We start from the raw sequence: 52,784 nt of genomic DNA on the forward strand, positions 1-52,784 counted from the left end.
ATGCTCAAAGGCGGCGATGGCTTGGCTCAGTTTGTCGTGGTTTTGCATAGTGCTGCTCCTCGTTTGGGTATGCACTAAGTAAACCAGAGCTGATTGGCTAAGTTGAGCTATGCCGTCGTAAGCTCACCTTATTGGTGCATTAATCACAGCGGCCCAAACTAACGTGATACCACTATAGATTTAGGTTATCCCTACTGGTTTTTCTTTTTAGTGCAGATTAAAATCCACATGGTCAGCAAGAATAAAGAAAACTCTGAGGTATAACGCCACAAAAACAGGCAACCCTCAATCTATACCCAGGCAGCATCAAAATGCTTGGATATCAGCTCAACAAAGTTAGTTATTTCTATTATTGGCTGCTTTACCAAGGGCGCAGAAGCAATGAATACATACCATTCAATTTATGATGTTCTCAAAGTAAAGGGAGCACAATGGAAAAACGAGGTGAATACCTCAATTACCCACGATGTCGAGAAACTGATCCTTGAGCTTGAACCCTATGTCAATAACAGCAAAAACGCGTCACATATGAGCTTTCTGCTGAAAGACTTATTAGAAGTGCTTTCGATTGACTTTAAGTGTCAGGAAGATCGGAAATCTGCCTCTCTGCTACTGATTGAAGAAATCTTGCAGGCATCAAATATTGAAGAGGCGACTACCCCAAGTTATTGCCACTAATAGTGAAGCAAATAACGACTGTGCCTTCATGCCCCTCACCACAGGCACAGTCGACAATATGCGCGACCAGACTCCAGCTAGCACTGGTGCACAAAGTGATGGCAGGCGATCACAAACTCTTGCTGTAAATAAAACTTATGCGCGCCATAGCGGTGAACACTGGAATCCAAGTGGATCTGCTCTATCTGGTTAATATGGGCATAATCCTTGAACCATTCCAGCAAATACCGGCCGGCTCCGGTTGAACGCTTCGCTTCATCGGTCACCAAATCATCGATGTACAGGTAATTTCCCCAGCCCAATTTGTGGCCAGTAACAAAACCGGCCACACATAAAATATCACCGCCTTCCCTGACATAAACTAGCTGGTAACCCTGTTTGCGCTGTTGGTTCACCAACTCAATCAATTGCTCAAGCTCATATTTCGGCCGCAGCTGCTGCATAATCGGCGCAACTATAACAATATCTTCATGCGTTGATGCCAAAAGAACTTCCATGCTTCCCCCAAACCTATTTCACTAAAGCTAATAAATAAAGGGAGATTTTACTTACCTATTATTACAACATACCGACATAACGCAGATGTTCGTCTATTTTTATCCATACTTAGATATGTGCTATTCAACATGCAAAGTATTTCTAGCATGCTTCGAAACAGCCAGCATATATCACTTAACTGCTATCAAAGAGAAGTTTTCATCATTGACTGAATGTTAACTTCTACCTCAGTGGCGACTTCATCCAACCACTGGTAACGCTTAGTATACAGGCGGCGCTTGGTTTTCTTGAGGCTTGACGGATCTTTGCGGGGCGGCTGCAGCGGCAACCGATAGAAATAAGCACTCTCTTTCGTTGCCCCGTACTCCTGCCACAGATCATCATAATCAAAGGTCACCGCTTTGCGTTTCGAGCCAATATAGCGCAGTGCTTGGTACACATGTCCTTTGTTAGACACGCCACGCACTTCGTCAATGCCGAGAACATTGGCGAGGATCAGCACCAATTCAGCCATCAGGGCTTTGGCGCGCAAACCGTGCAGCGAACGAGTCAAGGTCTTGATCACCTGGTTGCGATCGGCAATGTCCTCTTTGGGTCCTTGCAAAGCGCCAATATACAGTGTCTTTTTATTACCTGTAGCAATATGACAAGTCAGCGAATAGATATTGCGGTTATTCTCGTCAACCAGATACAGCCCAAGCGCCCCCTCACGGCTCATTCCTTGGCAAAGCTGAACCTTATATCGCACCTCTTGGTTATCGGTGAACTCAAGGATAGTGACACCTTTTGGGGAGAGCACAGATTGCGCGTGGCTGCCGAAGGTGTCTTTGATAAAAAGATAGTGCTCCCGAATGCGGGCAATTTTCTCTTTACGCGTCCAATTGACACACAGGTAGGGCTTAAGCGGTTTCTCGAAAATCTTCGGGTTTTTCTGCAGCACTGGCGCCAACTCAGGATGGGCAAAAACGTCGGCCATCGCCTTTACCGCATCGGCGTTCAATACCCCCCATAGACAGAAGCGGGCATTTTTCTTTATCTTCCTAAAACCCCGGCTACTTGGGTAAACCGTATTTGCCAGTTGAGGAAGACGACGCAGGTAATCAAAATGATGGGTAGAAGAACGCACAGCAAAACCACACAATAAGACACAATTACAAACAGTGTACAATTAGACAGTTTGGTTTTCTGTCGAATTAAATGGGTACAATGTATGGGATTGTACGCCCAGAGCGTAGACGACTGGGTTGATAGCCCCTTTTTCTATTCCAAAGCTGGATTTGTTGTCGAGTACCTTAGCTTAACTATCATCACTGCTATTGCTATCTGTGCCTATCCCGTTTTAAAAAAAGAAAAATTATTTCTATTCGGAATGATGTTGCTTGGCCTAGAAAAAGCCTACGGTATGCTACACGAAATTATCGCACTAGAGAAAACTCTCGGCTCCATTCCAGTCCCTGTTGCCATTTTTCTGGATGACGGATGTGCTTTGATTGGTATTGCCTGCTTGGCACTGGGTGTCAAACAGACAATAGACCATTATGAGACTAGCCAAAGCACCGATGAACTCACCGGGGTTTACAATCGGAAAGCGTTGATAAAGATCCCTCTCAAACAATTTGATTTGGTTTTTTTTGATCTTGATAACTTCAAGCAACTCAATGATGAACATGGCCATAAGTTTGGTGACAGTATACTCAAACTATTCAGCCAGGGGCTAAAGCAATATACCCAACAAGATGAAATAATAATACGCTTCGGTGGTGATGAATTTATTGTCATTCTCCAATCTCACCGAGCCAAGTCGTTTCTGGTCGATATAGAAGCAACTATTTCCGCACTCAACATTTCATACAGCTATGGCATCGCTGAAAATTTCAACCGGCGCAACTTGCGCGAAGCAATTAACCGCTCAGACAAGGCGTTGTATCGTATGAAACATCTCAAGCACCAACAAAAGTATTCTTCTGTATTGAACCCAAACTAACATTAAACCCGCTTTTTGTAACGCAAGCCAATTTACGCTTTACTTTTCAGTGTCATAACTTTTACCTTGGCGTCAAAAAAACATCAACCCGCTAGTTTTGATTTGTTCAACGTCAAGTTAAGCACCAATATTTATTTCAATTTCAAAGTGAGCTTGGCTAAAGCTCACAATTTCAGTCACCAGTAAATATTTATTGGTCTTAACATGCCCAAATTTATATACAGTTTATTTTTCTTTGCTACCATTTTTATATCAAATTTCAAACGCCAGTAATAAAAGAGAGGAAAAGGAATTCAATCAATAACAAATGCTTGCCTTAGTATTATTTTTTTAATTAAACATATCTTTCTAATCTGTCAATTAATGTTGGAGTAACATCGATGTTTTTCAAAAACTTATGCTTTTTGAGAAATGCTATCGTAGTACTGCTATTTCAAATTATTGCTGCAAAAGCATACGCTGTTGATTTGATTGACAATGGTAGCATCACAAAAGAAATCAACTACACCTACTTCCCATATACCGTGGAAGTCACCGTTGCCAAAGGTGGAATTGCAACTGAAACCTTTAGCTGTCAAATCAATAGGCCTAGCCACAACCGTACAGCACAATGGCCATACTACATTTCTCAGTGTATCAATGACCAAAGCGTTGAAGTGGTTGCCGGACAGTTACAAACAGACGGCACTATTTTGCCGATAAAATCGAGCACAGAGAATAGCCTCTGGGCATCGACGGGAGATTACAGCCTCAACTTTGAACTAACCATCCCGCCACTGATCCTTGACTATAGCAATGCCTCGCGGCTGCTAGAACGAGGGACCTTCGGGCCTACACCGGCCGACGTCAACGCAACCATAGGAAAAACCCCTGACCAGTGGGTTGACGAGCAAATCGCTGTCCCACCGTCATACCATCTGGACGAATACCTGCGGATCCAGTCGATCAGGGCCGATCTGAACGGCAGTAGCCAAGAGCATCGAAATTACCGCAGCAATGCCTGGTGGGGAATTGTCCTCAATAGCGAAGACCAACTGCGGCAGCGTGTCGCTTTCGCATTGAGCCAGATGGTCGTAGTTTCGCAAAACGATGCCGGCCTGTCTGGTGATGACCGGGCGAAAGGGCTGGCGATATATTACGATATTCTGGTCAAACACGCTTTTGGCAACTACAAAGACTTAATCCGAGATGTCACCTACTCGCCTGCAATGGGCCGATTCCTTACTATGGCCGGGAACTTACCGCCAGATCCCGAGAATAATCAATACCCCGACGAAAACTATGCCCGTGAATTATTGCAACTCTTCTCCTTGGGCGAGTGGAAGGTGAGCTATCAAGGCGCCATCAGAAAGGACAGCGAGACAAACCAACCCATCCCGGCCTATACCGAAGAAGATGTTCAAGAGTTAGCAAGACTGTTTACCGGTTGGGATGAAGACAATGGCTTGCTCAGCCCGATGGTCGTTTCCGCCAGCAACCATGATACGAACCCCAAGCGTATTCTTGGCCGCCATTTCCCCGGCAATGAAACCGCCGAGCAAGAGCTGGAAAGATTACTCGATATTCTCGTCTCAAAAAGAGAAACTGCGGTATTTGTCAGTACCCATTTGATCAAACAGCTGGTGACCTCCAACCCCGACAAGCGCTATATCGCACGGGTAGCCCGTACCTTCAACGACACTCAGGGGGATTTGGCCGCCGTGGTCAAAGCCATTTTGACCGATCCGCAACCCTACGAGTCGAACCCCATCTCCGTATCAAAAGCCAGAGAGCCGATTGTTACCATGACAGCGCTATACCGGGCATTCAATAGCCAGATGGGAGACAACTACCCGCACCACCGAGATACCTCACTGGGTTACGGTTTCGATACGCAATACTCGCCGGAGGGTCATCGCTTTTCGCAGGGACCATTATCGGCACCGTCAGTCTTTAACTTCTACCCGGCCACTTATACCCCGAGTGGGCCTCTGGAAGACAATGGGCTAATCGGACCTGAATTTGCCTTGTACACATCAGCTGAAATTCCGAATCTGTCTAACCTGATTTTCCGCAAACTCAAAGACGACATCACCTTGAGCGGTGATGTAACTGGACTTCCCGATAATCGATTGATCTTGGATTACTCCGCCTTCACCGGCCTGTGGACTACCGATGACAGGGAAAACTTCCTCGCCCTGCTCGCTGACACGATGTTCGATGGCGCACTGACCCCACAGCTTGAACAGCGGTTGGGCGATGTCTATGACGACATGCCCAAGAGCAATCATGACAACATGTACAAGGTATTTTGGATGGCTGCTATGTCGCCCGAATTCCAGATTCAGGAGTAATGATGATGAAATTATCGAGACGTCGATTTTTACAACACAGCGCCCTGATGACCGGGGCAACAACACTGCCAATGGCATTTTCCCTGTCTAGCAAGGCCTATGCTGCCGCCGACTATAAAGCCTTGGTATGTGTTTTCCTAAGAGGCGGGAATGACTCGTTCAACATGATGATGGCTGGCGATGAAGATCTCTATGGTAAGTATGCCGCTCGCCGCCCCAATATTGCCATCGGCAAGGCCAACCTGTTGATGACAGGCAAAACCGATATTAACGGTGTGCCTATTGGCCTACACCCCAATATGCCGGGCATCCAGTCGTTGTTCCAGGACGGGCTGGCAGCAGGGCTTATCAATATCGGGACCCTTGTCGGCCCGGCGGGCTCAGGCGCGCCTTACCCGACAGGCCTGTTCAACCATGCCAAGCAACAATATGCCTGGGAGAGTACCTGGCATACCAGCGCCTATGCCGCCTATGGCTGGGGAGGCTTGCTGATGGATCTGCTCGCCCAAGGCGGCGCGATCCCTGAGCTGGTCTCATTGGGGGGCAATAGTTGGCTGAGCGGCATGAATGTCAGTGATATCCGAACCAACACCCAAGGGTCGGTCTCTGCCGTTAACGCCTTTAGCGCTTCCGGCACGCTAGAAAGAGAATATAACGAAATGGTCGAAGAGGTGTATATGTCTCCCTTCCACCAGCAATATCTCAAGCAGCATGGTGACTTTCTGGCCCCCTACAACAACTTCCGCTCACTGATCGATTCCACCGAGCTCGACCCGGCAATAAGCCGCAATACCTCCCTGGGCTCGCAGCTATCGGCCGTTAAGCGGATCATTGACGCCTCCGTGGCGTCAGGCAGTGTCGGCAGACAGGTCTTTATTGTTAACCAAGGCGGTTACGATACCCACTCCAACCAAGTACCACGCCACCAGTCGCTGTATAGCCAGCTCGATACCGCGCTGACTGAGTTCACCCGTGCCTTGGGCGCGCTGCAGCCCAATGTCACCAGCTTCACCATGTCAGACTTTGGCCGCACCATGCACAACAATGCCAATGACGGTACCGACCATGGTTGGGGCAGTAACCAGTTGGTCATTGGAGGCAGTGTATCAAGTGGTTGTTATGGGGCATATCCCGACTTTAGTGTCGGCAGCCCTGATGATAACGGCAAAGGCCGGTTGATCCCCACCCTTGCCCATGAACAGATGGCAGCTACCCTAGCGAGTTGGTTCGGCATAAGTGACGGCGGAATACAAACCATCTTCCCAACCACATCCACTAACTTCGGCACTATGGATTTGGGCTTTATGGTGTAAAGCCCATTCCCGTCTCAACTGAAAAAGCCACGATGCATTAATAACGCATCGTGGCTTTTTATTAGTATTGGGGCTAATGAGTGTCGATAATCACTCTTTCACAGGCTCAGAGCTCGAAGCAGATGCTGATGCCGGTAAATCAGCATTTCGCTGGTAGACAGCACTGGCAATCAATACCGTCAGCGGCACGGTCATGATCAAGCCGATACTCCCCGCCAAACCATGGATCATCGCCAGTGACAAGGCCGGAATATTCATAAACTGCATCACTGGCATCTGGAATCCCCACACCATCATGATGGTGGTCAGCGCGCTGCCGACGAAAGCCAGTACCAATGTATTGGTCATGGTGCCCAGAATATCACGCCCGATACGAATGGTTGCGAGGAGGCGGTCTTTTTCAGATTGCTCCGGCGACATCTCCCGTAGCTCGTGATACGACGAGGCCATAGAAATCGCCACATCCATGACCGCACCCAGTGCCGAAATCATAATGGCGACAAACAGCAGCCAGCGCACCTGTACCTGGGCGGTGCCGCCGAGGTAGAGAATATCTTCGCCTTTCTCGAGGTATAAACCGTTAAGCTGGGCCATCTCGCCAAAAAACTGCGCCATCAAGCCAGCCATGACCACACCGGCCAGCGTACCCAGCATGGAAACCAGTGACTTCTTATTCCAGCCAGCCACCAACAGGAAATTGACCACAATCTTCACCGCCATCAAACCAATGGTAACTAGGATCGGGTTCCAGCCAGCAAACAAAGCCGGAATCAGCACACCGATTAACAGCGCGCCGGTAAAATACAGTGAAATCACCGAGTTGACGCCCTGGAGACCGGCAAACAGTACCGTCAGAAGCACTATGATCCCCACCATCCAGTAGACCGCCGATGAACGATCGTGATTGTAAGGCCAGTAAATAGTACGGCTGCCCTGCTCTCTCACCAACAGGATGAACCGGTCACCGGCGCTCACGTAAACATTGTGTAGCCGGCTAAGCTGGTTCTCGACTTCAACCTGCTTGCCTTTTTCATCCCCTTCCAACAGCTCCACCAGCAACCGTTGACGTCCTGTCTTAACTGAAGGCACTAAAGGATCTGACTGAGTACTCTCAGCTAAAACATCAATCACACTCGCGCGGACAAATTCCTGGTTGCTGTAAGCTTTTGGCCGGAATGACTCGCTCACAGTTGGTGAATACCACAAGATAACCGTCGATATCACAAAGACGACAAAAGGAAATAGTAATCGTTTTAACATTTCAATTTTCCAAAACAAGAAGGCGCCACAGGCGCCTTCTTTCTCATATTTCAGCAAATGACATTACTTAGGCTGATTGCTGTAAGTACAACCTTCATACGGATTGCTTGGATTCGGATTCACGAACCAAGTGTTGTTGTTAGCGACATTGACAGACACATTGATAGCATCACGGGCACCCGGACCAGAGCGCATCACACAGATTTCCTTATTCTGTAGGCGATTCCATAGCGCTTCACCTTGTGCACCATCTTCACGCAGCTGAAGAATAACACCTTTATCTTCATCGGCAACGTTACCCTTGGCATCGGATGGACCATACTGCGTGATGTACCAGTTCACGTTTTCGAACTTGCTACGATCAAGTACGCCATTCTTGGCAACATAATCAGTCAGCATATCGCGCACTGCGTAGATAGCTTCTGCAGAAGAATCCCACAGCACATCTTCGTCAGATACCCAACCGACTTCCTTCATTGGCGAGCCAAAGCGGTAGTCGTTGATAGCCAGTACATACGTTTGCTCATCAGCCAAGTCAACACCACGGATCTTGATATCCTGAATACGGTTACCAACTTCTTGAGAAAGGTCAACAACATATTCAATATGACCATCAAAGATATCGTAGTTGAAGGAAGGCACTGTCTCATCGAATGAAACCGTCAAATCACCCTCTTCATACTTGTTGAAGTAGCTGTAAGACCACTCCATGTAGGCTTTCAGGTTGGCACCGGTGATGTTGACCGCCACCAACTGGTTGTCGTACATGTATAGGTTGGCGCTGTCTTTCTTACGGTAGGTTTCACCATCGAACAGGTTCGAGCCATCGGAGAACAGGGCCGCCGCAGACACATCCACTTCAATACCGGCCTTCTCTTCCACATTCATGATTTGAATTTGGTTAATCAGATCCGTCAGTGGCATGTCAGACACTTTAGCACTGTGGATTGTCGAGTACAGGCGAAGACCTTCGTTGTTCAGCACCTGATCTTCTAGCACCGCTTCATCAGCTTTACCGTTTGGTGTATTGGTAAAGTTACCGCGTACTACGCCAATTTCGATGTTGGCATCTTCAACAGATGCATCGTGGATATGCTGCATTTCATTCTGCAGTGCGGCATCTTCCTCTACACTTGCAACCGTGCGGTTCGACATCGTGGTGTCGACAATCTGCCACTGATCGTTTTCATCTTTTTCCAACTCGATTTCAGCTTTTGCCAGTGCCCAGCCCCAGTTGCCTGGTTCAATCACTTTCACTTTGCTTTGGCGCGTCTGGGCGTTATACACGCCAGACTTATCTTTGTCTTCTTGTTGGTTCTCACCATCAATAGAGATATCGTCCATTCCATTTTCGAACGGTGCATCTAGCTCGATTTGCTCGATGAAGCGCGCGTGCTCGTGACCCATGAAGATCACATCGAACTTGTCAGCCATCTTAGAGGCAATCTCGTTTACACCACGGGCGTGGGATTCGCTGCGGCCGTGGTGAAGTGCACCAATCACCACGTCAGGCTGGTACTTAGCAATCACTTGGTCAACCGTGCTTTCTAGCGACGAAAATTCTTCTTTGAAGTCCAGATTGCGGAAGTTCTCTGGGTTAGAGGCATTCCAGATTTTCACGTAAGAAGGCGTCAGACCGATAACCGCAACTTTGGCACCGTTATAGTCAAAAATCTGGTAACCACGAAGGAAAGGCACTTCCTGACCGTTAGTTTTACAATCTGCTGAGTTCTTATCCCAAATGATGTTAGAAGAAATCACTGAGCCGTTGAAACCTTCCAGGCTACGCTCAAGGAATGCACGTTCAAAGTCGAATTCGTGGTTGCCCGGCACCCAAACGTCGTAATCCATGAAGTTCATGGTTTCAACCACAGGGTGAACCGGTAGGTCGTTGAACAGTTCTGCGGAGTTGCCCTGGACGGTATCACCAAGATCAATCATCAGGAAGTTGTCGTTGCTGGCACGCTCTTCATGAAGAAGAGTCGCAATTTTGGTAAAGCCAGCATTTTGGTCAACGCTATCCAACGCGTAATCATAAGCAAAGATACGGCCGTGCATATCGCCGGTTGCACCAATTGTAATGGTCTGACGAGTTAACTGATCATTATCACCTTTGACAATAACCGCTTTCGTAGGCTCATAGGTTTTACACTCAGCAATGGCCGGACGCTCGGGCTCATTACTACTGCTATTGCACCCTGCTAGGGCCGTAACAACCGCAGCACTCAGCGCTGCTACTTTAATTGTATTCTTAGTCATGGCTAGGCAATCAAAAAAGATAATATAAAAAATGGTATATAAAACACCGAGAAATATACGCCTAAGCAATAGAATAAAAACTCGAAAAACCCCAAGAGTGTTTCCAAACGTAAATTTGGTAAGTTCGATAAATGAATCGTTAATTGTAAACCGTTTCATGCTAAGCAGACGTTAAACATCAACAACAACACAACACTAAACCGAACAAAAAACGCACAGGCAAACGTTTGCAAATGTGATTTTAATCCCACTTCAAAACAACAAAGCAAAACAACGGATAAGCAATTAAGTGAACCAGATCACAAAAAGCCATTGATAATTAAAATCACTTTTAACTGTTAAGTTAGCAAAGCTATGCCTTACAAAATGAAAGATAGCGATCACTTCCCAACCACAACGCAGGCATTTCCTCCAAGCTGTTTTGCTATTTCGGCGCAATAGCTGTCTCTCCGTGCCTATTATGTAAACCAGTGTAAGATCTTTAAGGCCGCTGGTTTTACTGATTTCATCAATACACAGACTTGGATTTCCGAGCAAAAAAGTGATGAAGCAACGAAAGTATTTTCCTGCCTGCAAACAAAAACGGCCGATACCTACCAGTATCGACCGCTTACATTTTCAGCTTTTAAAATAGCGCAAAAGAGCAACTAGATTAGATACCCAGAGCCTGACCACCGCCGATCTGGAGGGTTTCAGCAGTGATAAAGGAAGCGTCTTGGCTGACCAGGAATGAAATCGCAGAAGCCACTTCCTCTGGCTGGCCCAGACGGCCAAGCATGATGCTGTCAGCCCAGGAAGCAAATACTTCTGGCTTAGTCGCTTTAATTTGCGCGTGGAACGGTGTATCGATAGTACCTGGCGACACTGCGTTAACACGGATGTTGGCTGGCGCTAGTTCTTTCGCAAGCGCGCGAGTTAGGGTGTGAACCGCAGCCTTAGACGTGCCGTAGATACCAGCACCTGGGCCACCTGCATTCCAAGCGGCGTTAGACGTAAAGTTGATAATTGACGCGTTGCCAGACTTCTTCAAAAATGGAATAGCCGCACGAGAAACAAAGAATGCACTGTCAAGGTTAAGCGCCATCACTTTGCGGAAGAACTCAGTTTCCATACCTTCGATTGGGCTACGACCGCCCAAACCACCCGCATTGTTAACGACAACATCGATCTTACCGAATTTTTCACCGATTGCATTGATGTTTTCGGTCACGGCATGCTCATCTGTCACGTCAAAGCCACGGTACTCGGCTTCGATGCCCATTCCAGTTAGCTCAGCAACACAGCTTGCACCTTTCGACGCTTCGATGCCGTTGAGGATCACCGTGTAGCCATCTTGACCCAGGCGCTTAGCCACCTGGAAACCGATCCCACCTGTAGCACCAGAGATAAATGCAACTTTATTAGACATATCAATGTTCTCTTTACGTTAGTTAATGGCGATGCCAAGAGCCTCAACAGAGGCTCCCTCGACATCACCGATAATTAATATTGTATTACAATAACACTTAAATCATAGAATTCAAACCTTGGGTAAGGATCAATCGTGATCTTCGTCTGGTTTAGGCACAAAAAAAGGCGCCGAAGCGCCTTGGTTTATCATACTGGGAGTGTATTACTTGGGCTGGTTGCTGTACGCACAGCCTTCATACAGAGCTTGCTGAGTCGCTTCTGCAGAATAGTTAGGGTTAGCAAACCACGTTGTTTCGTCGCTAAGGTTTACCGACACGTTAATCGAGTTACGTGCACCAGGGCCGGAGCGCATCACACAAATTTCTTTGTTTTGTAGTTTCTGCCAAAGCTCGGCACCCACACCTTCTCGCAGCGATAGGATGTCACCTTTTTCTGTAACTTCACCGGTTGCCTTCGACTGGCCATATTGCTTGATGTACCAGTTTACGTTTTCGAACTTGCTGCGATCCAACACACCTTCGTTCTCGACGTACTCGGTGATCATGTCACGTACGGCATATACAGGTTCGTTGGAAGAATCCCAGATCACCTGCTCGCGGATGATCCACGCTTGGCCAAGCAGGGTACCTAAACGGTAATCGTTGATCGCCAATACATAATCCGCGTCTGGGTTAAATTTGCCGCCGCGGATTTCAGTGATATCAATACGCTCACCGACAGTCTTGCTCAAGTCAACCGTGTAGTGGATTGAACCATCGAAGATATCGTAGTTATACGCCGGGATCGCAGGATCGAAAGATACGGTAATATCGTTTTCCTGATAGGTATTGAAGTAACCGTACGACCACTCCATGTACTGTTTCAGCTGCTCGCCCTTAATGCTGACTGCGACTAACTGGTTGTCATACATGTACAGGTTGGCACTGTCTTTCTTACGGTACTCCTGACCATCGAACAAGTTAGAGCCATCCGAGAACAAGGCTGCCGCAGACACATCGACTTTAATGCTGTTACCTTCAGCGTCAGATCCTTTCTGCTCGATGTTCATGATTTGGATCTGATTGATCAAATCAGTAATCGGCATATCGGCCAGTTTGCCGTTATGGATGGAGCTGTATAGGCGTAGGCCTTCGCTGTTGAGTACCTGCTCTTCCAGTACCGCTTCATCGGCAAAGCCACCTGCTGAGTTGGTGAAGTTACCTTTCACCTTACCAATCATAATATTGGCATCTTCAACAGAAGCATCATGGATCTGCTGCATCTGCTGTTGCAACTGCTTGTCTTCTTGAACATTCTCGACTTTACGGTTTGATAGCGTGGTATCAACAATCTGCCACTTGCCTTGTTGATCTTTCTCTAGCTCGATCTCCGCCTTGGCCAGTGCCCAGCCCCAGTTCCCCGGCTCGATAATCTTCACTTTCTCGTGACGGTTCTGGGCGTTGTACACACCGGATTTCGCCTTGTCTTCCAGTTCGCTGTTACCGCCAACCGAAATTTCAGGCATTTCAGCCGTGATATCCGCGCCTTTCTCCACTTGCTCAATGAAGCGTGCGTGCTCGTGGCCCATGAAAATCACATCGAACTTGTCAGCCAGCTTTGAAGCTATTTCATGTACGCCGCGACCATGCTCCTTGCGGCCATGGTGCAAGGCACCAATCACCACATCCGGCTGGTATTGGTCAATAACCGAGTTGACTGTTTCGGTCACCGCTTCCAGCTCATCTCTGAAATCCAGGTTGCGGAAGTTTTCTGGATTAGACGCATTCCATACCTTCACGTAAGACGGCGTCAGACCGATAACCGCCACTTTGGCACCGTTATAATCGAAGATCTGATAACCGCGCAGGAAAGGCACCTCGGCCTCGTTAGCTTTACAGTCAACCGAGTTCTTGTCCCAAACCACATTGGAAGAAATCACCGAACCGTTGAAGGTCTCAAGGCTACGCTCGAGGAAAGCGCGCTCGAAATCAAACTCGTGGTTACCCGGTACCCACACGTCGTAGTTCAAGCTGTTCATGGTTTCAACCACAGGGTGAACCGGATCATTGTTGAACAGCTCTGCCGAGTTCCCCTGGACCGTATCGCCCAAGTCAATCAGCAGGAAGTTGTCATTGCTGGTCCGCTCATCACGAAGCAAAGTCGCAATTTTCGAGAAACCGGCATTTCTGTCGACACCGTCAAGGGCATAGTCATACGCAAAGATACGACCGTGCATATCGCCGGTCGCACCAATGGTGATGGTCTGGCTTGTTAGTTCGTTATTCTCGCTTTTTACGATAACCGATGGCGTCGGTTCAAAGGTTTTACATTCAGCTATTGTTGTAGGGGTTTCTGCATAGCTTCCCGCAGAAGCCAGCAAAATTGCAGCACTTAACGTGGCAAGCTTAAAGGTTTTATTTTTCATCTCACAGAGCCTAATGTCAGGATAAAGTCTTATATCCAAGGAACTTGGGTATGGGCAATATAAGGAAAAAAAATAGAATAAATACGTAAAAACCACTCAATCTGTTGCGAAATGTAAAATCGGTAAGCTGGTGAAATACAGCGTTAAATGTAAACCGTTGCATGATACCTGGTTGTTAATTTGCAACATGCTAAATACAGCATGGTGATTACATCTTGGACAAGTAAGAAATAGCACCTACAGCACTTTATCACTCGCATCGAATAAGCTTTTTACCTCTCGGTACAGCCACTCGGTAAATGGTGAGTGACGGTCTCTTAGATGGCAGAAAAAAGCGGCCTGACGACGGAAGGTATCTTGATACAGAACTTCAGGCAAAGGATAGGTTTGAAATTGATCATTTAGCAGTGGCCCGTTTTTTTCAGACATCACACCAATTGCGTCGCTCTGCTTAATGAGTTCCAGCATCATACTCATATCGCTAGAGCGCACATTAACGTTTTTTTCTAGCTTATATTTTTTAATCAGCATCTCGACTTTTGATGCTTCGATATACCCGGGTATGACACTGACGCAGAGCGGGTATTTCAATACTTCCTGAAGATCATTAATGGTAAGTGGGTGGCCTCTTCGGGTAACGAGCATAAATCTGTCATCAGGCAGTGACTTTTGGACCACATTTTTATTGGTTTCCATCGGTAAATAGCTCACCCCCCAATAAGCTCGGTGATTGGCAAGATCATGCAAACTCATCGGCGACCAAGGCTGACAATTAACCGTCAAACCGGGGGCAAGAAGGGTCAACTTGGCAATAAGGGGGGCGGCCACCGGAGCCATCAATGTCGGAGGAAAAAACAAGGTGACTTCTCCGCACATCTGCTCGATTTGCCACTGCTGATCATTGGTGTAAAGCTCATCGAGCTGGTCGAGAATAAAGGGAACCTTCTCGACTAAATCTATGCATTTTGCCGTCGGCTCAAAACGGTTGCCATCACGTACAAATAACTCGTCGTTAAATTGCTCGCGAAGCTTTTTGAGCATAAGGCTGACCGTAGGCTGGCTGACATTCAGTTTTTTCGCCGCCGTTACCGTCTGGCGGGTTTCGTACAACACCACCAACAATCGTAGTAGATTATAGTCTTTGCTCATTGCGCTTCTCTATAAATGGAATCGCCGTAATATAGATTAAAACAAGGAGTAATACTGTGCTGGGTAGCCTGCTTTCATTACATCCACCATTTTCAGCAGCCTTGGCAGAGCATAGTTAAAAAACATCTTATAGCCTTGGCACAGTTGGTTGAGCGGCAACGTGTCCGCCGTCGCGAGCGTTCGGTTTTTAGGGCAGCCACCGTTGCACAACGGCAAAAAGTCGCAGGACTTACATTCACGGCACAGTGAGTTGTGTTTACTTTGACCGAATTGAACTTGTGCCGGGCTAACCACCATATCGGCCAGTGATTGGTGACGGGCATTCCCTATCTGGTAGCTATCGTAGCCAAAGTGATCACAGCTATACACCTGCCCCTGGGCTTCTGCCATCAACTGCTGGCCACAGGTCTGGGCGTGGTGGCACATCTGGCTCGGTCGCCCCAGCAAAATCATCAGACAGTTTTCAAAAAACTGCACATAAATTTTGCCAACATCACGTTGGCACCACGCATCAAAAACATCACATAAAAACGTCCCCCACTGCTCGCCCGACAGTGACCAGTCATAGTCAAAACGCCTGTCCAGCTCATGGTCGATACAAGGTTGGAACTGCATATAAAGACTGCCATTATGCTTGAGGAAATCATAAATCTGCTTACCCGAATGGTAGGTACGGTTATTGACCACCGTCAGGGTATTAAATTCGACGTTATAATCCCTAAGCAGCCGGATCCCCCTCATTGTCCTCTCGAAGCTCGATTTTCCATGACAATCTATTCGAGCAATATCATTGAGCAGGTTGGGACCATCAATACTGACCCCGACCATTATGTTGTGTTGCTTGAAGAAAGCTGCCCAGCGTTTGTTGATCAAAGTACCATTGGTCTGAATGGTGTTGACGATACACTTCCCCTCGCCCCATTTATCCTGCAAGGTAATAATGTCTTTATAAAAGTCTCTGCCAATTAATAAAGGTTCACCACCATGCCAAATGAAGTCGACCTGCTTGCTCTTGCCAGGTTGTGATTGGATATGGTTTTTAATTAAAGCTTCAGCCGTTGCCCTATCCATCTTTTTTTCACCACCAGGCTGGTGCTGCAAATAATAGCAATAGCTACAGTCAAGGTTACAGGATGATCCAACAGGCTTGATAGCAAGGCTGTAAGGCAAAGCGATCGTCATAGTTGCTCCTAAGCGTTAAAGCTGATAATTGAATTCGAGCCGATGTCCACCGTCCTTGAAATCTTCATTTTGTGACCAATTGGCAAAATAACGGGCATTGAAGCGCGGAGTAAATTGATAAGAAAGCGCAACCTCATGCTTCAACACATTGCTATCCCCTTCGAGGCCAAAGTCGACATAGCTATCGCTACCAGACAAGGTGGTAAACCACATCGGGTTGTAGTTCAGCCACAGCTTGTCGCTCATCGCGACCTTGCCGTAGGTCCCTACCACAGCAAACGTACCGGGCAGCGCATAGCCAAACAGTTTCTCGCCCTCGCTATTGGCCGCATTAATGAAACTGGCCCCCAACCCGACCAGAGGGTAGACGGTCACGGGCCCCATTTGCGGTAATGCCTGTATCAAGCTGTACGATGCCGAGCCCGACTCACTGGCAATGTCATAATTAACATCCAGCTGGGTTCCGCGCCCACTGGTCAGGTTGACATGAAAGTTCCTAAAACGCAGGCTGTCGACGCTATCATCATTACCATCCTGCCAACCCACCTTTTCCCCGAGGAAACCTTTTACCTCTATGATGTTCATAGCCGCGGTATCATCCCTGCCCGTCTCGTAGGTCTGCCCGACTTTGAGATTTAGTCCTTTATCTGTCGCCCCGATGCCGACCTGCGTATAAACCGCAAGGGGATCTGACATATCCTGCACGGCCTCTTCTTGCGCAAATGCCGACACCGATGTCAGGCATACGCCCAAGTAAACTACATACTTCATTGTGACTCCGATAGCGGATGCCCAACCGACAGGTTCAGCACCCGCGGGTGTGTTAACGCTGTTCTAGACCTGGCACTGTCCAGTCCATGTTCAAGACCGACTTAGATGGGATATACAGCCGTGTCAGTACATAAAACCCTTCTGCTGGGGTGGGTAACCAATTGGTATCTGCAGATGGTTGTTGATGGGAGAAAGTGATCTCAAATGAGCCATCCGGTGACTTTTTGAGATCCGATAAGTTATTCAGGCTATAGCGGTTTATCGGGTTATCAACCAACATCTTAGACTTGGCATCGTAGACGGTGACGGACCAAAAGGCATCGACCGGCGGCTCACCGTCAAATTTCATGGTATAGCTGCGCTGGCCCGTCAGAGGCTTGCCCTGCGTGTCCATCGCTGCCATCGGGTAGACCGCTTCTTTGGCTCCTTGCCCGCCTAGATATGGGTGCGCAATCAAGGATCGCATGGCGTTATCATCACCAAAACCATCAAGGTTGAATGCATAGACCCAGCCATCTTTGATCTCCAACGTGGTTGGGTTGGCCTGCTGTGCCATTACCATTTTCTGGCCGTCGGCGACCGCTTTAACCATGGCCGAAATCGTTGTGTCGCTTAACCTGCTTCGGTCAAACCCTTGCTCGCTGATACCTATTTTATTGAGCTGGCCCAGCATCGCTTGCTGGCGTTCATCAACGGGGTTCTCTTTTAGATATTCGCCCAGCTCAACATAGAAACGTAATGGATCATCAGCCCTGCCCGGACGTGGCGATAGTGGGCGGAGTTGAAGTGATTCGCCTCCCATGTACTCGGTCAAAGGGGTTAAGGTGTATTGATCTTGGATAGCGTGGGCAGCAGAGTAGTCGTCTTCGCCCATGACCTGAGTCCGCCCCCAAAGCCATACTTTGCTAGTTGGTGCCTCAACGATATTCAATTCACGCGGGATCGCACCATCGGCCTTCCAGCCCGGCGGCACAATCAATATCTCTTTCTCTAGCGACCCGGTTTCCCGGGTGCCGACGTACTGGAACAGGTTGTGCCACATATCGAACATGTTGATCACATAGTAGCGGTCAGTCACATCAGGCACCGACAGCACCAGAGGCCCCTGGCTAAGATCCAGTACCGCACTGGAATAGAGGGTGTCGCGGTTGGCAGTTGGCATATCCGTATCGGCGGGGGTACTCAAGCGACGGGCATGGCCAAATTCATTCAACGGACCACGGTAACTGGTATCAGACTGAGGGGCCGATACATCGCTGTACTGGCGGGCAATCTGCTCCATACGGACGAGCGTCGAGCCCCACATATAGGCATTGACCCCCAATACATAACCCTCGTTGTCTAACGCTTGCTGGGTGGTAACAATGGTGCTGTCGACTGCGGCGGTACAGGGTATCGCCGCCATGGTGCCAGATAAGGCCAGCATGGTGGCTAGCACGGTTTTCGTCATCGTTTTTTTCATCATAGGAAACCTTACACTGCTGGGCACAGGGTATTCAAAACATGAAAGAAAAGGGGTAATAGCGGATATTGGTTTTGCCAATAGCGCCATGGAAGCAGCGGCGCTAATGAGCATTGCCGTCATCCGGAGTTAATTGATGGTGTCATTACCCATCCCGATACCGGTGCCTTTTTGGACCGGCGGGTACTCTTGCAACGACTTTTGGTATTGGCCTATCGCTTGGTAGAACTCCGGCAATACCCACGATTTTTGCTTCATCCAGTGATACCAACCATGGGTATCGGGGGTACGCTCGTACGGATCGGCTTTGATATTGACCAGCACCCCGAATGGCCACTCTTTAGCTGGCTCTGTCCAGGTTGTTTTGGTCTTTAAATGGACCTTCCACTGGTTGACCCGAACAGCATTGAGATCGGTTTCGTTATAGAAAAAGAATTCGTGGCGATTGCTTTCGCCGCCATTGGCCAACATATCCATCTGGTTATAGCCGTCGATGTGCGCAACCCGCTCAACGCCCTCGATAACTTTCCCTGCGAGCAGCTGTGCTTTGATATTTGGCTCACCGCTGGCAGCCATCAGGGTTGGCAGCCAATCCTCGGCTGACATCATGCCTTCAACATATTGGCCCTGAGGAAATTTATCCGGCCAGCTGACCAGCATCGGCACCCGGAATCCACCATCCCAGGTAGTCCCCTTCTGGCCTCTGAACGAGGCGGCCCCGGCGTCGGGCCAGTGGTCTAAATTCACCCCGTTATCAGAGGTAAACATGATGATGGTATTGTCGAGTTCGCCTAACGACTCTAGCTTGTCGAGCAAAACTCCGATTTGATCGTCCAACTCTTTTAGCGCGTCATAATAAGTGGAGGTTTGGCTCACCCCCTCATACTCTTTCCGGACATGGGTAATCGTATGCATACGTGATGGGTTAAACCACATGAAATATGGCTGGTCATCGTTTATTGCTTCATGGCGGTCTAGCCAGTCAGTCGCAAAGTTCAGGAACTCTTCATCAATCTGTTTCATGCGCGCTTTGCCAAGCGCTCCTTTATCGGTGATAACCTGTTTGCCGACTGCACCGAAGCGGGGATCGTCGGTTTTATCATATGTATTGCTCGCAATTGAATGGAGCACATTGCGAGGTACACCTACAAAATTCGGGTCTTTCGGAAACTCTGGCTGCTCGGGCATCTCCATCACATTAAGGTGATATAAGAACCCATAGAACTCATCGAAACCGTGGACGGTCGGAAGATGACTGTTATTGTCACCCAGGTGGGACTTACCGACATGAACAGTGGCATAGCCCTTTTGCTTCAGAAGCTCAGCCAGCGTTGGCGTTTCTTTTTTCAAGCCCAGCTTCGAGCCCGGCTGACCGACCGACGTCAGTCCTGAGCGGAAGGGGTATTGCCCCGTGATAAACGCTGCCCGCCCTGCTGTCGAGCTGCTCTGGGCATAATAGTCGCTGATCATCAGCCCGTTATCGGCAATGCGATCAATATTGGGTGTCTTAATAGCCCCTAAGCCCCGGTGATAAACCGAAATATCCATCGGCGCAACATCATCAACCATGATGGCGACAATATTGGGGCTGTCCGCCAATGCCGGAAAAGCCAGCGACGACGAGGCAGCCGCGATGGAAAGCGCTAACGCACTTTTCATATTTTTATTATTTGTTTTCATAACGTTTCTCCGTTAAAGGACGGAGATAGCATAAATAAAAGCCTTCTAAATAAGAGAAATAGCCTCTATTAGCATTTCTAATATTCCTATCTTGGCCAGCCAATTATCAAAAAGACTAATAGTCGATATTAATCAATCGAAGTCGCTAAACATTTACCCTCAAGGAAATAAATAACGATAAATAAGGTTTGATATGAATAAAACACTATTGGCCAGCCTAGTCTGTAGCTCGATTGGGCTAATGACTATCACCGGCTCTTATGCCGCTGAAAGCCAGCCCTCGGCAGAAGAAGAACTCGCCTACAACTTGGGCGTGCAGGCCTTCATTTACGGTGCAGGCCCTCTCACCGTCGCGGCGGTACGCCAGACGTCAACCTCGGTCGATGCACCGATGGACAATGCCATGGCCCCGCTCAACCAGATGGGCAAAACACGGGTACTGTCTGGGCCACAAGATAGAATTGTACCGACCGTCAATAACGATACCTTATATTCACAGGCCCACTATGATCTTGATCTCTCTGGGCCTATGGTGCTTGAAATTCCCAGAACGGACGACCGGTACTATATCGTCCAGTTACTGGATGCCTACTCAGACTCCATTACCGATATCCACCGCAATAATGCCGGAGTCCGAGGCGCTAAATTCCTGCTGGTAAACCAAGGGTGGGAAGGAGACATACCAGAGGGTATAGATGCGCTTATCGAATCAAGAACCCCAATGGTATGGCTGATCCAAAGAACCGGGGTATCGGGTGAGCAGGACACCCAGGCGGCGCTGGAAGTCCACGATAAATTTATCAGCTATCCATTAACTGAGCTTGGCGCTAACCATGGCCCGGTTGAACTCAAAAAATCCTCTGGCCGGATTCCGCCCATGGCCAAGCCGCAGGGACTGGAATGGTATGCCTTAATCGATCAGGAGCTGCGTAAAAACCCACTATCAGAAGATGCCGCGATGGTGGAACAATTCAAGTACATCGGTATTGGCGGCGATGAGCCGTTCGATCCAGACAACCTATCTGATACTCAAAAGAAAGGCTTGCTGCGAGCTCTGCAAAGTTCACAGCAGATCATTCACTATGCCGGTCGCAGCATCGGCACAAGCAATAACGGATGGTCAATGATGTTCGAAGGAGGCCAGTACGGCAACGACTACTTGAGCCGTGCCAGCATCAACCTCCGCGCAGCCGGACTGAACGTTCCCGAGCGGGCACTCTACCCCAACCGCTATACCGATGCTGACGGTAACCAACTGTCTGGCGCTCACCAATACCGGATGACCATGCCAGCTGACGCGCCAGCAGAAGCATTTTGGTCGCTGACCATGTACGATGCCGAAAATCTCTACATGGTCGAAAACAAGATAAACCGCTACTCTATTTCAACCAACCGCCCCGGTGAATTGGCATACAACCCTGATGGCACACTGACCATTTGTATTCAAAACGAACAACCAAAAGACAATGGATGTAACTGGCTCCCCGCCCCTGAAGACGATTTTTACCTTCATATGCGCTTGTACGAACCAACCGAAGCGGTTCTGAACAATACGTATCCACTGCCTCAAGTGGAACGTGTTATGTAACGATAATTCGCCGTTCTCAAGGTCAAAAGATACAAAAATCCCCAGCGGAACACTCCACTGGGGATTCGTTTTATCGCAATTACACGTCGTTAAATCGCACTTTCGATTTTATGACCTTTCGGTAGTTGGTGGGCAATACCCTTGTGGCAATCAATACAGGTATTGCCGTCTTCGATGGCCCGGCTATGGATGCCGGCAGCGACCGACTTCTGGGTGCTGAAATCCATGTATTCAAAATTGTGGCAGTTCCGGCACTCCTGAGAATCATTGGCTTTCATCCGGTCCCACTCTCGGGAGGCCATTTCAAACCGGTGATCCTCGAACTTCTGCGGGGTATCGACAAGTCCCAGCGCTTTGGCATACAGCTCTTTCGAGGCTTGGATCTTTCGCACCATTTTCGGAGCCCACTCTTTGGGTACGTGACAATCCGGACAGGTTGCCCTGACACCGCTGCTGTTGTTGTAGTGAACGGTTCCAACATACTCTTGGTAAACGTTGTTCTCCATTTCATGACAACCGATACAGAAGCTTTCCGTGTTGCTGTACTCCATCGCAGTGTTAAACCCGCCCCACAGGATAACACCTGCAACCACACCCACGGTCAGGACAGTGCCAATCGCAAAGTGGCTGGGCTTTCTGAACCACTGCCAAAAACGCCGGATGATTCCAGGTCGTTGACTCTCCATAGCCCCTCCTATTGGCCGAATTTACCAGCCGGTTTAAAGGTATTTTCCACCAGCGGCGCGGCATCAGCCTGCGGTACATGGCACTGCAAACAGAAGTAACGGCGAGGGGCTACGTCACTCAGGATCTTGTTGTTACTGTCCATGTAGTGCGTCGGGCTCACCCTCGGAGCGCCCGTTCTGCGGTACTTGTCGACATCATGGCATTGCAAACAGCCATTGTTGCTCGGGTTGATCTGCACCATTTCCGTTGAGTGCGGGATCAGTGGGGGTTGATGGACATATTCCAAGGCCAGCTTATCTTGCATTTTTGGCACCGGCTTGATGGGCGCAACGGTATTGGTATCCCCTATCTCCTGCGCGCCACGTAACGAGGTAACCTCTGCAAATGCTGCCAGGCTCACGACAGCCGCCAGCAGCGCAGACACAACATACTTACCCTTCATCTTTATTGGCTCCAATTCTTATTTTAAATTCCAATACTTCCTCGGAACAGACATCAATACAGCGTCCACAACTGATGCAATCTTGGCTCATCACCTTGCGATCTCCGCCTTTGAGCGGCTGCCTGAGCACTTCTGGCTCGGGGCACACGTTGAAGCAATCCATGCACTTGTTGCAGGCTTCGCGGTTGGTCGCGGTGATACGAACCAGGCTCTTACGGCCAATCACCCCATAAGTCGCGCCAAGCGGACATAAATGACCACACCAGCCATGCTCGACCAATACCAGGTCAAGCAAGAACACCAGCAAGATCAGCACCCAACCCGCGCCCATGCCGAACACCAAGCCACGGTGAAGTGCCGCAACAGGGTCAATCCAGCTCCACAACACGCTGCCCGATACCGCACTACCCAGTAACAACACCGGCAACAACCAGTAACGCAGGCTTGATGGCCATCGGTAACTGAGCTTGATCCCCAGTTTTCGGCGAAGCCAAGCAGCCAAGTCCGTTACCATGTTGAGCGGGCATACCCAGGCACAAAACACCCGAGGGGCCAGCACGGCATAAAAGCCCACCACAATGACACCACCAAGCAGGGCTGCCAGCTCAGGCCAATGGCCTGCGGCTATGGTTTGCAGCAAGATCAACGGGTCAGTCAGAGGCACCGTGTCGAACAATGTGCTTGCCGACAAATTGCCACGCAGTACTCCCAGTGTCGGGCCGATAATGAACAAGGCGATGATCAGCAGCTGACAGCTGCGACGAAGCAGTAAGAAGCGGTGGGCTTTCCACCAGCCTAGCGAGGCGGTCGCTGCCTTGCCGGCATCTTTTGCCAAATGCTTAGCCATTACTGACCTCCTCCACTGTTACCCGGCTTGTAAGCTGGCAAAGTCAGATCCTCAGGGATCAGGCTTTCCCCTTTCTTGGCCTTTTCTTCCCAACCCAAGCGGTAGTGGTGACCGAGCTCGCCTTTGGCTAATGCCGTCGGCACAACTTTGATCGCCGCTTCATCCAGTACACAGGCTTGCTCGCATTTACCGCAGCCGGTACAGACATCTGAATGCACCGTCGGGATAAACTTGGCATGGTAGCCGGTACGTTGGTTGCGGATCGGTTCTAGGGTGATCGCTTCATCAATCAGCGGACAAACCCGATGGCACACATCACAGCGCAAACCCAACCAGTTGAGGCAGGTTTCATGGTCAATCAACACCGCGGTGCCCATCCGGGCATCATCGATATCGGTCAGGCCTTGATCCAGCGCGCCACTCGGGCAGGCTGCCACACAGGGGATGTCTTCACACATCTCACACGGAATCGCTCGGGCGGTAAAATACGGTGTCCCCGAGGCCACTGGCGACAACAAGCTTGCCAGCTTCAAGGTATCGTAAGGACACGCCTGAACGCATAACCCACAGCGCAAGCAAGCCTGCAAAAACTCCGGCTCAGGCAATGCACCCGGCGGCCTTATCGGCACACCGCTGCTGTCAGCCTGGCTTTGTTTGCTCTGTAGTCCGAGTACGGTCGCTGCCGCTCCCACACCCACAGCCGTTCGCGCGGCATCCCGGAGGAAACGGCGGCGGCTTTGTGATGATTTGAGAGGTGAACGCTTCATCAGTCTGTTTCCAATAGTTAGGCTTTAACCACCTTCACTGCACATTTCTTGAAGTCCGTTTCTTTCGAAATTGGATCGGTCGCATCAAGCGTGAGTTTGTTGGTCAACTGCCCGGCGTCAAAGAAAGGCATATACACCAAGCCTTGCGGAACCCGGTTACGCCCGCGAGTTTCCACATGGGTGAGTACCTCACCACGGCGGGAAACAATTTTCACAGCATCGCCCCGGCGTAGCCCGCGCTCTTTGGCATCGAGCGGGTGCATGTAGAGCACTGCATCCGGGAAGGAGCGGTATAGCTCCGGCACACGGCGGGTCATCGAACCGGTATGCCAGTGCTCCAGTACCCGTCCAGTAGACAGCCACAGGTCATACTCATTATCCGGTGATTCTGCTGGCGGCTCGTACGGCAGCGCGAAAATCACCGCTTTTTTGTCCGGCTTGCCGTAGAAAGCGAACTCTTCGCCTTTCTTCACATACGGGTCATAGCCTTCGGAGTAACGCCATACCGTTTCCTTGCCATCAACCACAGGCCAACGCAAACCACGGGACTGGTGGTACATATCAAACGGTGCCAAATCGTGGGCATGACCGCGACCGAAATAGGCGTATTCTTCGAACAAACCTTTCTGAACATAGAAGCCAAAGTGACGGGATTCGTCGTTGAGCTGGTCGGCGGCGATTTCATCCAAGCTGTATTTATCGGCCTTGCCGTTTTTGAACAGCACCTCAAACAGCGTTTTGCCTTTGAGCTCAGATTTCTTGGCTATCAATTCCTGCGGCCACACTTCCTCGACCTTGAAGCGCTTGGAGAATTCCATCAGCTGCCACAAGTCCGACTTCGCCTCGCCCGGCGCACTGATCTGCTGGTGCCAGAACTGGGTGCGGCGTTCGGCGTTACCGTATGCCCCTTCTTTTTCCACCCACATTGCGGTTGGCAAGATCAAGTCCGATGCCATGGCCGTAACGGTTGGGTAAGGATCAGAAGTCACGATGAAGTTAGCGGGATCACGGTAGCCAGGCAGGCGCTCCTCGTTGATATTCGGCCCGGCCTGCATGTTGTTGTTACACATCACCCAGTAGGCATTGAGCTGGCGATCTTTGAGCATTCGGTCTTGCAAAATCGCGTGGTAACCCGGCTTCGGTGGGATCGTGCCTTCTGGGATATTCCAGTGGGTTTCACACATTTCACGGTGCTTCGGATTCATCACCACCATGTCGGCTGGCAAGCGGTGGGCAAAGGTGCCGACCTCACGCGCCGTACCGCAGGCTGATGGCTGGCCAGTCAGCGAGAATGGGCCACAGCCCGGCTTGGAGATCTTACCGGTCAGCAAATGGATGTTATAAATCAGGTTATTGGCCCATACACCGCGGGTGTGCTGGTTGAAGCCCATGGTCCAGTAGGACACCACCTTGGTTTCCGGGTTGGCGTACATTTCGGCCAACGCGTTAAGCTGGTCGACCGGTACCCCTGTCAGCTCCGAGGTGTATTCCGCGGTATAGGTCGAGACAAACTTGGCGTAATCGTCGAAACTCATCGGCGTCGAATCACCGCTACCCGGGTTCTTGGCTGCTTTTTCCAATGGATGGGTTGGGCGCAAACCATAACCGATATCCGTCACACCCTTGCGGATGTTGACATGCTTGTCCATGAAGTCCGTGTTGACCTTGTCATTGGCGATTATGTAATGGGCAACAAAGTTGAGGATAGCCAGATCGGTCTGCGGCTTGAAAATGATTGGGTTGTCAGCCAACTCATAGCTGCGGTGGGTAAAGGTCGACAGTACTGCAACTTTCACCTTGTCAGATGACAGACGGCGGTCGGTCAGGCGGGTCCAGAGAATTGGGTGCATCTCAGCCATGTTAGATCCCCAAAGCACGAAGGCATCGGCATGTTCGAGATCGTCATAGCTACCCATAGGCTCGTCCATACCGAAGGTACGGCCAAACCCAACGACCGCTGACGCCATACAGTGGCGGGCGTTCGGGTCAATATTGTTGGAGCGGAAACCCGCCTTGTACAATTTCGCCGCGGCATAGCCTTCCCAGACTGTCCACTGGCCAGAGCCGAACATGCCAACGGCAGAAGGACCTTTGTCTTTCAGTGCCTGCTTGAACTTGTCAGCCATCACATCGAAGGCTTCATCCCAGCTGACCGGGGTGAACTCACCTTCCTTGTGATACTGGCCGTCTCTCTTTCGCAATAACGGTTGGGTCAGGCGATCTTCCCCATACATGATCTTAGGCAAGAAGTAGCCTTTGATACAGTTAAGGCCCCTGTTTACCGGTGCATCCGGGTCTCCCTGTGATGCCACCACTCGACCATTCTTGGTACCCACCAGCACACTGCAGCCCGTACCACAGAAGCGGCATGGGGCCTTGTCCCACTTCACTTCCTGATCGCCATCCGCGGCATTGGCCACCGAGACTGGTATGGTTAACCCTGCTGCACTGGCGGCAGCAATGGCTGCATTGGCCTTTAAGAAACTACGTCTAGTAACTGTCATGTTACGCTTCCTTTAGCTCAGATTGTTCTTCCATTTGGTGGTAAACCAGTGTGGTATCGAGTACCCCGGGCAACTGCTTGATGTAGTCAAAACGACCAACAATGTCGTTTTTTTGCTCGCCCTCAAGCACGACAACCAATTTCCCTGATTCACCAAAAATCGGCACCTCTGCCCCCGGTAAGCTCTCTATGGTCTTTTTTATTGATTCAAGCTGCTCAGCCACGACGTAAACAATCAAGCTGCAGACATGGAACTCACTCACAACAAAGCCCCCCTTTAAGGCACACCACCGAATCCTTCCCAAATCAAAAAGTGCAAAAAAATACACTTAATAATTTAGTGGTTATTGATTAATTTATGCCTAATACGGATAGGTTGGATACCCACAAAGGGGTATTGGAGGGATTGGTTGTTTTAGATCAAAAAATCGACAACACCGAGCTCACATTAATGTAAATCAGGATGTTACTAGCCTCAGAGAAGAGGCCGTGAAGTGAATTTCACCAAGGCGATAGCCTTAACGGCATCACAAGCTGCTGCACCACCCGGCAAGGTAAGCGGCTAGTTTTGCCACTTCTTTTTCCACTGGCATTGCATGCCCCATCGGGCTGAAGAACACAGGCTCTACCCCGTAAAATACCGCCGTGGCCTCCACTTGAGATGCAGGTACCAGTTTGTCTTCCTGAGCCCCGACGACAGTGACAGGAACACTCAATGATAACCTGTCATCAATAGGATGAGGCTCTAAGAACAACCGCAGATCTTCAGCCTTGAGCTCTGAAAGCAGCATCCCCAGCTGCTGCTCATTGGGTTTGCAGGCAAACAATGCATCTATCAAGACGTTGCGATAATAGGGGTTAAGCAACGCCATATTCGGCATAACCATTACCTGTCCTAAGACCAAAGATAAAACAGGGTTATCAAGCCACATTGCTTGATTCAACTGACTAAAGCCTTGCGGGGGAACCGATGCCATCAATACCATACCCGCTAATTTCGGCTTTATCTCTTCACGCAGGCAGACATGCTGGGTAATCAAACCTCCGAGAGAGTACCCGGCCACCACTACGGGCTTTTTCTCCTGTTGGTATACAAACTCAATAAAAGTCGCTACATCATCAATATGATCATCAAAAGGCCGGGATGATGGCTTTACGGAATGTGAACCATGGCCACGGAGAGTCAGGGAATAAGTAGTCAAACCCAGCGAGTCAAAATAAGGCATCATGTGATGGGTAAATAGCTGGCCACTGCTAAGGATACCGTGAATAAAAACAACGGGAGGAAGGGAACTTGCTTGCTGACTAACCTCTTGCTGACAATTTGAAAAATAATATTCAAACTCTCTATCAGAATATTTAACGCTCTGGATTTTCATAATTCACCTTCCTACCTGTCCCTACTCATATTCTAAGTTGATGGCAAATAATTTAATTGTACTAACATAACAATTTCAATAATTAAAAATATCTCCCCAAGGACCAATTACATTAATATCAACACCTTAGTAAAACAACAGTCTACGACCTTGGTAAAATGGCCGATAACAACAGTCGTTACCGGATTACATTCACAATCACATACTTTTTATTTGTGTTAAATGGAATGTGTATTTATCACCACCTAAAAATACTGCCCTCTTTCACAGGGTAAAATCACGATTAAGCGTAAGGCGATGGCATTATTAACTCCCTTTGCTTGAGCCGATTGTAACTCAGGTGTCAGAAGCACAGGCGCTCACATCATACTGACCAAACTGAGCCTGCCAGCAATATATTTTCGCCTCCAGTCCAAATACACTGCGTTTATTTGTGATTATTGATTTATGCTTAATTTGACTGGGCAAGAGACCTAACGGGGGATGATATATGAGCCATGAGGAAAATCACCGCTCCAACCGAGTTGGCTGGCTACGGGCTGCTGTTCTGGGTGCCAATGATGGTATCGTCTCCACCTCCAGTCTGATTATTGGCGTTGCCGCAGCCAATACCACTCAAGATAGTATCCTTCTTGCAGGTATTGCCGGTTTAGTGGCTGGTGCGATGTCGATGGCAGCTGGCGAATATGTATCGGTGAGCTCTCAGCTAGACACTATTGAGGCAGACCTCGCTATTGAGAAACAAGCATTGGAGCAAGATTACGAAGACGAGATCGATGAACTTGCCCTAATTTATGAGCAACGAGGACTCGAACCCATACTGGCCCGTCAAGTGGCCGAACAACTGATGGAGCATGACGCCCTCGGAGCCCATGCCCGAGATGAGATAGGATTATCTGATACTCACGGTGCAAACCCCATACAGGCAGCCATGTTTTCAGCCACCACCTTTACAATAGGCGCCTCTCTCCCTTTACTCGTGGCATGGGTTGTACCATTAGCTTTACTGATCATGTTAGTCGCTGTTTTCTCCCTGCTCTTCTTAGCTTTTCTCGGTGCCATCGCCGCCCGAGCCGGCGGAGCCTCAATGAGAACAGGCGCAATACGAGTCACTTTCTGGGGAGCCCTGGCCATGGTGCTGACAGCCGTGGTCGGTCAAGTCTTTGGGGTTGTTGCCTGATCAGTAAAAACCTTTCTTTGCGAGGAATCCACCACAGTTTTCAGCAACAAGACGACCATTACATTCAAACTGTTTTTCATCCCTCATTGCGACCAAGGTGAATCGCTTTTTCGTTCATACGCGGTAAAAGTACATTTTTCAGCATCGACGCCCACTATTATGACTATACCACCAGCGTACTATTTACTATTGCTTTGGATGATTATCACTTCAGGACAAGTGATAGGTGCAGTATCAGAATTAAAAGCTAAATCATTAACTTTGACCACCTGGAATCTCAATTGGCTCGCTGAAGACAAGCCTAGAGGAAAACCGCGCTCAAGCATCCCGTTAAGAAAGCCCAGCGACTATCAGGCCATGGCAGAAATCATCAATGCTATTTCACCGGATGTAATGGCCTTTCAGGAAGTCGCTAACCGTCTGTCGATAAGCAAAGTCATTCCTCTGAGCAAGTATCAGATCGAGTTCTCGAATAGGAAAGATACAAACAATGACGAGATCTGGCCGCAGTTTGTCGGCTTTGCGATTCGAAAAGGAATTGAGTATCGGCGCCATCCTGACCTCCAACAGCTGGATGTGTGGAATAACCAATACCTGCGTTATGGTGTCGATATTTCTCTTTTTCAACAAGGAAAACCGTCCCTAAGACTATTAGCCGTGCACCTCAAAAGCGGGTGTTACAGTAACCGTCACCGCAACAAGAACTGTACTGTTTTAAAAAAGCAATTTGAGGTACTCAAAAACTGGATAGCCAAACGGCAAGAACAACAACAGTCCTTTATTATTTTGGGGGATTTTAACCGCCGATTGGCAAACAAAGGGGATAACTTTTGGAAAAAACTCACCGCTGGACTGTCACCGGATCCGATACTGGCCACCAAAGGGATAACAAGCCAATGCCGCTCGCAGGCCTATAACAAGCGCAAACGGACATGGGAGGAGAGGCAATATCCCGGATTTATCGATCACTTTATTATCGATAGCCGAATACATAATAAGAACACCACCGAGGTACCCTTATCTGAACACCTTTATACCGAACAACAGCTGAAGCAGTATCAGCTCAGTGACCATTGCCCGCTGTCAATCATGCTGAAACTGTAGGCCCCTTGCAGGTAAGGACACCAAACCCTAATCGCCGCGCGGTTTACCTTTCCCCTGATTCACATCCCTCACGTGGATATCCAATTGCGGGAAGGCGATCTCAATACCGTTCTCTTTGAACAAACTGTCAATGCTCTTGTTGATCAGGTGGATAGTCGATAAGCGATGCTCTATTGCGGTAATGTAAACCCGCAATTCGAAGTCTAAACTACTGGCACCGAAAGCGAGAAAATATACCGAAGGCGGGGGCTCTTTGAGGACCAGCGGATGGGTAGTCGCGGCCTGGTAAAGGAGCTGCTCGACGCGCTCGATATCAGAGCCGTAGGCAACACCAATCGGGATAACGATACGGGTAATAGGATCGGTCAGGGACCAGTTAATCAGCTTTTCGGTAATGAAAACCTTGTTGGGCACAACGATTTCCTTGTTATCCCAGTCTATGATCGTGGTCGCCCGAGTTTTGATTTTACTCACTGTTCCCGATAATTCATTGATGGTGACAATATCACCAATACGGATAGGCCGTTCAAACAAGATGATCAAGCCCGAAATAAAATTGGCAAAAATCTCCTGCAGGCCAAACCCCAAACCGACCCCAAACGCTGCGACCAACCACTGGAGTTTCGACCACTGAAAACCGATAAGCGAACAAGCAGTAAACACCCCGACTAGCATCAGCAAGTAACGGATCACCGTCGTTGTGGCATAGCCCATACCCGGGGATAGATCCAACCTGCGCAGTACCAGCAGCTCCAAAATACCGGGGAGATTCTTCACCGCAATAAAAGTAACCAGTAGAGTAATAAGCGCATACAACAGCGACTGCAGCGTGATGTCCACCATCACCACCCCGGTTTCCCCCACTTCACTTACCTGCCAGACGACCTTGTGGGATAGCCAACTGGTCATCTCAAGAGCACTCGACCACAAGGTCAGCAAAGCCAGAATAAATCCAAGCAGGGATAGCCCTCTCAGCAAGGTGAGCGATTGCTCACTGACCTGCTCTACATCCAAACTGCTCTCTTCTACTTCCGGCATCACTTCCCGCAGTTCAGCCAGCTCCGGAGGCTCACCCGCCTGCTCTTGCTGATGGGCCAGCAATTCCTCTCGCTTTTCCAGCAGGCGCTGATAGTTCAGCTGACGATGTTCCAGCTTGAGCCACCGCTCTCCCATCTGATAGGCCAGCAAAACCCCAAGCATCAAAAACAGAGTCAACTGCTGATAGTTGAGCAATACCCAGGAAGCCAGGTAGAGCCCCATAACAGACATCAATATTATGACGAAAAAAGAGCCGATGACTAAACCGCGGATCAGCATCAGCGGTACCCCCTGATGCAGGGGGGACGGCAACACCATAGGTAAACGTTCGCGCTTGAATAAAAAAGTATAGATATAGGCCATACAACCGACCAACAGCAAAAACAGTACCCGTGACGCCTCGGCTTCCTTCTCGCCAGACACCAACTCTGTGCAATACAAGGCAAGCAGAATAACAATCAACGGCCAGCGCAACCGTCGGCTTTCACGATGAAGGTAGCTACAGATTTCCGAGGGCCAGTTGAGGTGCAAATCCAACACCCCATCCTCGGCGGTTAATCCATGGATCAGCTCCAACACAAATAAACCACATGCGCTGGCGGAGATCAGGGAGGGAAGATCACCCGAAGTCGGTAATGGCCACAACCAATAAATTCCAAGGGCCGTCAAGCCGTACCACAACGGCCAAATGACGGCCCGGAACACAGCTAAGAAAAACAAACTCAAGGTATAGCGAAATTTATCTCTCAGCGGATGGCCGAAGAGGCTTTTGTAGTCCATCCTGTACTGATCGCTGAGCCGGGTTAGTCTTGACCGCAAGAGGGTAAACAACAGCGTGTAGGCTGCAATGGAAAACGCCAGCGCCAGTTGCTGCTGCTGGGTTGTCCTTTCGAACAACACTTTGAGGGGGGTATGGGCACCAAACCACACATTCATTTCAAACCGTGTCAGGTTTTTCCACAGCGGCAGGTTGCTGCGTATCCATAATTGCTGCTCGCGGAGAAAAATCCGAGCATTATTCACCTCGTTTTTGTATTGAAGAGTAGCAGCCTGCAGGCGGCTAAGCTCACTGATCAGCTTGTCATACTCTTGTTTAAGCCGAGCCAAAAGCTCTTGGTGTAGCTTCTTGAGCTTTAATGCAACCTTCGAGTCAGCCTCCTGAATAATCGTACTGCTACCATCCTGATCACCAAAAGCGGTATCGGTGCGAAGTTGGCTGATCTCATATTTTCGGATATGGGCATTGGCAATTCGATCAGGAATGGCACTGACGGAAACGCGACTTGGCAAGCGCTGTAATTGTGCCCTGATAGAAGCGCCGAACGCAGTACTCTCTCTCAGCCAGTCCAAATTATTCTTGATGAGTACTTGTTCATCATTAAGGCTTTGCCTTTCGGCTTGAATACGGTGAATCTCAATACGCGCATCATCCACATTGAGCAGAACTCGCTCTAGCTCTTTCGCAAGATCCAAAACTGTGGCTGCTTGCACCTGCAGTGTTTTGATGCTTTCCTCTAGCACCCCCGGGGAATTATGAAGCTCTGAATTGATCTGCGCAGCTTTGGTTATCATAGCCCTAGCCGAACCCTGCTCTATCTCGGTCAAACGTCTTTGCAGCAGGGTCTGTAAGGGCGTTGCCAAGTCTATTTTCTTTGCCAGTAACTCCTGCTCTAGCTGCAGCAGTTCACTGCGCTCATCCAAGGTCTGCTGCGCCAACAGTTTTTGCTCCTTTTCCTGCTGGAGAGTCGCAACATTGGCCTGAGCCAACCATGATTGCAGCTTATCTGCACTTTCACTGACAGTTAGCGACGCCTGTTCCAGCTGGGTATTGAGGTTGACGATTTCATTGGGTAATGAAACCCTGGAATCATTGAGTCTCTTCCGTTGTTCAGCATTGTCCTTGCTCGCGGTTTGCCATTCACTGAGCGAAGCTCGCAGCCTTGCCAGCGCTTGCGATAAATCCTCGTAGGTTTCCAGTTGCTCTGTTTGAAAGACGGGAAGTTGTTCGGCCTCATTGATCTTCTGGCGAAGAAGGCCTCTCCGGTGCGGAAACTGGGTAACGAGAGCACGTAGCTTGGCTTGCTCTTGTGCCAAGGCGTTCTGATCACTCAAGCTTTGAGCCAAGCTTTGATACTGGCGGAGTAGGTTCTCATCTTTGGGGTTATCGTTGCTAAGGCGCTCAATTTCACTATTAACAAAATCGATATCCGGCAGTGTTTCCGCACTGACTCGCATTGTCAGTAACAGCGATAGTCCAAGGTAACAAATGTACTTTCTAACCAAGCACCACACCCACACAGCCTCCAATGACACAGCCAATATTAAAGTGTAGAAGTTTAGGCTTACTGGGAGGTTATCAAGATTAATACGCTATAAACTACCCCGCAGGTTAAACAGCAAACGTCATCCTGCACCTGCGACTATACTCTCGTGCAGCATGGGCTGCTTTGTTAGGACATATTTCAACTAAGACGTGTTTCCACCATCAAAGCGCTCGCACAGCACTAAACTTAAGGGAAACCTATCGCAACAACGAGGAGCAACGTCATGAGCTATGAGCACATTTTAGTCGCGGTTGATTTATCTCAATCCAGTCAGGAAGTGATTGAAAAAGCAGTTTCGTTGGCTAGAAGTGCGAAATGCAAGCTTTCTTTTGCTCACGTCAATGTTGATAGAGTTGCTTTGACGCCAAAAGAACAGCATACACTGGAAGAAGAATTGCAAACCCTGGCAGAGCAATGTGGCTATCCAATCACTGACACCTTCGTCGTCATTGGCGATCTCCACATAAAGCTCTCTGGCATAGTGAAAAAAAAGAACATTGATTTAGTCGTATGCGGACATCATCATAAATTATTCAGCCGCATTTTTTCATCCATTCCCAAGTTAGCAAACGCCGTTGAAGCTGACTTATTGGTCGTATACCTCAACCAATAACCACAAAACGCCTTACAATACGAGATGTTTTCTTTTAGATTATCAATAGCAGGCCTAAGCCAAAGTTTGGTACTTTTGTTGTTCCATCACGCTGTAAGGACACACTGTGGATATTCTTTCTCACCTTCATGCCCACCGCTCTATTCGCCAATATTCCGAACAACCAGTAAGTGACGATGTTTTACAACAGATCCTCCAAGCAGGGATCAGGGCGTCATCTTCCGGCAACATGCAGTCATATTCAATTATCGTGACCAAAGACAAGGGCCGCCGCGAAGCCCTGTTTGAGCCGCACATGCAGCAAAATATGGTGGTTGATGCCCCTGTACTGCTGACTTTTTGCGCTGACTTCAGAAGGATGAAAAAATGGCTGGCGATCAATGATGCCCAGCCTAACTTTGATAACTTCATGAGTTTTATGATCGCCGCCATTGACGCAACATTGGTATCGCAAAATGTTGCCATTGCTGCCGAAGCCAAGGGGCTTGGGCTCTGCTACATGGGATCAACGTTGGCTAATTGCGATAAAATTGGTGAGATTCTGGAACTGCCACCAGGAGTCGTGCCCGTGGTAGGCTATTCACTGGGTTATGCTGATGAAGCACCAGACATCAGGGACCGTCTTCCTTTAGATGGCTTGATTCACAACGAAACCTACCATGACCACAGTGATGAAGAGATTAAAGCTATCTACCACCAGCGCGAGACTGATGGCTGGAATCGGTATATGTCATACCCCGAGCTAAAAGCGAAAATCGAAGCATCAGATGTGAAAAACTTGGCGCAGATCTATACCAGTTTGAAATACACCCGTGAATCACACATTGGTTTTTCTGAAACCGTGCTTCACTACCTCGAAAAACAAGGTTTTATGAACCATACGAAATAAATTGCTCTTTCATTTAAGAAAACCATAAAAAAGACGCTTGTTAAAAATATAACAAGCGTCTCCACCTGTAATTTCTGGCCTATTTAGAAGTGGAAGACCAATTGGGCAGAGGCGCCATAGTTGTCGCCTTCGCCATACATGGCAGCGATGTCTAGACCGAATTTGCCAAATGGTTTCAAGCCTATCCCTGCGGTTATGACATCATCGGCATAGTCAGTCATACTGTGGATATAACCCAAGCGCAATTGCGCCAAACGCCAAGCATCTGCTTCAAAGCCGATACGGGCAAACTGGGTTTTATACGATTTTTCTTTGAATGGTTGCTTGCTGTTCAAGTCAACATCTGCAGCAACAGTAAACCGCGGGTGGTTATACGCAAACGCTGCAGTATATTGAGCCTTCACTTCATAAGTCGCCTGAGTGCCATTGCTAATATTGGTTTTCAGCGACTGGGAAAACACGTTCTGCGCGCTCAAGCCCAACATTACATTTCGGCTTAATGCGTAGGCGGCACCCAAATCGGCGTTAAATGCGGACTTATCGACATAGTCGGCACTGAAGTCAAAGTCATCATCGTCGAAGGAGTCGATATTATCTTGGTAATTGTAAGTCAATATTTGTTGGAACTTCGGCGATATACCGAGGCTTAAGTCGCGATCAAGAAAGATAAACTCTTTTGCAAAAGTAAAGCCAATATCGACGGTTCCCCCTACCACCCCTTGGGCATTAGAGTTCACAATCTCCTTGTTCTCTAAATCACTCTCATCGATATCCGTTGTTAAAATTGCAGTCACATTACTCGATACAAAGAAGTTAGTACTGACAACACGGTTAGGAATAGCGATCACCATACCAATATTGGCATCACCATCTATTCGATCATTATCGAGATCTAACAAGGCAGCACGCCATTGTTCTTCAAGATCAGGATTCGAGGCGAGCTGATCATTCAAATCTTGGAACGCATCGACCCGGTCATGTAGATCATCACCATCATAAACTCGCGCGCCTATGACCGGGAGGATCATCCCAAAACGGTCGTGGGTTTTGTTCTGGGTTGCTAGTGCCGGATTATGGAAGCTCGCAGTCAGGTAGTTGGCTGATGCAACCCCAGCACCGCCCATCCCTACACTTCGCGTGTCAGAAAGTGTGGTCGAAGCCGCCGCTGGGAGCGACAAAGAAACCATTGCGATCCCTGCCGCTGCTCTTATCACTGTCACCATGTTAGTCCCTGAAAGTTGTTATCTTTGTTCTTTTGAATATCGTGCAATTAAAACATGATGAGGGATACTGGGGCTAGTCACATTTTTGTTTCAATAGGAAAAATAGTGATGAGGGTAACATTAAAGCCGAGTATGCGTTACTCGGCTTTGTATAACAACAAGCTATCCAAATTAGACGCGATTTGGATGTTCTGATTACCCTTTTACGGCTCCTGCAGTTAGCCCCGAAACAATTTTACGCTGGAAAAACAACACCAATAAGATAAGTGGTACCGTTACAATCACCGAAGCTGCCATAATCGCTCCGAATGGTAATTCATGACGGCTCGCCCCAGATATCATCGCGATAGCGACAGGCACTGTCCTCATTTCATCACTAAGGATGAATGTAAGCGCAAAGAGAAACTCATTCCAGGCAGCAATAAAAGCCAGTAGACCGGTGCTCACCAGTGCCGGCCCCATAATCGGTAGGAAAATATGAGTCACCATCCGCCAGGTTGAGCAACCATCCATCCGAGCCGCGTCCTCCAGTTCGACGGGTATCTCTTTCATGAATGTCGTTAACACCCACACCGTAAATGGCAAGGTAAAAATCATGTATGACAGTATCAATGCCCATAGGTTGTTGTATAACCCCAACTGCTTGATTATACCGAATAAGCCAGATAAGACGACTACCTGAGGGAACATCGACACACTCAACACCGACATCAAGACAGCGGTTCGGCCTCTGAAGGTCACTCTTCCCAAAGCGTATGCTGCCGTTACCGACAAAAACAGTGAAAGTAAAACCACTGAAATTGCGACAAAAATAGAATTGGCAATATTCTTGATGAACGCACCATCATTCAATACGATCAAATAATTCGACCAATCAATATTGGGCAAGAACTCGATCTCAAACAATCCTGAGCCGGTTTTGAATGAGGAAACAACAGACCAATAAAACGGAAACAAAGTATAAATAACGACGACAAATACTAGGGCATAAAATGAAATATTCATCCATCGCCGTTGCGTTGAAATTTTCATTTACTCACTCCTTGAAGTCCGTGTTTTCGACAGATATAGATATACAACAGTCACGAGAGCCACGATAAAGAACAGCAAGGTTGATGCTGCAGAGCCATAGCCCATGTCTTGGAAGTCGACTAACTGTTTTCTTGCATAGACCGACATTGTCATGGTCGACTCACTACTGGATGTGAGGACATAAGCCAAGTCGAACATTCTCAAGGCATCAAGCAAACGAAAGACGACTGCCACAAGAATTGCCGGTTTGAGCAGCGGCAACGTGATGTAAACAAACCGGTGCCACGCCGACACATTGTCGACTTTTGCCGCTTCATAAACTTCTTTTGGTAGTAACTGCAGCCCTGCGAGGATTAGCAGTGTCATGAATGGGGTCGTTTTCCAAACATCGACAAAAATAATCGCACTCATAGACCAGTTAGGATCAGCGGTCCACGCAATCTTCTCGCTGATCACTCCCAAGGAAAGCAAAATATGATTCACAACCCCGAACTGATCATGAAACATCCATTCCCACATTCTCGCTGACACAATTGTTGGTATGGCCCAAGGAACCAAAACGACGGCTCTCATCAACCCTTTGGTTGGCATGTTGGCATTCAAAATCAGCGCAATACCCAAACCAAGCACAGTTTCCAAACTGACAGAGACAACAGCAAAATAAAGGGTATTCGAGACAGACTTCCACCAGCTTGGATCCGTAACCAGAAAATAGTAATTCTCCAAGCCGATAAATTGCGCCGATTCTGGCGAGGTTAATGAGGCATCAGTAAATGAAAAATAAAATGTTCGCAGCAATGGCCATAAAGCCACGCCACCTAGTACCACAAGCATAGGCAATAAGAATAGCCATGCCTCCCTTTGCTTGACTACTGCCAGCAGTGGCTTTTTCGTTTTCCTGTCTTCAAGGGAGACAGGCTCAAGCGATTGGTGCATCGTTGCCATAACTTCTCCCCCTCTTTAAGATGCGATCGCGATTTGATGCTCAGTTTTGTAAACCAAGTTAATGCCATCTTTAGCAAAGAAATGGGCTTTGCTTTTATCTACCGTCAACCAGACTTTATCGCCAGTAGCCAATTGCAATTGACCGTCTCTGACAACATTAATCTTGTCTCCATTATCCAAGCTGCAATAGACACAGGTTTCCGTCCCTAGCACTTCCACCAAGTTAACGGTAACTTCCATCGCCCCCGAGACAGGCTCGGTCGACAAGTGAATATCTTTAGGCCTGATACCCAAGGTAGAAACCTGGTTGATATATGGCGCGATGACATCTGTAACGGTGTCGCCATCAAGGTTATGAAAGCCGTTGCTGTCCATGGACCCAGAAATGAAGTTCATCTTCGGAGAACCAATAAACCCGGCGACAAACAGGTTGTAGGGTTGGTTAAATAGCGCGAGAGGTGTACCAAATTGCTCTATATTGCCACCATTTAACACAACGATACGATCAGCCAAGGTCATTGCTTCAACCTGATCGTGCGTGACATAAATCATGGTAGAGTTCAGCTTCTTGTGCAGCGCTGATATCTCAACCCGCATATCCACCCGCAATTCAGCGTCGAGGTTACTCAGCGGCTCGTCAAACAAGAAAATCTTAGGCTCACGGACAATGGCCCGCCCGATTGCCACACGCTGGCGTTGACCACCAGACAATTGGCTGGGTTTGCGATCAAGTAAATGATCCAACTGAAGGATCCGGGATGTATTCTCAACCTGTGACTCTATCTGCTTTTTCGGCATGCCTGCTGTTTTTAGCGCAAACGCCATATTGTCTCTGACGGTCATGTGCGGATATAACGCATAGGATTGGAAGACCATTGCAAGCCCTCGCTTACCTGGAGGCACATCGTTAACTTCGTATCCGTCAATATACATATCACCGCTGGTTTGCGGCTCGAGCCCTGCAATCATTCGTAGCAAGGTTGACTTACCGCACCCCGAAGGGCCAACAAATACGATGAATTCACCCTGCTCAATTTGCAGGTTGATATCCTTTAAGATTTCATTATTTCCAAAGCTCTTGGCCACATTTTCAAGCGTCAAAATGTTCATAATTGCTTTCCCTAACGATTCGATTCCAGAGGCGACAACGCAGCGCCGATGATCCCGGCGGTATTGCCGAAGTGGGCAAATTGAATTGGAATACTTTTACAGTCTTCGGCCCAAATCCGCTCTCTTATTGCTTGGATGGTCAGTTCCTGATAAATCCCACCCGCAACGCCCAGTCCTCCCCCGATAACAATGCCATCGGGATCGAGCATATTGACAATTTGTGCTACCAGCCCGCCCAGACACTGCGAAGCTGCATGGATATGCGCTCTCTCTGGCCCGTCAGCCGATTGCGCGGCTTTGAGCATTGCAGGGACACCTCCCGGATACGGCTCTCCTGTTGCCAATTGCCAACTGCTAGCTAATCCACTTCCTGATACTTGCTCTTCAGCAACAAAACTTGAAAGTTCACTACAGTGCGGGCATAGCCCACTAAGGGGGCTGCTGGCAAAATGAATCGCGTAACCATTAGCCCCTCGCCATGGTTTACCGTCTATGAACAGGCTATAGCTTAATCCTGTCCCCAAAGAGATATAGACAAAACTATGGAATGACTTACCTGCCCCAAACCTAGCCTCCGCTAGCCCTGCCACCCTGACATCACTATCAAAAAGCACACGGGAAATAGGGAAATCTTCTTCACGCAGGTGTTTTAAATCAAAGTTCCAGTCACTGACTATTTGCCCCTGGTTATTCACTAACTCAGGAAAAGCAAGACCGCAAAGTTCAACATTCTGGCCTGACGCCAACGCCGCTTTAAGCTGGCCTTGAACGAGGTTCTTTAAATCTTCAATGATTGCTTCAGTACTACGATGCCGATTTGTCGGAATAACCTCAGAGTTATACAGTTTTCCATTACCTAAATTGACCAAGCCCGCAGCTATTTTTGTTCCGCCAATATCTACACCGATTCCGTATTTGGCCTCTTCCATGCAAAACTCCCTTTATTAGAGAGGTTCTGTCCAGTTATTCCCTACACATGCTCATCTGAAATGATAAATATCTTATTTGGGTATTAACTAGACAGAACCAATAAAGTAATCAGTCGTTACTTATTTCCTAATCCCATTGTTAGGGCAAAGTCTAGGTTTTTACGGGCATAGGTTTTTGCTAAGCCCTCACGGTCAGGATAAATATCTTGTTCAATTACCGCATAGCCGTGGAAGCCAGTTGCATTAATCGCCTCTTTAACGGATTTAAAATCTACATTTCCCATTCCCAGGGGAACCATGACGCCCATTTCAAACGCATCGTTATCAGATAGCTTTTCTTGCTTTACTTTATCGAGAACATAACGACTCATATCTTTCAAATGATAATAATTAATTCGGCTACCATAGTTTTTAATGAAGTCTTCTGGAATACCACCTGTATATAAATGATGCCCCGTATCAAAACACAAATTCACATACTCACTAGGGGTATCATTTAATAGCCTGATAATTTGATGTTCATTTTCAATACATGTCGACACATGAGGGTGGAAAGCATATTCCAGCCCGTACTCTTCTTTTACTATTTTTGCAGACTCATTAATCACACTGATAACATGTTGCCATTGGCTCAGGTTCAAATTTCTATCCATGGGGTGTGGATATAGCTCATCACCATCCATAAAGACAAAATACTCGGCACCTAACTCGACCAATAGCGGGCAGACTTTATCAATATCTTCTCTTATCCGCAGCAGGGCATCAGGAACAATTAAGTCACTCATATGGGCGGTACTGCACACCGACATATCACGTAAGTAGAGCTCTTCTTTCAATCTATCTATTTCTGTCGGTAAGTATCCATAGGGACCGAGTTCGATCACCGAATGGCCCACCTCTTTCGCCTCATCGAGAAACTTACTCCAACTAGGCTGCTCTTTATCCTCAGGGTACCACACCCCCCATGAGCAGGGACAAGTCGCCAACTTAATATCATTATTCATCTTCGACTCCTAATGCTTTGGCAATACACTGCACCGCCCGCTGGGCTAACTGGATATCTTTAAGGGAGTCGCTTAGGGTAGTTTTGAAGTCCCCCCCTTCAGTGAGCACCGAATGGAAGTGTAATAACTCATTAGTAAACTGATCGCGATAGAATGGACCACTCACCCTATGATGATTTTGGTCATCAATTGATGACTGGTACTCGAATGTCGTCGGTAAATTTCTGATATATGGGGTTGTGTAGTTCACCCTGAACATTTCAGATTCCGAGGTCACTTCAATCGAGGCATCAACCCTAGCTAGGTTATCAATGAGGATCTCATAACTGGTAAAAAAGTGGCCGTAATCCAACGTCATAACAATATTTTCGCCCGTAGGGTTACAGTATGCACTCACCACTTTTTCTGGTTCCCCGAGCAACATTCTCAAGGCTGATAAATTATGAATCGCCGCACCAGTCAAAACTCGATAAGCCTTCCACAATAAATCCGAGTGGGCTTTTTTTCCCAGTATATGCTGCCGCTGGGCTGTTTCTACTTCTGCTAATGTCGATATTTTTAGGGAGTCATAATCGCCAGCAACAAATGTTGGGCTCACTTGCGGGATATAATAGTCCCCTTCACGCTGTAGATCCTTCACACGTACGCTTTTAATTTCACCAAAACTTTTCAACTGCTGTTCAGCTTGAAGAAATGCTTCAGAGTAAGCCCGCATATAAGCAACACAAATTTTAACGCCCTTTTCCTCGGCGAGGCTAACGAGCTCTTCGATATGTTCTGTTTGAAGACAAGAAGGCTTCTCCAACAATATATGCTTATTGTTTTCAATCGCCAATCTTGCATGGTAATAATGCAGTGGGTCAGGTGACATAATGATCACAGCATCAACATTATCATCTTTTATGACATCTTCCGGCTCAGAGTATGCCCGGTTTATTTGATATTGCTGGCACAAACTATTCACTAATGTTGGGCTGATATCTTGGCCTGCGACCACTTTAAATAACTCGTTATATCGAAACAGCGTCGGCAGGTGCAAGGTTTGGGCGGCCTCTCCCATCCCAATCAAACCAATATTCAATACTTCACTCGTCATAATTCCTCTCAATCATGCGGTTGGGTGATTTAATCAAACCAAAAACTAAAATCTAGAAACTAAAAAAAGAAAGCAGTATTAACCGATGGCGACATCGTCGGGTATTGCATCATCAACAACATGCACTTTGGCATTCTTGCACTCATGGATGATGGTTGAAGGCCAGCTTTCATCATAACGATCAGACTGAAATATTTTCCTGACTGCCTGTTTTTTGTGCTCACCATCAATTAGCAGACCCGCTTCTTTCGATAGGGCTGCAATAGAGGCAGGGCCAATCGTTAAACCATACTCAGGCACCTCCGCCAACGATTTGAAATCAGGGAAAGTACCGAGGTTATCCGTCCGTGTGGTGTCGGCCAATTTGGTCACCCGGGTTACATCATGGAGCGATGTTCCCGGCGGATTGAATGCAACATGGCCATCCGATCCGCCCGTCGCGAGAATAAAGTAATCAATCCCACCTGCCGCTTTGATCCTATTGTCGTATTCCTGCGGAGCAGCAAGATCAGGAAACCAGACATTCTCTTTCGGGATCTGGTGGGAGCTCTCCAGATCGCTATTCAATCTCTGCCGAATATCCACTTCCGCAAACCGTCTGCAACTATAATGGGCATCAGCATCGGCCTGCCGTAGCCCCTGGTCGGTGTCCAGCACGTAGTCGTCCATCATGATGATAATAAGATGGCTAAGATCTTGGTTTTCTAAACCGGCCTGTTCTGCCATTGCTTGGTAGACCGCCATCGGAGAACGCCCGCCGGGACACCCCAGCAAATAAGGACGATTGTTCGCTCTAGCCTTTTCCACTCCAGAGAGAATATAACGGGCTAATGCCGCTCCCTGTTCACTGCAGTTGGTATAACGGGTAAATGTTGTCGTATTCATGGGCTATATCCAAATCCTTAAAGAAATGGCACAGCAGCGCTGTGCCAACAATTCATTACCAGCGAGCTCTGCGTTTTACTCGCTCTAACTCTCGCTCCAGCTTTGTTAAAGCAGCTTGAGGGTCGGTATTGCCAGCAAGAGCGGCATGCACATCAGACCAAATGGTGTAGCTGACTCGGCTGTATTGATCACCGGCGATCTGGGATGGCCTCGCCACAACATTTTCAAAAGCTTGTTCTACGTGGGACAAGAACGGATTAGCGGCGATGATCTCTTTATCTTGATACAGCGCAGGCAAGGTAGGGCTATATCCACCTTCAATGGCACGGCGTTTCTGCTCTTCTGGGCCAGTAAGATACTGCACTAGATCAACAGCAATTTCGGGATTAGATGAATACTTGGAGACACCCAATAAGGCAGTACCATAGCAACCGGCATTTTTTCCATCAGGTGTCGCCTTGGGTAGCGAAACCACCCCGACTTTATCTTTTATTACACTGCTGTCTGAATTGGCTAAGTTCCATGCATACGCCCAGTTACGCATAAATAGGGCATTACCATTTTGGAACACGCCTCTCGAGGATTCTTCGTCATAGTTCAACACCCCTGGAGGGCTGATATTGTTTACCCAACTAGAGGCAACTTTTAAAACTTCCACATTGTCAGGGCTATTGACCGTAATATCCCCTTTGTCACTGACAATAGAGCCATTGCGCGTACTGCCAAACCACTCTGCAATATTACAAGTCAGACCTTCATAGGGCCTACCCTGCCAAACATAACCCCAAAAATCTTGATTTCCTTGCTTACGCTCAGCAGCCTGGATCATTTCGGCCGATTGAGTTAATTCCATATAGGTTGTGGGAATAGGTTGCTCGTACTTTTCAAGCAAATCCTTGCGATAAAACAATAATCCAGTGTCCATATACCAAGGAATAGAAAGCACTTTCCCATTCACCGTTGTTCCATCAACGGCAGCTTTGAAATGCTGACCCAACTCTTCATTGCTGACATATTCCCTCATGTCAACGAGATGATCTTTCAGCGCGCCTGGCCAAATCGTATCGAGTATCAGAACATCGACATCCGTCGATTTAGACGCAAGTAGCTGTTGATATAGTGGCAAGACATCATCCCAACCCGCGGGAAGCGTGACGACATTCACCGTATTACCGGTTTTCTCTGCCCAGCTGGATGTTCCCTCCCGACATAGTTGCAGCTCTACACCAGAAGAACTGCAGAATACAGTAACCTCTGCTGCGACAGTCACTGCAGGCAGGGTGCCCAATACAATACTTGTTGCTAAGCCCAAACTACGTAAAGGTGTTGGCATGATGTTATCCTCTCCTTGATTAAATCAATTAAAGTGATTTAATCAGACGCACCTCGACATTGGCTAGTTTTTAATCTGAGATATGTGACATAAGCATCAATAAGGCTCAGGATATAGGTAATTAGAAATCGACGATCACACTTCAATAATGCCATCATCATGTGTTCTTATAAAAATTTGAACCAAATCAAAGTGAGCAAAACTTGATAAGTCAATTAAATGGATTTAATGTATGGCTATGACAAGTAGATGAATCGATTTCGCTGATTCGTCACAAAACAACTGTATTTCCAAACAACGGAGAACCTCTAGCAATGAGAGGAACAAACCATGAGGATACTCGTCGATTTAATCTAGCTGCTGTATTTGAAACCGTACGTAAGTCAGGTTCAATTAGTCGGGTAGAAATAGCTAGCCGAACAGGCTTGAGAAATCAAACGATTACAAATATCACTCGCGAACTCATCGAGTCTGGTTTACTCATTGAAGCAGGAAAAATAAAGGGCAAGAGGGGCCAGCCCCAGACCATTCTTGAAGTCAATAACCCAAATGCGTGCTCAATCGGGATCCAGATAGACAAGGGCATCATGACGGCTCGGCTAGTCGACATTCAGCTCAACACATTAGCCAGCTACCGCGGCGAGATGATGAGCCTGGAGCCAGCATATATCGTTGATGAGATTGCCAAAGTCATTAACCAATTATCCACCCGTATCACTGAAACTCAGACTTTCTGGGGTACCGGCGTTGCCGTTGCCACTCTGATAAACAACGAAGCTCCCGACGATTTACTATCCCCTGGCTGGGGTATTTGGAAAAATTTCAATTTAATCGCTGAATTAAGCAAGCAAATCAGTACACCAATATATCTAGAAAATGATGCGACAGCCGCCGCGATTGGCAGCCGATTTTCCGGTCTAGGCAACATGCTGAATAACTTTGCTTATCTCTATATCGGCAACGGCATTGGAGCTGGATTGATAGTCAATGGCCAACCCTATAAAGGTGCTTGGAATAACGCCGGAGAAATCGGTCGTATCCAATGGCCAAATAAAGGTGAAATAGAATACCTAGAAAAGCTGTTATCCCTTTCAGGACTTAGCCGTGTCCTCGAGTGTCCGGAATCTGAGCTCTTGATGGCAGATTTCATTGAACAGCAAATTACGTTATCAAGCCCACAATTTACGGGTTGGTTGGACGAAGCGGCATTACGCCTTAAATTCATCGTCAATATTTTAGAAAATATGCTTGAGCCAGAGAGCATCATCATAGGCAGCACACTGCCCAATGCGCTACTTCACAAACTGCTTGAGCATGCCGAACCACTACCAACGTCTATCTGTGCGCTCACCAACAGGCAGCATCCCCGGGTTATGATCGCTCCCCAATCAAACAACATTATTGCCACAGGCGCGGCAGCCATCCCCATGTACGCCACCTGTAACCCTAAGCTGATTAATCTATTTAATAGCACCCACTCAACACCACCTTTACTTGCCTGATGGCCAAAGTGCCAGAGCATACTCTGGCACCACACATCTCAGCGGTTAAAATTCACCCGCACCAGAGCTGAAACATCAGCCAACAATTATTGTAATAGTACCCTTTACTATTACGCCTAATTTAAGCCACCTAATACGCCGCTATTTAAACATATTAAAAAACACAACCGAACTATCCGGCCAAGTTAAAAAAGCCACCCAGACTGCTATTTTGATCCCTTATTTTCGCCATTTTCATACACTCAAAAAAGTTGTTTTTCAGTTGCGATTTTTCTGGATTTACAGCGGTTTGTGCAGGTACTCTTCCCCCATAAAGACAACAAATACTGGCAATTTCCAATGAAAGACCAAACCTATATCGAGCACGATTTTTCAGGGCAAGACTTTGAATATGCCCAGTTCGAGAACTGTACCTTCATCCGCTGTAACTTCAGCAGGGCTAATTTTACCGAGGCCGAGTTCACCCATTGCCAATTCATCGAGCGGGGCGATGTCGACGGGTGCCGTTTTGAATATACCAAACTCAAAGAAGCCAGCTTCAAAGATTGCGACCTCAGCATGGCCAATTTCCGCGGCGCACAGTGTTTCGGCATTGAGCTTCGTGCCTGCAACCTGAAAGGAGCTAACTTCTCCCAAGCCAGCTTTGCCAACTACCTAACCCAAAACAACTATTTCTGCTCGGCATATATTTCGGCAAGTAATTTGGCCTATGCCAACTTGGAAAACCAGCGACTGGAGCAGTGTGAGCTCTTTGAAAACCGCTGGACAGGTGCCAACTTGCTTGGCGCTTCACTCAAGGGGTCCGATCTCAGCCGAGGTGAGTTCTCAGCCGATAGCTGGGGACAATTTGATATCGAAGAGTGCAACCTATGCCACGTTGACTTAACTGGATTGGATCCTCGAAGAGTCAGCCTGAAAGGCGTTATGATCTGTGATTGGCAGCAGGAGCAACTGCTGGAACCTCTGGGGTTAATCGTCACGGCAGGATAAATGTAGGGCCTCATTCCTGAGGCCTATTTGAAGATAATCGCGGCAGCGAAACCGATAAACAACACTCCCGCCCTTTTTTCAATGGGTGACATTAGCTTATCTAACCATGGTGTTATTGAAAAATCCTTGCCGCCAATTGACCCGAACATTGCGATCAAAGAGCTCCCATAAGATTCCTATAAATAGTATTTAAATGGCCTCTCTGAATAACCTGCTCTTTGCTAAAAGGTGATCAAGTTATTGGTTCTACGAGGTTAATCACATTTCCCCCTACTTTTTGTAGGGAAGTCCGGTCGATGCTGCCAGAGCTGCTATCCTATTAGGTGCAATTAGCCCGAGTGTAAGGATTAGGAGGTTGTATGTTAGGAGAAGATCACTCACTACTCAGTGAGTTTCCACAATTCAAAGATACCATATTCAGCTTATCCGCAAACAATGAGGTGTTTGCCAAAGACGCCTTAAAATATGATGCCCTAGACAAAGAAATCCGAGAATTAGAACTAAGCGGCTCCCCTATCGATGATGTAGCTATGCATGATCTCAAACACCAAAGAGCAGAACTCAAAGACTCACTGCACCAGCGTTTGCTGAGCGGTAGCTAGCTATAAAATAGATAAGGCCATCGTTTGGTGGTCTTTACTCATTGTTTTAGCATATTGACAGTAAAAGTCTGATCCACCCCCCAAAACCAGCCTCACAGACGCACAATTCTGTTACCAAACATGAACCAGGTAGGCAAGAAAAATACAAGCGTTATAAACTAATTTTAATAGCTACACTATTTGTGCGTGTTTAAGGAGGAGATATGAAGCTCAATCGACTGTTGGTTACCATTGCTCCTGAGCAACCCCTCAACGATTCCTTTCATCAAGCATTTTGGTTCGCCAACCAATGCTCTGCACGAGTTATTCTACTGACAGTTATTGAAGAGCTCAGTGAATTAAAGGAGGTGGCCAATTATTCCGATACTGCGGTCAATATCATCGAAGAAGCCCAGAAGTTTTACCACCACCAACTAAATCAACACGTTGAGGTCCTCCAGGCCCAATACCCCAATATCACTTTCGACACTCACGTTCGTATCGGTATCCCGCACATTGAAATCGTCAAGGAAGCCAATTCTTCGCTGGCCAGTATGGTCATTATTGATTCAACACGAGCAGATAAAAAAACGGCCTGCCAGCGAGGGCGAAATACCTTAAATGTCATACGCAAATCCGAAGTCCCAATTTGGTCAATCAGCTCCTACTCCAAACCTATCGAGCAGGTTGTGGCCGCTGTCGACCTCAGCAATATCGAATACCAAGAGTTTAATAAAAAGCTGGTTGCCCTGGCAGTTGAGTATTGCGAAATAACAGGTGCCGACTTGACACTTTGCCACGCCTGGCGCCTCGACTCCGAAGGCTACCTAAGAAAATGGAGCGGCTATGACGATAACGATATCGAACAGCTCTCACAGAAAATGAAACAAGAGCGGATAGAACGACTGAAGTCGTTATTGACGCCACACCAAAACAGCCCGGTTAATACAAAAATTGAGATTGTCGAAGGGGAAGCCAGAGAAGTGTTACCGCTATATGCCTCTGCAAAAGGTGTCGATGTGGTGATCCTAGGCTCACTGTCACGTACCGGTATCGCCGGTTTCCTGATGGGCAACACGGCAGAATCGATGATCAATCAACTAAGCTGCTCAGTACTGACGCTCAAGCCGGATTCGTTTGAATCACCGGTATAACCACAGCACTTTGCGTCAATTAGCAAAAAGCCAGTACACATGGTACTGGCTTTTCTGTATCAGGATCAGTTCTGAATTAGCGCATGATCATCTGTTCACGGCCCGGGCCAACAGACACCATCTTCACTGGAACCCCCATCAGCTCTTCGATACGCAATACATAGTTCTGTGCTGCTTTCGGCAGCTCTTCAAACTGGCGGCAACCTGTGATGTCTTCACTCCAGCCTTCCATCTGCTCATACACCGGTGCAAGCGCTGCAGTTTGCGGCCAGATTGGGTTCTCGCTGTGATCACCATCGTAAGCGACACAGATTTTCAGATCGCTCAGGCCACTTAGGCAGTCAAGCTTAGTCAGGGCGATTTCAGTTGCCGCCTGAAGCTCGACCCCGTTCTTGGTAGCAACAGCATCGAAGTAACCCATATCACGTGGGCGACCCGTTGTTGCACCGAACTCACCGGCCGCTTCACGGAAAGCATCTTGCTCTTCCATTGCCGTGATCAACGTACCCGTACCTACCGATGAGCTGAATGCTTTGGCAACCGCAATCACGCGCTCTGGGCGAAGGGCTGGCAAGCCACTACCGATACCGGCATACATAGAGACAACGTTAGACGATGTTGTCCATGGGTACTCACCGTAGGTCAAGTCACGGCCTGCACCTAGCTGGGCTTCAAATAGCAGGTTCTGATTTTCTGCCTGCAGCGCTTTTAGCGGCAAGGTCACGTTGCAGATCGCATCGCGCCAAGGTTCAGAGACTTCAAGCAACCATTCGGTCATCTCTTGGGCGGTCTGGCTAAATTCGAAAGTTGGGTATAGGGCTTTCAATTGAGGTAGTTTCCAGTCCATCCAGAACTGAATACGCTCGCACAGTACTTCAGGTTGCTTAAGCCAACCAACCAAGATGCCTTTTTTCATCACGCGGTCGCCGTAAGCAGGCGCTATGCCCTGACGGGTTGACCCGTAGGCTGCATCACCCAAGCGCACTTCTTCTAGGGTATCTTCAAGAGCGTGGAGTGGAAGACACAAAGTAGCACGGTCAGAAATGCACAGGTTAACGTTAACCCCGGCAGCTTTGACTTCGGCTAGTTCGGTAGAAAGAGGCTCAGGGCTGATAACCATACCAGGGCCTAGCACCGCAAGACAGTCAGGATTAAATACGCCGCTTGGCAACTGGTGCAACTTGAACGTTCCCAGATCGTTAACCACAGTGTGGCCAGCATTATTACCACCTTGGAAACGAATACTTGCAGAGGCTTTCTCAGCAAGGAAATCAACGATTCGGCCCTTGCCTTCATCACCCCAGTTTGCACCAACAACAACGATAGACGACATAATTAACTCTCCCAAACAAAGATGCGATTATGCTACGGCGCACGAGCTAATAAGAAAAATTAATAATCGTTATAACTCCAATAAGGATCTCATATGGGAATTTGTGACAAAGGGCGTAGAATAGAGCGATTCGACGTTAGTAGTTCAACAGGCGTGCCTTTATGCTAGATCTCAATTGGCTAAATACTTTTGTCACTCTATCTCGGTTGGAGCATTTCGGGAAAACAGCCTCAGAGCTGCACATGACCCAGCCCAATGTCAGTTTGCACATCAAGCAGTTGGAACAAGCCACCCGGGTAAAACTGGTTGAGCGTAACCCGTTTCGCCTGACCCAGGCTGGCGAGCGGTTATTACAAAGTGCCCAGTCAACCCTGCAGGAGCTGCAGATATGCCAATCAGATCTCAATGCCATTAATGACTTGTCACAAGGCACACTCTCTATAGCGGCCAGTGATATTATCTCCCGGCTATTGCTGATCAAGCCCTTCCAGTCATTCAAGCATGAATTTCCCGGAATCGATCTTTCCCTGTTCAACACCACATCAACCCAAGCTGCCGAACTGGTCAAAAGCGCCAAGGCCGACTTGGGATTTGTGATTGCCCAGAAAGAAAGCCAACCGCTGCACTTTACCGAATTACGTCAAATACGCTGGTGTGCTTTTGGAAATGGCTTGAGTGAATGGCAACAGCAAGCCAAGGAAGGAAAGATCACCCCATCAGGTGAAGAGCCGACACTGATCTTATTAGGCCATGATACCCGCACCCGGGATCTAATCGATCTTGCCCTGCCTAGCCTTCACTTACCCAAATACCGAGTGATGGAAGTCGGCAGTGTAGATGCCCAGATCGATTGGGCCGAAGCGGGATTTGGTATTGCCATCGTGCCTGCGTTTTCGTTGCACCCCAAGCTCAACCTGAAAAGTACCATCACCCCACTGCCGGACTTTCCGACCACCAGCCTTGGCTATATCGTACGCCAGAACCAAGTGCTGTCCCGCGCCATCAAGCAGCTATTGCATTGGGTGAGCGAAGAGATCGCCAACTCTCAACATGCTAACCCAGCTAAGTAAACACACCTCTTCATTGTGCCGACTTAACTAAATATGGCTCGGTGAATAGCCACCCGGGTAGACCTGATCTTCGGTTCAAATTCACAGCTTCGTGCCATTACCGAGGTCTATGGCCAAGATGACGCCAAGGAAAAGTTCGTCACCGACTTCGTCAAGGCTTGGGTGAAAGTGATGGAAGCCGACCGCTTCGATCTGAAATAGCAGGCTGTAACTGTAAATACCAAACGTTAAGTTACTAAAGTAACTCCCCCTCGGGCCCAGTTTCGTTCCCCGCCAGCACCCGCTAGGCCGAAGCTGGGCCTGTTTTGTTGTAGCATCTGCCCCCCCTTCAATTCTCGAGAATCAAAGTGGGAGGCAGGCTGGTTTAAGCGAGGCAGAGTTAAGCAAGGCGATAAAACGTAATTGGACAAAACCTTGTTACGATTTCCGAGAAGTGGAGATATTTCAGATAAACTCAACTAAGGCAAAGTATTCAAATAAAGCACAAAGCATTGTGCAAAACTTACTGTACTACTACAGAAAGTCTAAAACTATTAGAGTGCGTTAATTTGCGTTTATGAAACGTTCAGCGTTAGCGAACAAGCTATCACACTTTTTATTCTGTTTGGCAAACTCTGAAAGATTGAGGCTGCGTAAGCAGCCCCAAAAACCATCTTACTTATAAGTTTTTTGTATACCTGCATTTTGGGTAATTTGTGCAGCCTAAGAATGAGTTACCTTTGTAATACCCGGATTGTGCCACCCTTTTTACCAGAGCAGAACTACAACGAGGACAATACAGAGTAGAGTTGTGACGGTGTTTCAGTGAGTTTACATGGTCGCGAGTCGTCAGAGTTGTAGTTGAAACATAAGC

Annotated in this window: 44 protein-coding genes; 14 read left to right on the plus strand and 30 right to left on the minus strand. The window is 48.1% G+C overall.

What is annotated here, in order from left to right:
* The first annotated feature begins 381 nt into the window (after nucleotides 1–381).
* Complete coding sequence (locus tag C9J03_RS26540; protein ID WP_211300775.1) at nucleotides 382–678, plus strand: hypothetical protein; 297 nt, start codon at nucleotides 382–384, stop codon at nucleotides 676–678.
* A gap of 77 nt (nucleotides 679–755) precedes the next feature.
* On the opposite strand, the gene C9J03_RS23300 is transcribed toward C9J03_RS26540, so the two are convergent.
* Nucleotides 756–1,175: a GNAT family N-acetyltransferase gene (locus C9J03_RS23300; RefSeq protein WP_044621551.1), complete on the minus strand. Its 420-nt coding sequence runs from the start codon at nucleotides 1,173–1,175 to the stop codon at nucleotides 756–758.
* Between the two features lie 185 nt (nucleotides 1,176–1,360).
* The gene (locus C9J03_RS23305) at nucleotides 1,361–2,302 is read right to left on the minus strand and encodes a VirK/YbjX family protein (RefSeq protein ID WP_052829656.1); all 942 of its coding nucleotides are present in this window, start codon (nucleotides 2,300–2,302) and stop codon (nucleotides 1,361–1,363) included.
* An 84-nt stretch (nucleotides 2,303–2,386) separates the two neighbouring features.
* Here C9J03_RS23305 and C9J03_RS23310 point away from each other — a divergent pair, with 84 nt between their 5' ends.
* The 3 genes from C9J03_RS23310 to C9J03_RS23320 all read left to right on the plus strand — a co-directional run bounded on the left by C9J03_RS23310 (nucleotide 2,387) and on the right by C9J03_RS23320 (nucleotide 6,806).
* Nucleotides 2,387–3,160, plus strand: a complete 774-nt coding sequence (locus C9J03_RS23310; RefSeq protein ID WP_052829657.1) for a GGDEF domain-containing protein — start codon at nucleotides 2,387–2,389, stop codon at nucleotides 3,158–3,160.
* Between the two features lie 380 nt (nucleotides 3,161–3,540).
* A complete protein-coding gene (locus tag C9J03_RS23315) occupies nucleotides 3,541–5,493 on the plus strand; it encodes a DUF1800 family protein (RefSeq protein WP_044621552.1) in 1,953 nt (650 codons plus the stop codon).
* A gap of 2 nt (nucleotides 5,494–5,495) precedes the next feature.
* Entirely contained in the window at nucleotides 5,496–6,806 is a 1,311-nt protein-coding gene (locus tag C9J03_RS23320) for a DUF1501 domain-containing protein (RefSeq protein ID WP_052829658.1), read from the plus strand.
* 90 nt (nucleotides 6,807–6,896) lie between these two features.
* Here C9J03_RS23320 and C9J03_RS23325 read toward each other — a convergent pair whose 3' ends face one another.
* From C9J03_RS23325 to C9J03_RS23365, 9 genes are all read right to left on the minus strand, one after another.
* Nucleotides 6,897–8,066: a YibE/F family protein gene (locus C9J03_RS23325; RefSeq protein WP_044621985.1), complete on the minus strand. Its 1,170-nt coding sequence runs from the start codon at nucleotides 8,064–8,066 to the stop codon at nucleotides 6,897–6,899.
* A gap of 63 nt (nucleotides 8,067–8,129) precedes the next feature.
* Entirely contained in the window at nucleotides 8,130–10,325 is a 2,196-nt protein-coding gene (locus C9J03_RS23330) for a bifunctional metallophosphatase/5'-nucleotidase (RefSeq protein ID WP_044621553.1), read from the minus strand.
* 652 nt (nucleotides 10,326–10,977) lie between these two features.
* A complete protein-coding gene (locus C9J03_RS23335) occupies nucleotides 10,978–11,733 on the minus strand; it encodes an SDR family NAD(P)-dependent oxidoreductase (RefSeq protein ID WP_044621554.1) in 756 nt (251 codons plus the stop codon).
* 204 nt (nucleotides 11,734–11,937) lie between these two features.
* The gene (locus C9J03_RS23340) at nucleotides 11,938–14,139 is read right to left on the minus strand and encodes a bifunctional metallophosphatase/5'-nucleotidase (RefSeq protein WP_044621555.1); all 2,202 of its coding nucleotides are present in this window, start codon (nucleotides 14,137–14,139) and stop codon (nucleotides 11,938–11,940) included.
* A 237-nt stretch (nucleotides 14,140–14,376) separates the two neighbouring features.
* On the minus strand, nucleotides 14,377–15,288 hold the full coding sequence (locus C9J03_RS23345; RefSeq protein ID WP_044621556.1) for a LysR family transcriptional regulator: 912 nt from the start codon (nucleotides 15,286–15,288) through the stop codon (nucleotides 14,377–14,379).
* A gap of 36 nt (nucleotides 15,289–15,324) precedes the next feature.
* A complete protein-coding gene (locus C9J03_RS23350; protein ID WP_044621557.1) occupies nucleotides 15,325–16,470 on the minus strand; it encodes an anaerobic sulfatase maturase in 1,146 nt (381 codons plus the stop codon).
* A 15-nt stretch (nucleotides 16,471–16,485) separates the two neighbouring features.
* On the minus strand, nucleotides 16,486–17,241 hold the full coding sequence (locus tag C9J03_RS23355; RefSeq protein WP_044621558.1) for a hypothetical protein: 756 nt from the start codon (nucleotides 17,239–17,241) through the stop codon (nucleotides 16,486–16,488).
* A 52-nt stretch (nucleotides 17,242–17,293) separates the two neighbouring features.
* Nucleotides 17,294–18,706, minus strand: a complete 1,413-nt coding sequence (locus tag C9J03_RS23360) for a DUF1254 domain-containing protein (RefSeq protein WP_044621559.1) — start codon at nucleotides 18,704–18,706, stop codon at nucleotides 17,294–17,296.
* 126 nt (nucleotides 18,707–18,832) lie between these two features.
* Nucleotides 18,833–20,383: a sulfatase-like hydrolase/transferase gene (locus C9J03_RS23365; RefSeq protein ID WP_044621560.1), complete on the minus strand. Its 1,551-nt coding sequence runs from the start codon at nucleotides 20,381–20,383 to the stop codon at nucleotides 18,833–18,835.
* 193 nt (nucleotides 20,384–20,576) lie between these two features.
* Between C9J03_RS23365 and C9J03_RS23370 the strand changes: the two genes are divergently transcribed.
* Nucleotides 20,577–21,971 carry a DUF1254 domain-containing protein gene (locus C9J03_RS23370; RefSeq protein WP_044621561.1) on the plus strand — a complete coding sequence of 465 codons (1,395 nt, stop codon included), beginning with the start codon at nucleotides 20,577–20,579 and terminating at the stop codon, nucleotides 21,969–21,971.
* Nucleotides 21,972–22,060: 89 nt separating this feature from the next.
* Here the strand turns inward: C9J03_RS23370 and napC are convergent, their stop codons facing one another.
* The 7 genes from napC to C9J03_RS23405 form a co-directional block, all read right to left on the minus strand.
* Nucleotides 22,061–22,657 (minus strand): cytochrome c-type protein NapC, encoded by a 597-nt coding sequence (napC, locus tag C9J03_RS23375; RefSeq protein WP_039465998.1) that lies wholly within the window; start codon nucleotides 22,655–22,657, stop codon nucleotides 22,061–22,063.
* A gap of 8 nt (nucleotides 22,658–22,665) precedes the next feature.
* Nucleotides 22,666–23,100, minus strand: a complete 435-nt coding sequence (locus C9J03_RS23380; protein WP_039465999.1) for a nitrate reductase cytochrome c-type subunit — start codon at nucleotides 23,098–23,100, stop codon at nucleotides 22,666–22,668.
* Nucleotides 23,090–23,947, minus strand: coding sequence for a quinol dehydrogenase ferredoxin subunit NapH (gene napH / locus C9J03_RS23385; RefSeq protein WP_044621562.1), 858 nt, complete (start codon nucleotides 23,945–23,947; stop codon nucleotides 23,090–23,092). The genes C9J03_RS23380 and napH overlap by 11 nt, the downstream gene beginning before the upstream one ends.
* Nucleotides 23,947–24,714, minus strand: coding sequence for a ferredoxin-type protein NapG (gene napG, locus C9J03_RS23390; RefSeq protein WP_044621563.1), 768 nt, complete (start codon nucleotides 24,712–24,714; stop codon nucleotides 23,947–23,949). Before napG ends, napH begins: the two co-directional genes overlap by 1 nt.
* A gap of 17 nt (nucleotides 24,715–24,731) precedes the next feature.
* Entirely contained in the window at nucleotides 24,732–27,218 is a 2,487-nt protein-coding gene (gene napA / locus C9J03_RS23395) for a nitrate reductase catalytic subunit NapA (protein ID WP_044621564.1), read from the minus strand.
* Nucleotide 27,219: 1 nt separating this feature from the next.
* Nucleotides 27,220–27,480: a chaperone NapD gene (locus tag C9J03_RS23400; protein WP_044621565.1), complete on the minus strand. Its 261-nt coding sequence runs from the start codon at nucleotides 27,478–27,480 to the stop codon at nucleotides 27,220–27,222.
* A 264-nt stretch (nucleotides 27,481–27,744) separates the two neighbouring features.
* Nucleotides 27,745–28,596, minus strand: coding sequence for an alpha/beta hydrolase (locus tag C9J03_RS23405; protein WP_044621566.1), 852 nt, complete (start codon nucleotides 28,594–28,596; stop codon nucleotides 27,745–27,747).
* Nucleotides 28,597–29,086: 490 nt separating this feature from the next.
* Here C9J03_RS23405 and C9J03_RS23410 point away from each other — a divergent pair, with 490 nt between their 5' ends.
* A complete protein-coding gene (locus C9J03_RS23410) occupies nucleotides 29,087–29,776 on the plus strand; it encodes a VIT1/CCC1 transporter family protein (RefSeq protein WP_044621567.1) in 690 nt (229 codons plus the stop codon).
* A gap of 198 nt (nucleotides 29,777–29,974) precedes the next feature.
* Nucleotides 29,975–30,880, plus strand: a complete 906-nt coding sequence (locus C9J03_RS23415) for an endonuclease/exonuclease/phosphatase family protein (RefSeq protein WP_044621986.1) — start codon at nucleotides 29,975–29,977, stop codon at nucleotides 30,878–30,880.
* Between the two features lie 27 nt (nucleotides 30,881–30,907).
* Here C9J03_RS23415 and C9J03_RS23420 read toward each other — a convergent pair whose 3' ends face one another.
* On the minus strand, nucleotides 30,908–34,201 hold the full coding sequence (locus tag C9J03_RS23420; protein WP_231580601.1) for a mechanosensitive ion channel domain-containing protein: 3,294 nt from the start codon (nucleotides 34,199–34,201) through the stop codon (nucleotides 30,908–30,910).
* A gap of 264 nt (nucleotides 34,202–34,465) precedes the next feature.
* Between C9J03_RS23420 and C9J03_RS23425 the strand changes: the two genes are divergently transcribed.
* Together C9J03_RS23425 and C9J03_RS23430 are read left to right on the plus strand one after the other, a co-directional pair.
* Entirely contained in the window at nucleotides 34,466–34,855 is a 390-nt protein-coding gene (locus C9J03_RS23425; RefSeq protein ID WP_044621569.1) for a universal stress protein, read from the plus strand.
* Between the two features lie 106 nt (nucleotides 34,856–34,961).
* Nucleotides 34,962–35,744 carry a nitroreductase family protein gene (locus C9J03_RS23430; RefSeq protein ID WP_044621570.1) on the plus strand — a complete coding sequence of 261 codons (783 nt, stop codon included), beginning with the start codon at nucleotides 34,962–34,964 and terminating at the stop codon, nucleotides 35,742–35,744.
* An 83-nt stretch (nucleotides 35,745–35,827) separates the two neighbouring features.
* On the opposite strand, the gene C9J03_RS23435 is transcribed toward C9J03_RS23430, so the two are convergent.
* The 9 genes from C9J03_RS23435 to C9J03_RS23475 all read right to left on the minus strand — a co-directional run bounded on the left by C9J03_RS23435 (nucleotide 35,828) and on the right by C9J03_RS23475 (nucleotide 45,301).
* Nucleotides 35,828–36,967, minus strand: a complete 1,140-nt coding sequence (locus C9J03_RS23435) for a conjugal transfer protein TraF (RefSeq protein ID WP_082060513.1) — start codon at nucleotides 36,965–36,967, stop codon at nucleotides 35,828–35,830.
* Nucleotides 36,968–37,162: 195 nt separating this feature from the next.
* Complete coding sequence (locus tag C9J03_RS23440; RefSeq protein WP_044621572.1) at nucleotides 37,163–37,999, minus strand: carbohydrate ABC transporter permease; 837 nt, start codon at nucleotides 37,997–37,999, stop codon at nucleotides 37,163–37,165.
* Nucleotides 38,000–38,944, minus strand: a complete 945-nt coding sequence (locus C9J03_RS23445; RefSeq protein ID WP_231580602.1) for a carbohydrate ABC transporter permease — start codon at nucleotides 38,942–38,944, stop codon at nucleotides 38,000–38,002. It lies immediately after the preceding gene.
* Between the two features lie 15 nt (nucleotides 38,945–38,959).
* Nucleotides 38,960–40,054, minus strand: coding sequence for an ABC transporter ATP-binding protein (locus C9J03_RS23450; RefSeq protein ID WP_044621573.1), 1,095 nt, complete (start codon nucleotides 40,052–40,054; stop codon nucleotides 38,960–38,962).
* Between the two features lie 11 nt (nucleotides 40,055–40,065).
* Entirely contained in the window at nucleotides 40,066–40,983 is a 918-nt protein-coding gene (locus C9J03_RS23455; RefSeq protein ID WP_044621574.1) for an ROK family protein, read from the minus strand.
* Nucleotides 40,984–41,099: 116 nt separating this feature from the next.
* The gene (locus C9J03_RS23460) at nucleotides 41,100–41,987 is read right to left on the minus strand and encodes a sugar phosphate isomerase/epimerase family protein (protein ID WP_052829661.1); all 888 of its coding nucleotides are present in this window, start codon (nucleotides 41,985–41,987) and stop codon (nucleotides 41,100–41,102) included.
* Nucleotides 41,980–43,083, minus strand: a complete 1,104-nt coding sequence (locus C9J03_RS23465; protein ID WP_044621575.1) for a Gfo/Idh/MocA family oxidoreductase — start codon at nucleotides 43,081–43,083, stop codon at nucleotides 41,980–41,982. The genes C9J03_RS23460 and C9J03_RS23465 overlap by 8 nt, the downstream gene beginning before the upstream one ends.
* 78 nt (nucleotides 43,084–43,161) lie before the next feature.
* On the minus strand, nucleotides 43,162–43,968 hold the full coding sequence (locus tag C9J03_RS23470) for a 6-phosphogluconolactonase (RefSeq protein ID WP_044621576.1): 807 nt from the start codon (nucleotides 43,966–43,968) through the stop codon (nucleotides 43,162–43,164).
* A 55-nt stretch (nucleotides 43,969–44,023) separates the two neighbouring features.
* Nucleotides 44,024–45,301, minus strand: coding sequence for an ABC transporter substrate-binding protein (locus C9J03_RS23475; protein WP_044621577.1), 1,278 nt, complete (start codon nucleotides 45,299–45,301; stop codon nucleotides 44,024–44,026).
* Nucleotides 45,302–45,615: 314 nt separating this feature from the next.
* Between C9J03_RS23475 and C9J03_RS23480 the strand changes: the two genes are divergently transcribed.
* The 4 genes from C9J03_RS23480 to C9J03_RS23495 all read left to right on the plus strand — a co-directional run bounded on the left by C9J03_RS23480 (nucleotide 45,616) and on the right by C9J03_RS23495 (nucleotide 49,528).
* Nucleotides 45,616–46,803 (plus strand): ROK family protein, encoded by a 1,188-nt coding sequence (locus tag C9J03_RS23480; RefSeq protein ID WP_044621578.1) that lies wholly within the window; start codon nucleotides 45,616–45,618, stop codon nucleotides 46,801–46,803.
* Nucleotides 46,804–47,142: 339 nt separating this feature from the next.
* Complete coding sequence (locus tag C9J03_RS23485) at nucleotides 47,143–47,793, plus strand: Qnr family pentapeptide repeat protein (protein WP_044621579.1); 651 nt, start codon at nucleotides 47,143–47,145, stop codon at nucleotides 47,791–47,793.
* Nucleotides 47,794–48,152: 359 nt separating this feature from the next.
* Complete coding sequence (locus C9J03_RS23490) at nucleotides 48,153–48,395, plus strand: HP1242/YdcH family protein (protein ID WP_039466021.1); 243 nt, start codon at nucleotides 48,153–48,155, stop codon at nucleotides 48,393–48,395.
* Between the two features lie 203 nt (nucleotides 48,396–48,598).
* Nucleotides 48,599–49,528: a universal stress protein gene (locus tag C9J03_RS23495; protein ID WP_044621580.1), complete on the plus strand. Its 930-nt coding sequence runs from the start codon at nucleotides 48,599–48,601 to the stop codon at nucleotides 49,526–49,528.
* A gap of 76 nt (nucleotides 49,529–49,604) precedes the next feature.
* Here the strand turns inward: C9J03_RS23495 and C9J03_RS23500 are convergent, their stop codons facing one another.
* Entirely contained in the window at nucleotides 49,605–50,861 is a 1,257-nt protein-coding gene (locus C9J03_RS23500; protein WP_044621581.1) for an adenylosuccinate synthase, read from the minus strand.
* A 161-nt stretch (nucleotides 50,862–51,022) separates the two neighbouring features.
* On the opposite strand from C9J03_RS23500, the gene C9J03_RS23505 reads away from it, so the two are divergent.
* Nucleotides 51,023–51,931, plus strand: a complete 909-nt coding sequence (locus C9J03_RS23505; RefSeq protein ID WP_044621582.1) for a LysR family transcriptional regulator — start codon at nucleotides 51,023–51,025, stop codon at nucleotides 51,929–51,931.
* Nucleotides 51,932–52,589: 658 nt separating this feature from the next.
* On the opposite strand, the gene C9J03_RS27050 is transcribed toward C9J03_RS23505, so the two are convergent.
* A complete protein-coding gene (locus C9J03_RS27050; protein ID WP_338064709.1) occupies nucleotides 52,590–52,763 on the minus strand; it encodes a topoisomerase DNA-binding C4 zinc finger domain-containing protein in 174 nt (57 codons plus the stop codon).
* Nucleotides 52,764–52,784: the final 21 nt, after the last annotated feature.

This window comes from Photobacterium gaetbulicola, from assembly GCF_003025515.1.
GTDB classification, from domain to species: domain Bacteria; phylum Pseudomonadota; class Gammaproteobacteria; order Enterobacterales; family Vibrionaceae; genus Photobacterium; species Photobacterium gaetbulicola.

What these genes read in the sequence shown, in the direction of transcription:
- napH (WP_044621562.1), bottom strand. Translation starts at nt 23,947, where the DNA reads ATGGCTAAGCATTTGGCAAAAGATGCCGGCAAGGCAGCGACCGCCTCG.
- C9J03_RS23465 (WP_044621575.1), bottom strand. Translation starts at nt 43,083, where the DNA reads ATGACGAGTGAAGTATTGAATATTGGTTTGATTGGGATGGGAGAGGCC.
- C9J03_RS23445 (WP_231580602.1), bottom strand. Translation starts at nt 38,944, where the DNA reads ATGGCAACGATGCACCAATCGCTTGAGCCTGTCTCCCTTGAAGACAGG.
- C9J03_RS23350 (WP_044621557.1), bottom strand. Translation starts at nt 16,470, where the DNA reads ATGACGATCGCTTTGCCTTACAGCCTTGCTATCAAGCCTGTTGGATCA.
- C9J03_RS23405 (WP_044621566.1), bottom strand. Translation starts at nt 28,596, where the DNA reads ATGAAAATCCAGAGCGTTAAATATTCTGATAGAGAGTTTGAATATTAT.
- C9J03_RS23325 (WP_044621985.1), bottom strand. Translation starts at nt 8,066, where the DNA reads ATGTTAAAACGATTACTATTTCCTTTTGTCGTCTTTGTGATATCGACG.
- napC (WP_039465998.1), bottom strand. Translation starts at nt 22,657, where the DNA reads ATGGAGAGTCAACGACCTGGAATCATCCGGCGTTTTTGGCAGTGGTTC.
- C9J03_RS23490 (WP_039466021.1), top strand. Translation starts at nt 48,153, where the DNA reads ATGTTAGGAGAAGATCACTCACTACTCAGTGAGTTTCCACAATTCAAA.
- C9J03_RS26540 (WP_211300775.1), top strand. Translation starts at nt 382, where the DNA reads ATGAATACATACCATTCAATTTATGATGTTCTCAAAGTAAAGGGAGCA.
- C9J03_RS23435 (WP_082060513.1), bottom strand. Translation starts at nt 36,967, where the DNA reads ATGGTGACAGTGATAAGAGCAGCGGCAGGGATCGCAATGGTTTCTTTG.
- napA (WP_044621564.1), bottom strand. Translation starts at nt 27,218, where the DNA reads ATGACAGTTACTAGACGTAGTTTCTTAAAGGCCAATGCAGCCATTGCT.
- C9J03_RS23500 (WP_044621581.1), bottom strand. Translation starts at nt 50,861, where the DNA reads ATGTCGTCTATCGTTGTTGTTGGTGCAAACTGGGGTGATGAAGGCAAG.
- C9J03_RS23495 (WP_044621580.1), top strand. Translation starts at nt 48,599, where the DNA reads ATGAAGCTCAATCGACTGTTGGTTACCATTGCTCCTGAGCAACCCCTC.
- C9J03_RS23355 (WP_044621558.1), bottom strand. Translation starts at nt 17,241, where the DNA reads ATGAAGTATGTAGTTTACTTGGGCGTATGCCTGACATCGGTGTCGGCA.
- C9J03_RS23340 (WP_044621555.1), bottom strand. Translation starts at nt 14,139, where the DNA reads ATGAAAAATAAAACCTTTAAGCTTGCCACGTTAAGTGCTGCAATTTTG.
- C9J03_RS23440 (WP_044621572.1), bottom strand. Translation starts at nt 37,999, where the DNA reads ATGAAAATTTCAACGCAACGGCGATGGATGAATATTTCATTTTATGCC.
- C9J03_RS23450 (WP_044621573.1), bottom strand. Translation starts at nt 40,054, where the DNA reads ATGAACATTTTGACGCTTGAAAATGTGGCCAAGAGCTTTGGAAATAAT.
- C9J03_RS23330 (WP_044621553.1), bottom strand. Translation starts at nt 10,325, where the DNA reads ATGACTAAGAATACAATTAAAGTAGCAGCGCTGAGTGCTGCGGTTGTT.
- C9J03_RS23475 (WP_044621577.1), bottom strand. Translation starts at nt 45,301, where the DNA reads ATGCCAACACCTTTACGTAGTTTGGGCTTAGCAACAAGTATTGTATTG.
- C9J03_RS23380 (WP_039465999.1), bottom strand. Translation starts at nt 23,100, where the DNA reads ATGAAGGGTAAGTATGTTGTGTCTGCGCTGCTGGCGGCTGTCGTGAGC.
- C9J03_RS23335 (WP_044621554.1), bottom strand. Translation starts at nt 11,733, where the DNA reads ATGTCTAATAAAGTTGCATTTATCTCTGGTGCTACAGGTGGGATCGGT.
- napG (WP_044621563.1), bottom strand. Translation starts at nt 24,714, where the DNA reads ATGAAGCGTTCACCTCTCAAATCATCACAAAGCCGCCGCCGTTTCCTC.
- C9J03_RS23315 (WP_044621552.1), top strand. Translation starts at nt 3,541, where the DNA reads ATGTTTTTCAAAAACTTATGCTTTTTGAGAAATGCTATCGTAGTACTG.
- C9J03_RS23455 (WP_044621574.1), bottom strand. Translation starts at nt 40,983, where the DNA reads ATGGAAGAGGCCAAATACGGAATCGGTGTAGATATTGGCGGAACAAAA.
- C9J03_RS23460 (WP_052829661.1), bottom strand. Translation starts at nt 41,987, where the DNA reads ATGAATAATGATATTAAGTTGGCGACTTGTCCCTGCTCATGGGGGGTG.
- C9J03_RS23365 (WP_044621560.1), bottom strand. Translation starts at nt 20,383, where the DNA reads ATGAAAACAAATAATAAAAATATGAAAAGTGCGTTAGCGCTTTCCATC.
- C9J03_RS23480 (WP_044621578.1), top strand. Translation starts at nt 45,616, where the DNA reads ATGAGAGGAACAAACCATGAGGATACTCGTCGATTTAATCTAGCTGCT.
- C9J03_RS23505 (WP_044621582.1), top strand. Translation starts at nt 51,023, where the DNA reads ATGCTAGATCTCAATTGGCTAAATACTTTTGTCACTCTATCTCGGTTG.
- C9J03_RS23320 (WP_052829658.1), top strand. Translation starts at nt 5,496, where the DNA reads ATGATGAAATTATCGAGACGTCGATTTTTACAACACAGCGCCCTGATG.
- C9J03_RS23410 (WP_044621567.1), top strand. Translation starts at nt 29,087, where the DNA reads ATGAGCCATGAGGAAAATCACCGCTCCAACCGAGTTGGCTGGCTACGG.
- C9J03_RS23360 (WP_044621559.1), bottom strand. Translation starts at nt 18,706, where the DNA reads ATGATGAAAAAAACGATGACGAAAACCGTGCTAGCCACCATGCTGGCC.
- C9J03_RS23370 (WP_044621561.1), top strand. Translation starts at nt 20,577, where the DNA reads ATGAATAAAACACTATTGGCCAGCCTAGTCTGTAGCTCGATTGGGCTA.
- C9J03_RS23310 (WP_052829657.1), top strand. Translation starts at nt 2,387, where the DNA reads ATGGGATTGTACGCCCAGAGCGTAGACGACTGGGTTGATAGCCCCTTT.
- C9J03_RS23300 (WP_044621551.1), bottom strand. Translation starts at nt 1,175, where the DNA reads ATGGAAGTTCTTTTGGCATCAACGCATGAAGATATTGTTATAGTTGCG.
- C9J03_RS23345 (WP_044621556.1), bottom strand. Translation starts at nt 15,288, where the DNA reads ATGAGCAAAGACTATAATCTACTACGATTGTTGGTGGTGTTGTACGAA.
- C9J03_RS23415 (WP_044621986.1), top strand. Translation starts at nt 29,975, where the DNA reads ATGATTATCACTTCAGGACAAGTGATAGGTGCAGTATCAGAATTAAAA.
- C9J03_RS23485 (WP_044621579.1), top strand. Translation starts at nt 47,143, where the DNA reads ATGAAAGACCAAACCTATATCGAGCACGATTTTTCAGGGCAAGACTTT.
- C9J03_RS23470 (WP_044621576.1), bottom strand. Translation starts at nt 43,968, where the DNA reads ATGAATACGACAACATTTACCCGTTATACCAACTGCAGTGAACAGGGA.
- C9J03_RS23425 (WP_044621569.1), top strand. Translation starts at nt 34,466, where the DNA reads ATGAGCTATGAGCACATTTTAGTCGCGGTTGATTTATCTCAATCCAGT.